This window comes from Mesorhizobium sp. WSM4849 (assembly GCF_055811385.1).
In genome coordinates, this window is the sequence record NZ_JBVVPW010000039.1 from 1 (window position 1) to 56684 (window position 56684).

Genomic DNA, 56684 nt, shown 5'->3' on the forward strand with positions numbered 1-56684 from the left:
CCCCCCCCCCCCCCCCCCCCCCCCCCCCCCCCCCCCCCCCCCCCCCCCCCCCCCCCCCCCCCCCCCCCCCCCCCGCGACCGCCAAGGGTATCCTTGTCACCAATGTCCGCGATTATTGCACCGACGAGGTCGCCGACCATGCGATCGGGCTGTGGCTTGCGGTCGCCCGCAAGCTTTTCCAGTACAACGTCGCGACCCATGAAGGGATCTGGCGTTGGCAGACCGGGCAACCGATCCATCGGTTGAAGGGGCGCACGATGGGCATTGTATCCTTCGGCAAGATCGGCCAGGCGATTGCCGAGCGCGCCAAAGGCTTTGGCGTCGATATCCTCGTTCATGATCCTTACATCGAGGAGGGCGTCGCCGAGGCGAAAGGCGCGCGCCGCGTCGGCAAGGCAGAGATCCTCCAAAACTCCGACTTTCTGATGATGCAGGTGCCAATCACCCCCGAGACCCGGCATTTCCTCGGTGAAGCGGAATTCCAGCAGGTGAAGAAGGGGGCAATTATCGTCAATACCGGTCGCGGTCCGACCATCGACAACCGCGCGCTCTATCGGGCGCTGACCGAAGGCCGCATCGCCGGCGCCGGCCTGGATGATGCGGAAGAGGAGCCGGCCAAGCTCGCCAAGTGGAACCCAAGCAGCAATCCGCTGTTCTCGCTCCCCAATGTCATCGTGACACCCCACGCGGCGTACTATTCCGAAGAATCGATCCGAATTGCCCGCGAAACCGCCGCGTCTGAGGTCGTACGCATGCTGACCGGCGGCATGCCGCTCAACCCGGTTAACGCAGTGGAACTGACGCGAACGCCGGTACGAAGATGAGGGAGGTCATGCGATGTTAAAAGTGTTCAACGATTTCGAGCGGCAGCCGGTGCTGCTTGCGAAGTTCGATGAGGTCGCCAAATGCTATAGCGCCTCATGCGTCTTTGCCGACGCGCAATACCGCCAGGGCGTGATGGATTCGGAGATCAAGCCGCCGTTTCAGGCGAAAATCGTCGGCCAGGCTCTCACGGTCCAGCTCTCTCCGGGAGACCTCGTCGACCCGCTCAGGGCAATCGAGATGGGCAGGGATGGTGACATCATCGTCGTCGACGCGGGCGGCGACCGGCAGACCTCGGTGTGCGGCGGGCTGATGGGCGGGCTCGCCAGGAACCGCGGCATTCGCGGCATGATCATCGATGGCTCCGGCCGCGACATCGACGAGCTTGAGGCGATCGGCTGGCCGATCTGGGCCCGCGCCATCACGGCGCGAGGCACGCACACAATGTATTCAGGCCGAAAGGATGAGCTCTCGATCAACGTGCCAATTCAATGCGGCGGCGTACCTATCAATCCCGGCGATTTCGTGGTTGCCGACACAATCGGCGTGACCGTCGTGCCGGTAGCCAGCGCCGAAACGGTCGTGGAGCTCGCGCGCGAACAGGCAGCGCGCGAACAGAAGACCCGCGAATGGGTCGCCCAAGGGAAAACACTTGAAGAGCTGCTTAACGAGTTCGGTCGTCTTTGAGACCGAGGACCTTTTCGCGTCCGGCCGGCCCCTATATGCTTGTCCTCTGGCGACGCCGTTCGCCCGTGCACGGCGAGAGACGCATCAATATCGGCACGTAAATCGATCACCAGCGGTATCATCAATTATCTTGGCCCGTTCCGGATGTCTTGATGCAATCCGAACGGAAAATTCACCATTGCGGAGATGCCGAACAACGCGGCGGCCGAGAAACCCGGTTCCACCGAACACGCTGACGACGCGATGGTTCATGGCAGCCATGGCTTAGACTTTGTCAGCTCATGTCGACCGTCTCGACCCGGCGGTTCAGGTCACCTGAACAGCACGCCTACTGACCACTATCTATCACTTGGGCTACCTCGTACAGATTGGGATCGATCTCGTCCGTCAACTGATCGAAATGACCCCACTCCTTGCGGAATTCCGGCGATTGATGAGCAGATCGCAGCAGATCGCGATTCTGCCATTGGACGTAGTTGACGATGCGCCGCCCGTCGAGGCTGCGATGCAGGCTGATTGAGATGAAGCCAGGCTGGCGCGCCATAAAGCGCGCTCGCTCGATCATGACCGACAATGCCTCGGCCTGCTTGTCCGGTTCAGAATCGACGATGGTGATTTGGGTGACGTGCTGGTTGTCGGCTCGGATCTGTGTCATAGGGACCTCGCTAGATTGGCAGTTGGATGAGCTGGCCGAGTTTGGGAATGGCGATGCCAGGTAGTCTCTCGGCCGGCGGGCAGAACGCATGCTCTTGGTTCATCGGCGCGACGTAATCGAGCCGGTTGAAGTAGGGCGGCGAGTCTCACGGAATCCGCCCAGTGGCCAACACGTGGCGGAATATCAGGAGGCAACGATGGATTTCAACGACAGGCGTCTCTGGTACGGCGTGGCAGTAGCGATCGTAGTATTGCTCGTCATTGCGTATGCGGCTGGCTGGTTTGGCGGCACACCACCAGCAGCGCCGCCACAGTGAGAGCGATCGTGACCTGGATGGACCCAAGCAGGTTGACGGCCCCGTCACGCCCCTGATGGTTTCGTTGGGCATGTCGTTCGCGCAGCAATCGTTTGAAGCCGCAGCAGCAGAAGCCCTCCTAATGTATCGGGCAAGCCTTCGTGCATCCGAAGATGTCGAAGCCAAGCTGCACAGGGTTCACTACGGCCAGCGAGCGGCTCCGATCCAAATGAATTTGACGAACTGCGGGCCGCATATCTTCGCTCATTTGAGCCCGCTCCGTGTCAGTCGAAGCGTCCTTGCGGCGTTGATCGACAACTCGGCTACATTCCGGCGGATTGGCGAAACCGGACAACCTGGCGTTCGGTCGCGATGGCTCCAATATTTATGACATTGACGCAAATGCGGTCTGGTGGAGCTCCGCAGCGAGCGTGCAGGAGAGATTACCAGGTTGGTGACATTCAAAATTTCAGTTCCTCCATGTGTCGCACGGCCTTGGCGAGGTCATCGTCTTCACGGCAGCAATGGGTGCCAGCAGTCATGACATCTCGCGCCGTCGGCTTGCGGCCATCAAAACCATCCTCTGCCGTTCCTTTGCAATCCTGTTCAACATAAGCGGGCAAGATCATCGATCCCGGCGTTGCCGACGAAATCAGGAAACTCGTATCCGAGTCCGGCTTGACACCGGTGGTGATCCTCGGTGAAGGGGATGATCTCACGCAAGTCCTCAAAGCGCTCGAATGTGGCACCTGCGGCCATATTCCAGTCTCGGTCGACATAGAAATATGCGTCAAGGATCAATCTGGCATTGGCAGGGGCATTTTCGTACCGGCAAGCAGCGTGTTTGCCAAGCAGAAGACAATCGACTCCGTCACTGACAAATTCACGCCGCGTCAGACGGCGGTCGCAGATGCTCTCCGACCGCAACATAATGCGGAAACTGAAGGCCACAAATTGCACGAGGTCGCCTACAAGATGAGGGACCTTTTGCCGCTCGAATACGCCACCCTTGTTCGTTACGGCGGTCCGCCGGCTCAGGCGAGCCCGCTTCAACAATGATGCCGCGAAGCGTCGCCGGCTTATCCGAAGAACGCCTCACGCATCCGAGCGAACATGCCGGGCTGTCTCCCGGCAATCGCCGCACGGATGTGATGGGCGGCCGTTACGGCGCTCACCGTCGCGCCGAAATGACAATAGCAGATGATCTCATGCAATTGCCTGTCGGTCAGTTCGAAGAACCGCCTCGCTTCGCCGTAGTTGTCGTTTTCCAACCCGGCGGCGCGGAGGACAGGATCCTCGAAAGCGACTGAGATCGGCGAGCCGTCGCCGCGCATGGCCCCGCGTGCTCTAACCGGCTGATACTCGGTCTGGTGCAGCGTCGAGAGGCGCCGGTCGGGGTTCCGTTCAAGGAGCTCCGCCCAGCGTTCAAGACGTTCGCTGCGCGACATGGCTTGGCGCGGGTAGGCCTGATCGATCTCGGCGACGATCTGCAGTTGCTCGATCGTCTGGTGTTTCATTTTGGCCCTCCTATTCGGACGATAGTTGGTCCACCCATATCCTTCTTATGCCTGCAGCCAGCGTGACACCAACCGATCGTGAAGTCCAATCACGATGATGCTGGGAGGGCTTCATTGACCGGAGTGCTCCCGCCTACCTCGGGACGGATCTTCGTCCGTGACCGGGAGCTCAACCTCGACGAATATTCGGTGCGTGATGAACCCAACGCCGGTAGTGCCAGCCGCGCCTTTGGATGAGAGCATCGCGACAAGCAGCAGGAGGATCTGGTCACCAATCGAAAGGTGGACGTTGGTCGCCTGCGCGATGAACAGGGCAGCCAACGTCATGTAGATGTGGCCCAGCCTTTCGCCGCCAACGGACAGTCGTCCTTTGCAAGCGATTCAGCACCTGCTAAAATTGCCAAAGCTTCAGCGACGCTCTGTGAACGTCGGCCGAGCATCAAAAGTCAACTCGGGAGGTGAAAAATGTCCAAGAGACAGCTTTGCCTTGCGCTGATCACAGCGCTGGCTCTCGCGGCAGCTCCGCAGGCTGCTGCCGCACAAGACAAGATCAAGATCGGCTTTCTGCCTGGCGTCGTCGATCCTTTCTATCAGGTGATGCAGATTGGCGTTGAGGCTGCGGCGAAGGACCTCGGCGTCGAGGTCGTGACGCAGATCCCGCAGACGTGGGGCGTCGAGGCCCAGACGCCGATTTTGGACGCCATGGTGGCGCGCGGCGACCTCGACTACATCGTGACCGCGCCGACCGACAAGGACCAGATGATCGGTCCACTCAAGGCGGCGGTCGACGCCGGTATCAAGGTCATCACCGTTGATACGTTCCTCGGCGACGGCGACTACGTGAACGGCCCGGTGACCTTCCCGATCAGCTATATCGGCTCTGACAACGTCGAAGGCGGACGCATTTCAGCCCGGGGCCTCGCCAAGGCAATCGGCGGAAAGGGTATTGTCTACATCAACTCCACGAACCCGAACGTCAGCTCGGTCGAGGGTCGCGAGCAGGGCTTCAAGGAGGTGATGGAGAAGGAATTTCCGGACATCAAGGTTCTCGGGCCGGACTACAATCTCGATGACCAGAACAAGGCGACGCAACAGACCGCGGCGGTCCTCGAACGCGAAGCCGACCTCGCCGGAGTGTTCGGCACCAACGTGTTCAGCGCTCAAGGCGCCGGAACGGCCGTCGTCAACGCTGGATTGGGCGGCCACGTTCAAGTTGTCGCCTATGACGCGACGCAATTGGCAATCGAGCTGATGAACAACGGCGTCGTCTCGCTGGTGCTGGCACAGAAACCGTTCGACATGGGCTACATGGCTGTGCAGTTCGCCGCGGCCGATGCTGCCGGCGTCACGAGCCTGCCGCGTCGTGTCGAGACCGGGTTCGCCATCATCGACAAGGACAACGTCAAAGACCCGGCGATTGCCCGCTTCGTCTATCAGGTTCCGGCCAAATAGCGGGCGACGGTTGACTGGCCTGCCGGGAGCGGTGCTCCCGGCATTAGCTCGTGTGCGCTCATGAGGACGAGGTTTTCGTGGCCCGCGTTGAAATGAAGGCGAAGGCGGAGATGGCCCCCGCAACGCAAACCCTAACGCCGCCGAAGCGATTCGTGCTGGCGCTGAGCCGGTCCTGGGCCTGGGCTTTCCTCGCCCTGATGATCGTCTTCTTCGTCGTGACAGTACCGATCGTCAGCTTTGGCGCCGTCAATTTCCTCACCGTGCGCAACTCGCAGAACATCCTCGTCGCCATCACACCGATACTTTTGCTCGGCCTCGGCCAGACCTTCGTCATCATCGCCGCCGGCATCGACCTCTCCGTCGGCTGGGTCATGAGTCTCGCCTCGGTGCTGTCGGCGTTGGCGATCCGCGCTGTCTTCAATGCCGGACTGCCGCTCTTTCCCTCGGTCGTCGTCGGATTCCTCGCCGCGGTGGCCGGCGCCAGTGTCGTCGGTTTCGTCAATGGCGTCATCATCGCCAAGCTGAAAGTACCGGCCTTCATCGTGACGCTGGGCAGCTCGTTCATCGTGCGTGGCGTCGCGTTGTTGATGTCCGAGAACACAACGGTGATCGGCTTGCCTCCAGGAATTCGCGCCTATGGCAATGACGCTCTCGTCTATTTCATACGCGGCGAGGCCGGCGGCCTGTATTTCCTCGCAGCGCCGGAGGTAAGCGGCGAGCTGCTCCGTCGCATGGACCGCATCCTTCCTTATCCCGTGGTGCTCACCGCCATCATCGTCGCGATCGCGATCTTCGTTTTGCGAAAGACCCAGTTCGGCCGGCACACCTACGCCATCGGCGGCAATGTCGAGGCGGCCATCCGCGCCGGCATCCCGGTCGACCGCCATATCATCTCGCTCTACATCCTCTCCTCCGCAACGGCCGGTATCGCCGGTTTCCTGTCGACACTCCGCTTCACTGCCGGCTCGGCGGTGATCGGCGATGCGTTGCTTCTCTCCTCGATCGCCGCCGTCATCATCGGCGGCGTTAGCCTATTCGGCGGCGCCGGAAGCGTGATGGGCACCGTCATCGGCGCTTTGATCATCGCAGTGCTGACTACAGGTCTCGTCATGCTGAACGTCGAGGCGTTCTGGCAATTCATCGTCGTCGGCGTCGTCGTGATCGTTGCCGTCCTGATCGACCAGTCGCGAGACCTGATTATCGGCCGGGCGACACGAGGGCCGCCGACGTGACCGAGCCTGTCCTTTCGATCAGGAAGCTGACCAAGCGCTTCGGCGGCCTTGTGGCCGTCAACGACGTAAGCTGGGATGTCTACCCTGGCGAGGTCGTTGCTCTGCTCGGCGACAACGGCGCCGGCAAGTCGACCCTTATCAAGTGCGTGTCGGGCGTTTATCAGCCGGACGAAGGCGAGATCTGCTTCGAGGGCCGGCTCAGCCATTTTGCCCGCCCGATGGACGCGCGCCGACAGGGCATCGAGACGATCTATCAGGACCTGGCGCTCGCCAACAATCTCGATGTCAGCGCCAATATCTTCCTTGGGCGCGAAGTGAAGAAGCGCTATCTCGCCGGCCTCATCCGGACGCTCGACGAGCAGATGATGCTTCGGGAGTCCCGGGCGGCGCTGGAGTCGCTGGCGATCCAATTCCCGAGCCTCACGCAGCCGATCGAGAGCCTGTCCGGCGGACAACGTCAGGCCGTCGCCATCGCTCGCGCCGTCTATTGGGACGCCCGGTTGATGATTATGGACGAGCCGACCAACAATCTCGGCGTTCCCGAGCAGCACAAGGTCCTGGAGCTCATCAGGAAGCTGCGGGACCAGGGGGTTCCCGTCATCCTGATCACGCACACGCTGCCCGATGTCTTCGCGGTCTCAGACCGCCTCATGGTGATGCGCAGGGGGCACAAGGTGACGGAGAAGCGGACGGCGGGGACGCATACTCAGGAGCTTGTGCAATACATGGTGGGCGCCCTGGACGATACGCGCGTGCAATAGATGGCGGCGCTCGGTGTACTGGAACAGATGACACCGAACGCCATTGTTGCGTTTTGGTCGAAATGGACGACGCTTCCTTATCACCGGACCCGGCTCCTCGAACAGGTGGGCCGACTTTTCGAATTTTTCCAGTGCCCGATACGTGGCTTGCGGCTCACGGACTTGCCGAAACAGCGTCGGTTCGGCAAGTCCGTGAGCTTGGTCGTAGAACGCCAGTTGGTGGTTTGCTCGTCTGAATTTCCCTCTGCTGCACCAGCACTTCTTGCGATTTGAGGTCGTCAGGCCACATGACAGTTTCGCCGTCGCCGTCAGGCTCGGCGTCGTGGCTGTCCTCGTCGTCGCAGTTGTCCAACTCCAGATCGAGGGTGTCGCCCGGCTGCCCGCGATCGACCCAGCCCAGCGACGGCTCATCGTCGGCGGTGTGCTAGCGACCAAGGCTCCGCCCAAGAAAAAGCTAGGCGACTTTGAGTTCCTTGACCGCCTTCTCGAAGGCGGACTTGATCGGCTTGGATACGTCCTCGACGGCTTTGGTCGTGACGGCCTGGAGTTCCTTGGCCTGCGAGACGGCCGTTTCAACCTGCTTGCGGACGAAGGCGGTCTGCAGTTCAACCAATTCGGAAGGCGACTTAGCGGCAATTAGGGCTTCAAAGTGCGAGAAGGCGGCTTCAGTATTGGCGCGCAGAACGGCAATTGTCTTCAGCGACAGATCGCTGCCAACGGCTTTTGCGGTTTCGAAGCTCGACTCGAGAGCCTTCTGGGCGTCTTCAGAGCCCGCCTTGAATTTGGCAAGAACTTCTTTTGACTGTTCGACGCCCTTTTCAGCGGCAAAAACGGTTACAATGCGATCGTTCATGGCCGTCGTGGCTCAAATTCGCCAGCTTATGTCGAGCTGTCTCGGCCGTGCTGTTCAGGTCACGTGAACAGCACGCCTACTGACAACTATCTATCACCTGGGCTACCTCGTACAGATTGGGATCGATCTCGTCCGTCAACTGATCGAAATGACCCCACTCCTTGCGGAATTCCGGCGATTGATGAGCAGATCGCAGCAGATCGCGATTCTGCCATTGGACGTAGTTGACGATGCGCCGCCCGTCGAGGCTGCGATGCAGGCTGATTGAGATGAAGCCAGGCTGGCGCGCCATAAAGCGCGCTCGCTCGATCATGACCGACAATGCCTCGGCCTGCTTGTCCGGTTCAGAATCGACGATGGTGATTTGGGTGACGTGCTGGTTGTCGGCTCGGATCTGTGTCATAGGGACCTCGCTAGATTGGCGATGGATTTGCCGTGTCACTGCTGGCGGTCGAGGGGCCGTCCCGAGCGATCGAACACCCGATCGATCTTGCTCGCCATGATGAAATCGTTCTCGTGCAGTCCTTTTATCTTCTTGGTGCTCAGGGAAACCGTCACATAACCCCAGCCGAAGCTGATGTCGGGGTGATGGCTTTCGGTTTCGGCGAGCTCACCGATCTCCTGAACAAGGGCGAGCGCGTCCCGGAAATTGCGGCATCGAAAGCTCCGTTGGATGCGGTGGGCATCGTCACCCAGCTCCCAATCGGGAGCCTGTGCCTGGAAGCGTTGGGCTTCATCACGCGTGAGCGGCGGGACGCCGCCGCGACAAGGCGTACATGTTTTCTCGGCAAGAGTGTCGGTCATGTTCTTGTCTCCAAGACCATTTTTAGCAGCAAATACGACAGCGACGAGCCTATCGATCGATCTCCCCGAACACGATGTCGAGCGAACCGATGATCGCCGAGATATCGGCTCGCATGTGCCCGCGTCGCTGGCCTTCCGTCGTCCTGGCTATAGTCTCAGGCGCCGCTCAGTAGTCCATTCCGCCCATTCCGCCCATACCTCCTGCGCCACCCATAGCGGGCGAAACCTTCTGCGGAATGTCCGCGATCATTGCTTCAGCGGTGATCAGGAGCGCGGCAATCGAGCCGGCATCCTGCAGGGCCGTGCGAACGACCTTGGCGGGGTCGACGATACCGGCCTTGATCATGTCGACATAGACTTCGTTCTGGGCGTCGAAGCCCTGATCGTGATCCTTGCTGTCGGAGAGCTTGCCGACGACGATCGAACCTTCAACGCCGGAATTCTCGGCAATCTGGCGGATCGGCGCTTCAAGTGCTCTCAGCACAATCGAAATACCTGCCGTCATGTCAGCATTCGCGCCAGTAAGCTCAGTCAAAGCTGCCTTGGCGCGCAAAAGCGCAACACCGCCGCCGGCAACGATGCCTTCTTCCACGGCTGCACGAGTGGCGTTCAGCGCATCATCGATGCGGTCCTTCTTTTCCTTGACTTCCGTCTCGGTCGCGCCGCCGACGCGAATGACAGCAACGCCGCCAGCCAGCTTCGCCAGCCGCTCCTCGAGTTTCTCCTTGTCGTAATCCGAGGTCGTTTCCTCGATCTGCAACTTGATCTGCTGGACGCGCGCCTGGATCGTGGCCTTCTCGCCGGCGCCGTCGATGATCGTCGTCGTATCCTTCTCGATGAGCACGCGCTTAGCCCGCCCGAGCATGTCGATCGTGACGTTCTCGAGTTTGATGCCGAGATCCTCGGAAATCATCTGGCCGGCGGTGAGCACGGCAATGTCTTCTAGCATCGCCTTGCGCCGGTCACCGAAGCCTGGCGCCTTGACGGCTGCGACCTTGAGGCCGCCGCGCAGCTTGTTGACGACCAGCGTCGCCAGCGCCTCGCCTTCGACGTCTTCCGAGATGATCAGCAGCGGCTTACCGCTTTGCACCACAGCTTCGAGGATCGGCAGCAACGCCTGCAAATTGCCGAGCTTCTTCTCATGGATGAGAACGTAAGGGTCCTCCAGCTCCGCGCGCATCTTCTCGGCATTGGTGACGAAATAGGGCGAGAGATAGCCACGGTCGAACTGCATGCCTTCGACGACATCGAGTTCGGTTTCGGCTGTCTTGGCTTCTTCGACGGTGATCACGCCCTCATTGCCGACCTTGTTCATCGCCTTGGCGATCATGGCGCCGACCGACGCGTCGCCATTGGCGGCGATCGTACCAACCTGGGCGATCTCGCCCGAAGATTTGACTTTCCTGGCCCTGGCTTGAATGTCCTTCACCACGGCAGCCACAGCAAGGTCGATGCCGCGCTTGAGATCCATCGGGTTCATGCCCGCGGCAACGAATTTGGCACCTTCGCGCAGGATGGAAGCGGCCAGCACCGTGGCTGTCGTCGTGCCGTCACCAGCAAGGTCGTTGGTCTTCGAGGCCACTTCGCGCACCATCTGGGCGCCCATGTTCTCGAACTTGTCGGCAAGCTCGATTTCCTTGGCGACGGCGACACCATCCTTGGTGATGCGCGGCGCGCCATAGGCCTTGTCGATGACGACATTGCGGCCTTTGGGGCCGAGCGTCACCTTGACGGCGTTGTTCAAAATTTCGACGCCGCGAAGCATCCGGTCGCGGGCATCGGTAGCGAATTTGATTTCCTTGGCAGACATGATTTTACGTCCAGTTCAGTCTTGAAATTGCGGGATCGGAAATCGCCCGGTCAGGCGGCTTTCTTGGCCGCTTTGGTCTTCTCGACGATGCCCATAATGTCGCTCTCCTTCATGATCAGGAGATCCTCGCCGTCGATCTTGACCTCGGTGCCGGACCATTTGCCGAACAGGATGAGATCGCCGGCCTTGACGTCGAGCGGGATCAGCTTGCCGCTCTCGTCACGCGAGCCGGGCCCAACGGCGATCACTTCGCCTTCCTGAGGCTTTTCCTTGGCGGTGTCGGGAATGATGATCCCGCCCTTGGATTTGGTATCGCCTTCCGCGCGCCGAATGACGACGCGGTCGTGGAGTGGCCGGAATTTCATTGGGGTTCTTTCTGCCGCCGCACATAGAGCGACTGCAACACTTAACATAGCCCCTTTGGCACTCGAATGATAGGAGTGCCAAATTTTTAATTCCTCAAGCCGAAAATATTTGAAATGTAAATCAGTCGTTGTTACCGGCGCTTTTGGCCGTCGGAAAGCCGGAGCTATAAGCAATTTTATTGTAATACATCTCTCTTAATTTTGCCGACAACAGACTATATTAATCCGCAATTACGAACCAAACCTATTGAGCCTTGATTGAATGTGCATAGAGACATACATACAGATCGCGAGGATTTGGCCGATTTGGCTTTCGCGGACCCGATCGACATAGGTCCGCGACCCTGACCCGTCATGAAGCACCGAATTTTCGACAGCGAATGTATAGCGCTTGCCCGGCGCGCATGTCGCTCTGTTCGAGCCTTTGAACCACGGCGCTGACCACGGATGTACTGGCGCTGACCACGGATGTACTGGCAGCATTGGGATCTTTCCGGTTCGGATGGAAAAGATGCAGGAGGGGCGTCGGCGTGCTCCTGCGGAAAGCACCCATGGCCAGTCGCACCACGCAGACCGTCGTTCACTTTTCATCCGCGTTCCGGCTGCCGGGTTTTGAGGCGTGGCAACCTGCCGGAGACTACCGCGTCGATCTATTGAGGGGATCCTCCAGGCTTGCCTGGCGACGCGTCGGCGCGTTCATTCACCTGCCGGCAATCGCCCTGCAGAGTTCGGCGCAACAGATGGTGCAACTCAGCCCAGCAGACCTCGACGTCGCTCTCGAAAAGGACCTTGGATAATCATGACCGCACCATCCCGCATGCAACACAGCCTCCCCGCGTGGGGAGCGCCTGTCTGCGCTACGGCGGCGGCTTTCCATGCGAGCCGCTTCAAAAATGATGCTGCGAAACGGCGCCGGCTTTTATCCGACGAACGCGTCGTGAGCGAACATGGAGAGTGAGTTGCGACGGTACGGTCAACGCCTATCCCGCCTAGCTGAGAACCGCACTAGATCGTAATTGTACATCGAATTCCAAGTGGAGGTCGCGTTAGATGCAAAACGCGAGCCCTCTGAAAAAAACCATTTCTCCAAATAAGGCAGCGGGTTTGGAGGCTGTATGAAAAGGGTCGTTGTTTGGCGCTATTTCACGGGCATGCCGTGTCAGATGCACGCGACCTCCGGGGAGTAACATGCTGCTGAGGCTGCACCAGATCGACAAATTCTACCCCACTGGCGAGGGGCCGTTGCATGTTCTGAACGGGATCGATCTTTCGCTGGAGGCGGGCAAGAGCCTTGCGCTGACCGGCGAGTCTGGCAGCGGCAAGAGCACGCTTTTGCACCTCGTTGCAGGGCTCGACAGCCCTGATGCGGGAGAAATCCACCTTGCCGGTACCAATATTGTGGGGCTGAACGATACAGCCCTTGCCGCCCTGCGGCGGGGAACAGTCGGACTTGTGTTCCAGCAGTTCAACCTGATCCCTTCGCTTGATGTGGCGGCCAACCTTGCCTTTCAGGCTCGGCTTGCTGGCCGCCCTGATCCGGCATGGTTGAAAGTCCTTGCCAAACGGCTGGGCCTCGCCCAAGTCCTCACGCGCTACCCTGAACAACTGTCGGCCGGCCAGCAACAGCGGGTGGCGATCGGCCGGACCTTGGCCGCCCGGCCCCGGCTGGTTCTGGCTGATGAGCCCACGGGCAATCTGGATGAGGCAACAGGGGACGCTGTACTCGATCTTATGCTGTCGCTGGTGGCTGAAACGGGTGCCGCCCTGTTAATGGTCACCCATTCCAACCGTCTGGCAAACCGGCTGAACGCCCGCGCTCACCTGCACGCGGGCCGGCTGGTGTGATGGTGTGGACCGGGCTGACAGTGCTCTTGTCTCACTGGCGCAGGCGGCCTGTCCAATTGGCGATGCTGCTTTCGGGGCTATCGCTGGCAACGGCGCTGTGGTCAGCGGTTCAGGCGATCAACGGTGAGGCGCGGGCGAGCTATGACCGTGCAGCGGCGATCCTTGGGCAGGACCGGCTCGCGCAACTAGTGCGTGAGGACGGGGCCTGGATGGATCAACAGGAGTTTGTGAGACTGCGGCGAGCAGGCTGGCTGGCTTCGCCGGTGATTGAAGGTGAAATGCGGTTTGGGGATGTGCGGTTGCGCGTCCTTGGCATTGACCCACTGACTTTGCCGCCGCAGGCGCAGCAGGTGGATATTGCGGCGGATGACCAGTTATTGCCGTTCATCACGGCGCCCGGTGTGCTCTATGCAGCCCCGGAAACCGCGGCACGACTAACCGAGCAAGCGACACCTCCCGTGCGCGTGGCCGAGGGTTTGCCGCCTGGCACTGTCCTCACCGACATCGGGCAGGCGCAGGTCCTGCTTGGGGCAAAGGACAAGATCTCTCGTCTTTTGCTCTGGCCGGACCAACCGATTGGCCGTGCCCCTCTAAAGGTGACAGCCCCCGGCCTGACCCTGCGCGAGCCGAGCGAAACGGGAGATCTTGCCAGGCTGACCGACAGTTTTCACCTGAACCTGACGGCTTTCGGTTTTCTCGCCTTTGCGGTGGGGCTCTTCATCGTGCATTCCGCCATCGGTCTGGCTTTTGAACAGCGCCGCCAGGTATTTCGCACGCTGCGCGCACTGGGCTTGCCGGCACGCGTGCTGGTCCTTTTGCTGATCGCCGAGCTGCTGACCTTCGCCCTCCTCGCGGGGCTGGTGGGCGTGGCACTTGGCTATGTAGTCGCCTCGGCCCTTTTGCCCGACGTCGCCGCCACCCTGCGCGGGCTTTACGGGGCCGATGTGCCGGGAACGCTGTCGATCCGCCCCGCAGTGTGGGCAGCGGGGCTGGCCATCGCGGTAGTCGGCACGCTGGTGGCGGCCGCACAGAGCCTCTGGCGGCTATGGCACCTGCCGCTGCTTGCAGCGGCCCAGCCTCGGGCCTGGGCGCGGGCTTCGGAGCGGGCACTGCGCGCGCAAGGCGTGGCTGCGATGGTGCTCCTGTTGACGGCGGCGGGAATTGCACACTTCGGATCCGGCCTCGAGGCGGGCTTTGCGCTTCTGGCGGCACTGCTGTTGGGGGCGGCACTGGCGCTGCCGCTCGTGCTGACGGGGATATTGCACCTTGGCGGCCGCTTGGCGCGTGGACCACTGGCCGAATGGTTTTGGGCCGACACGCGTCAACAGCTTCCCGGCCTGTCATTGGCGCTAATGGCACTGCTGCTTGCGCTGGCCGCCAATGTGGGCGTCAGCACGATGGTGTCGAGCTTTCGGCTGACCTTCACCGGCTGGCTCGATCAGCGTCTCGCCTCAGAGTTATACGTGACCGCCCGCACCGAAGCAGAGGCCACGGCGATACGCGACTGGCTGGCCCAGCGCAGCGACGCGGTCCTGCCGATCTGGAGCGTTGAGGGTCGGGTCGCAGGCCAGCCCGCGGCAATATACGGCGTGGCCGATCATGCCACCTATCGCGACAACTGGCCGATCCTCTCTGCAGTGCCGGAGGTGTGGGACCGGATCGCCACAGGCGAGGGCGCCCTGATCAACGAACAACTGGCGCGGCGCCGAGGGTTGGGCTTGGGGGACCAGATCACGCTGCCCGGTGGCTGGCGGGCCAGCATCGCCGGCGTCTATGCCGACTATGGCAACCCGATCGGCCAAGTGATCATCGGGATCGACACACTGGTCCAGCACTATCCTGACGTCTCCCGCCTGCGCTATGCCATTCGGATTGCCCCCGGCAAGGCCGAAGCACTGGCTGCGGGTTTGCGGGCGGAATTCGGGCTGCCCGCGCAGAACGTGATTGACCAGGCCGGGATCAAGGTCTTTTCGCTCAAAGTGTTTGAGCGCACATTCAGAGTAACAGCCGCGCTGAATGTGCTGACGCTGGGAGTCGCGGGGCTGGCGATGTTTGCGAGCCTCATGACCCTGTCGGGGATGCGCCTGCCGCAACTGGCGCCGGTCTGGGCCATGGGTCTGACCCGCCGCCACCTCGCATGGTTGGAGCTTTCGCGCGGCTTGCTGTTGGCAGCCTTGACCATGCTGGCCGCTGTGCCTGTAGGTATTGCGCTCGCCTTTGTTCTACTGGCGGTGGTGAATGTCGAGGCTTTTGGCTGGCGTCTGCCGATGCACCTTTTTCCCGGTGACTGGGTGCGGCTGGCGGCGCTCGCGCTGCTGGCGGCCGGACTTGCAGCCGCCGTGCCTGCCTGGCGGCTGGCGCGTCTTTCGCCATCGGATTTGCTGAAGGTATTTGCACATGAGCGTTAGAGCATTGCTGATCTACATGTGCTTGGCCGCACCTGCCTTTGGCCAAGGTTTTGCTGGGCTAGGCACAGAGGCTGACGGGTTTTCAGTGCCGCAGCCGGGGACTGCATTCAACTTTCCGGCAGACCACGGCCCGCACCCCGGTTACCGGATCGAATGGTGGTATTTGACCGCCAACCTGCAAGCTGCGGATGGAGCGGACTATGGCGTGCAATGGACTCTTTTCCGATCCGCCCTGGCCCCGGTGGAGCGGTCAGGCTGGTCCAGTCCGCAGCTTTGGATGGGCCATGCGGGGCTGACGACGCAAACGCACCAATTCGTGGCCGAACGGATGGCACGGGGGGGCATCGGCCAGGCGGGGGTTACGGCTGCGCCCTTTGCGGCCTGGATTGACAACTGGCAGATGGCAGGCCGGGCCCTGCCAGAGGCGGATGCGCTGTCGGCGCTCGACCTGCGTGCGGCGGGACAGGCGTTTTCCTACGAACTGGCGTTGGACGCCAAAGGCCCTCTGGTGCCGCAGGGAGTGCAGGGCTATTCGGTGAAATCCGAGAAGGGGCAGGCGAGCTATTATTACTCGCAACCATTCTACCACGTGACCGGCACGCTGACCCTTCCGGCAGGCGCGATTGCGGTGACCGGTCAGGCGTGGTTGGACCACGAATGGTCCTCGCAGCCGCTGGCTGAGGATCAAACCGGGTGGGACTGGTTCTCGCTGCATTTCGACAGCGGCGAAAAGATGATGGGCTTTCGCCTGCGCGACGGAGGCGCGGGCTTTACATCGGCCACATGGATCAAGGCCGACGGCAGGCCGCAGCCGCAGGCCCCCGGCGCGCTAAGGGTGACGCCGCTCGAAACGGCGGCAGTCGCGGGACGTAGCGTGCCGATCCGCTGGAGGGTGCAATTGTCGGAAAAAGGGGTGGATGTGACCATCCGGACGCTAAACCCAGAAGCCTGGATGGACACACGCTTTCCCTATTGGGAAGGCCCGATCCGATTTGAGGGCACCCATGCCGGGCGCGGCTATCTCGAGATGACAGGCTATGAGTGACTGGAGGACGCTGCTCGATCGCGAGATTCGCGACGGTTGGGGAATTGCCGAAAATGGAGAAGGTTAGTTTCCAGCGCCCTTCCCTCTACCATTTTAGACGTTTAAAGGCATGATATTGTTGGATTTTTTCGGCAAATAGTCGAAAAAGGCTCCGGCGTCAGTCCAGGTTCTGACCGCCTTGGTGCGCCACGCGACAGCCATAGCCCGGCGGCTGGCAACAGAGGTCGACTGGCGCCACTCCAGCTTGTCAGGCGTGATCGTTAGCGCACGGATACGCCGCCCTGCGGCGTGGAGGATGGCGTTGGCGATTGCCGGCGCGACGCCGACCATTGCGATCTCGCCGAGGCCTTTTACGCCGAGAGGATCCACGCACGGGTCCTCCTTGTCGACGAAGATCACGTCCATGACGGTCGGCGTGAACCGGCACAGCATATCCGGCGAAGTTGGCGTTCGTGACGCGCCCGTTGCGGTTGTCGATCACCGAACGCCTGATCCGTTTAGGACATTCCACGTCGATCGTGCCCGGGTGCAACTCGTCTCACTAGCTTGTATAACGAGTATCGACTTATCGGCGTGAGCCATAAATGCAGCGCGGAAGACTTGATATGCTTCTGGCCTTTCTGGCCGTCGCACGGGAAGGCAGCTTTACGCGGGCCGCCGCGCAGCTCGGAATTTCGCAGTCCACACTGAGCCACACGATCCGCGATCTCGAAGAGCGCCTGGGCCTTCGTCTGCTGACCCGCACGACCCGCAGCGTTTCACCGACAGCGGCCGGCGAGCGCTTGCTTCGCAACATCGGCCCGCATTTCGAGGAGATCGAGGCCGAACTCGACGCATTGAGCGAGTTGCGGGAGAAGCCCGCCGGCACCATTCGTCTCACCGCCAGTGATCACGCATTCAAATCCGTGCTCTGGCCGAAGCTGGCGAAGCTGCTGCCGGACTATCCCGACATCATGGTCGAGGTCTTCATTGACAACGCACTGACGGACATCGCCGCAGAACGGTTCGACGCAGGCGTGCGACTCGGAGAGCAGGTTGCAAAGGACATGATCGCCGTGCGCGTCGGACCGGATGTCCGCTTCGCCGTCGTTGGTGCGAAGTCTTATTTCGCCGGGCGGCCGCCGCCGACGACGCCGCTGGAACTGACCGGTCACGTTTGCATCAACCAGCGCTTTTCCACCAACGGCGGGCTGTGGGCCTGGGATTTCGAGCGAGACGGTCGCGAACTGAAGGTGCGGGTGGACGGCCAGATCGTCCTGAATGGCACGGTCGGGATTCTTGAAGCCGCGCTGGATGGTTTCGGCCTCGCCTATGTGCCGGAGGACGTGGCGGAGCCTCATCTTGAGAGCGGTCGCCTTATGCGGGTGCTGGATGAGTGGTCCCCGCCGTGGCCAGGATATTACTTCTATTATCCCAGCCGCCGTCAGACGTCCCCCGCTTTCGCTCTGCTCGTCGACGCGCTTCGACACAAGAGCTGAGATATGTCGGTCCATCACCCAGCTTCGAAAGGCTGGTTATAAGGCTCAGGTCGGGCGTTGGCAGCATGTGGCCCACGCAGACGTTCAACTGCTCGGACTAAATGTCTGAAAAGCGCCGCGTTGCGGACCAGCCTGTGAATTGAAAAGCCCGCGCCTCCGGGAGAGGCCGCGGGCAACGGTCTGTTGGGATCAGAGGGACTGATCCAGTTGTAATGTGGGTACCTTCCATGATCAGCGCATCGGTCAAATGGATGAAAGCCCGCGCCCGGGGGAGAAGGATGCGGGCTGTGATCGGCGGGAGGATCCGATCTGGCAGCATTTGTCTACGGCTGCAGAAGTCGATCTTTCGTCGCTGGCCTGTGTTCCACACGGAAAAAAACGCCGCACAAGGATTGGTGAAATAGGTGGCGTTGCTGCTCGGCAAGACGCAGCAATCTTGCTAAGATTGGCGGTGGGAGGAGACGGACATGCAATCGCTGCCGATAGCCCATCCAAGCGTAGCGAAGGCGACAGCCGGGGTATCGCTTCCTCTCGCCTATTCCACCGCGACGCTCTGCTGGCTCCTGTCCGCCGGCGTCTACATCGCAGCCAAGTGGGTTGCCCCCGAAATGCCGCCTTGGGCGCTCTGCTTCTGGCGGCTAACGCTCGCCTGCGCGATCCTGCTGCCCATCGTCCATCGCCACCATGGGGCGATGCTCGTGCTGGTCCAATCCCGGGCGATCGAGGTGCTGGCCATCGGCGCGATCGGGCTGACCCTCTGTCAGGGCATGATCTACACGGGCCTCAACTACACCGACGCGACGACCGCCGGCATTATCATGGCCCTGTCGCCGATCATGACCATGGTGCTTGCCCGCTTCGTGCTCGACGAGCCCCTCGGCGTCTGGAAGGCGCTTGGTGCGCTGCTCGCTCTGGTCGGGATGGTGGTGATTGTAGCGCGCGGCGACCTTACCGCGCTGATGCGGCTCCAGTTCAATCCCGGCGAGTTGTGGATCGTCGGCAGCGCGTTTTGCTGGGGCCTCTACACCGTGCTGCTGCGTCGTTCCAAATTCGCTATCGAGCTTCTGCCGATGGTTGTCCTGCTGCTAGGAGCCGGCGCGCTGGCCGCACTCCCCCTTTATCTCTGGGAGCTGTTTTCCGGGGAGCGTTCGGCGCTGCATGCGAACGGCCTTCTGGCCCTCGCCTATGTCGCTGGCCCGGGCGGCGCTCTGATGTATTACCTCTACAACCGCAGCGTCGAGACGCTTGGCGCCGGGCGCGCCAGCATGCTGCTCTATCTGCAGACTGTCTTCGTTGCCGTGCTCGCTTATCTGTTCCTTGGGGAAGGCTTGCACGACTACGACCTCGCCGGCGCTGCCTTTATCGTCGCCGGCCTGGTGCTGGCCACCACGATCAAGCCGAGGCAGCGCACGGTGCATGTCGCGTAGGGAACATCAGCACCGCCGATTCCGAGACAGCGCTTAGCGATCAAGAGCCGAGGCGCACATCACGCCAGATGATTTTCGACGATTACGGATTTCATCACGTTCACACCTCGCCTCGCTAAATTAGGCAAGCCTGTATAGCGGCTTCACTGGACCGTTATCGCGGGTGCGCCGGGCTTGACGTCGCCGATCACGCAAGCCGACGTGTAACCATCCGCGACAATCTTTTCGACCAGGGCCGCCGCTCTGTCGCGCTCGCAGGCGACGAGCAGCCCGCCCGAAGTCTGTGGATCGGTGAGAAGATGGCGCCGCCACTCCGGCATATCGGTGGGCAGGAGCACCGCGTCGCCATAGCTCGCCCAGTTGCGCCGCGAAGCGCCGGTGACAAATCCTTGCTCTGCCAGCAGCACGGCTTCGGAAAAGAGCGGAACGTCGCGATCACGAATGACCAGAAGACAGCCTGAGCCGCGCGCCATCTCGAGAGCATGTCCGAGCAGGCCGAAACCGGTCACGTCGGTCATCGCACGGACACTCTCATCCTGCGCGAGCTCCGATCCGATCCGGTTGAGCAGGGTGGTCGAGGCGATCATCTCGACATAGGCGCTGGGCGGGAGCGCCTGCTTCTTGAAGGCGGCGGAGTAGATGCCGACGCCGAGTGCCTTCGTCAGGATCAAGGCGTCTCCCGGCCTCGCGCCCGAATTGCGCCGGACGTCATCGGGCCGGCATGTACCGATCACGGCAAGACCATAGATCGGCTCCGGCGAGTCGATCGAGTGGCCGCCGGCGACCGGGATTCCGGCGGTGGCGCAAACTGCCCGTCCGCCCTTCAAAATGTCTCGGACCATATGCGTCGGCATCTTGTCGAGCGGCATACCGAGAATGGCCAGCGCCATGATTGGCCGGCCGCCCATCGCATAGACGTCGGAGATCGCGTTGGTCGCGGCGATCCGCCCGAAATCATACGGATCGTCCACCATGGGCATGAAGAAATCGGTGGTGGCGATGACACAGGTGTCCTCGTCAAGCTGCCACACAGCGGCGTCATCTCCGGTCTCGGTGCCGACAAGAAGCTGACGAAAGGGATTGGTCTCGACCTGGTCTGCGAGAAGCTGCTGAAGGACGGACGGCGCCAGCTTGCAGCCGCAGCCGCCGCCATGGGCGAGACTGGTCAAGCGAAGCACAGGAGCATCGGCGACTTCAGGAGAGAGGGCGACTGCCATGGCAAGCCTCCTTAGATTGGCACCGAGCGAGATACCGAGTGGAATTGGCGTTGGCCGTACACCGGCGATCGTTCGGGGAACCGATTTGACGGAACGGAGAGATCAGACGCGGAAACGGTGAGAGCGGCCCGAAGACGCTTGGTGAGAGGGGAAAAGCGGACACATGCGCAGCCGCGGAGCGCACGCTTGCGCCACCGTCGGCCGTCGTCCGAAAAGCGCCCCGGCACGCGGGAGCCGTTTCCAATACCACGCAGCACTCTAAGATTATCCTTGGACAAGCGTCAATCGCACTCTCGTCCTAAAACATGAGTTATATCGTCAACTATAATCAGTAAGAAAATGCAGAGCAGTCGGAACGCTTTGCTTTGTTTGACATTGTCCTGTTTTGGATCAGAATGCACTCGTACCCTTGGTTCGGGATGCCCTTCGGAGCATCCGCTTCGGGAGGACATTCAAATGAACATCGAACTGTCACGGCGCGCGTTCCTGCAGACGGCAGGCGCGGGTCTCGCCGGTACTACGCTTGGAGCTCTCGGCTTCGGCGATATCGAAGCCGCACATGCCGAGGCGATACGATCCTTCAAACTCGCCAACACCACCGAGACACGGAACACGTGCCCATACTGCTCAGTGGCGTGCGGTGTGATCCTCTACTCAAAGGGCGATCTCAGGAAGGGCGAACAGGCCGAAATCACCCATATCGAGGGCGATACCGACCACCCAACCAACCGCGGCACCTTGTGCCCCAAGGGCTCGGCCCTGCTCGGCTTCGTCAAGGCCCCGACCCGCTTACAGCAGCCGATGATCCGCAAGCCCGGGGCGGACAAGTTCGAGCCGACAACGTGGGAAAACGCGCTTGACCGCATCGCCCGCCTGATGAAGGACGATCGCGACCAGAACTTTGTCGCGACGAACAATGACGGCGTGACGGTCAACCGATGGATCACCACCGGCTTCCTCGCCGCTTCGGCGACGACCAATGAAACCGCGTTCGAGACCTACAAGGTGGTCCGCAGCGCGGGCATGCTGGTGTTCGATAATCAGGCACGTGTCTGACACGGCCCGACGGTGGCGAGTCTCGCCCCAACATTCGGCCGCGGAGCAATGACGAATTCCTGGACCGATATCAGGAACACCGATCTTGTCGTGATCATGGGCGGCAATGCCGCCGAGGCCCATCCTTGCGGCTTCAAATGGGTCACTGAGGCGAAGGCCAACCGTGGCGCCAAGCTCATTGTCGTCGACCCGCGCTTCACGCGCTCGGCTTCGGTGTCGGATCTCTATGCACCAATCCGTCAAGGCACGGACATCGCCTTCCTGCTCGGGCTGATCAACTATTGCATCGAAAACGACAAGGTGCAGCGGGACTATGTGAAAGCGTTCACCAACGCCGGCTATGTCGTCAAGCAGGGCTTCACTTACCAGGACGGCCTGTTTTCCGGCTACGACGAGGCGAAGCGCGACTACGACAAGTCAAGCTGGGACTACGAGGTCGGCGCGGACGGTTTCGCCGTCGTCGATGATACGCTGGCAAATCCTCGCTGCGTCTGGAACCTGCTGAAGAACCATGTCGCGGTCTACACGCCGGAGATGGTCGAGCGCATCTGCGGCACGCCGAAGGACAAGTTCCTGAAGGTCGCCGAGATGGTGGCGGAGTGCTCGTCGCCGACCAAGGCGATGACCTCGATGTACGCGCTCGGCTGGACGCAACACTCGAAGGGTTCGCAGAACATCCGCGCTATGGCGATGCTGCAGCTCATTCTGGGCAATATCGGCGTTCGCGGCGGCGGCATGAACGCGCTGCGCGGCCATTCCAACATCCAGGGGCTGACCGACGTCGGTCTGATGTCGAACTTGCTTCCTGGCTATCTGACGCTGCCCAACGAGAAGGAACCGGACCTCACCGCCTATATGTCGACCCGCGGTTTCAAGCCGCTCAGGCCGAACCAGATGAGCTACTGGCAGAACTACAGGAAGTTCTTCGTCAGTTTCCAGAAGGCCATGTACGGCTCGGCGGCAACCCCGGAAAATGACTTTGCCTACGACTACCTGCCGAAGCTCGACGTGCCCGGCTACGACGTGCTGCGCGCCTTCGATATGATGCACCAGGGCAAGATCAACCTGTATCTTTGCCAAGGCTTCAACGCGCTGCAAGCGTTCCCCAACAAGCAGAAGATCACGGCCTCGCTCTCCAAGCTCAAGCTCCTGGTCGTCATGGACCCGTTGGCTACCGAGACGGCGCGGTTTTGGGAGAACCACGGCGCGCACAATGACGTCGATCCGTCGGCGATCCAGACCGAAGTGATCGAACTGCCGTCGACGTGCTTTGCCGAAGACGACGGCTCCCTTACCAATTCGGGGCGCTGGCTGCAGTGGCACTGGGCCGGCGGCACGCCGCCGGGCGAGGCCAAGCGCGACACCTGGATCATGGCGCAGATCCATCTTCGCCTGAAGGAACTCTATCGCAAGGAAGGCGGCGCCTTCCCCGATCCGATCCTCAATCTCCATTGGCCCTATGCCGATCCGGGCGATCCGACGGCCGAGGAAATCGCTCAGGAGATCAATGGCCGAGCGCTCGCGACGGTGACGGACACGGCCGATCCGACCAAGGTGCTTGCCGAGGCCGGAAAACTGTTGCCGGGCTTCGCCGCGCTGCGCGACGACGGCTCCACATCCTGCGGCTGCTGGATCTATTCCGGCTGCTTCAACGAGAAGGGCAACAACATGGCCCGTCGGGATACTGACGATCCCGACGAGACCGGCGCCTACCTGAAGTGGGCGTTCTCGTGGCCTGCCAATCGCCGCATCCTCTACAACAGGGCGTCGGCCGATTTGAACGGCAAGGCCTGGGATCCCGACCGCAAGGTGATCGAGTGGGACGGGGCGAAATGGTCGGGTTATGACGTCCCGGACATCGCGCCGACAGCGAAGCCCGGCGAGGTCGGCCCGTTCATCATGAATCCGGAAGGCGTGTCGCGCCTCTTCACCCGGGGAATGATGCGGGACGGACCTTTCCCGGCGCACTACGAGCCGTTCGAATCGCCGATCATCAATCCGGTCGCGCCCAACGTCCGGGGCAACCCGGCAGCGCGGGTATTCGAAGGGGATTTCAGGCAGTTCGCCGAGCCGGCCTCGGCGGAGTTCCCCTATGCGGCGACCTCCTACCGCCTGACCGAGCATTTCCACTTCTGGACCAAGCACGTCATCGTCAACGCTGTGATGCAGCCGGAGTTCTTTGTGGAGATATCGGAACAGCTTGCGGCCGAAAAAGGTATCGCCAAGGACGGTTGGGTGCGCGTTTGGTCCAAGCGCGGCTCTGTCACGGCGAAGGCGATGGTAACGAAGCGGATCAAGCCGCTGACCTGCGACGGCAAGACCGTCCACATCGTCGGCATTCCACTGCACTGGGGCTTCACCGGAGCGGCAAAGAAGGGATTCGGCCCGAACATGCTGACGCCCTATGTCGGCGACGCCAACATCGAGACGCCCGAATACAAGGCGTTTCTAGTCAATATCGAGCCCGTCTCCGGGCCGGTAGCATAGGGAGGCGGCGATGTTTCCTCCAATTGCCAATCCCTCGGTAACGGACGTGACGCCCCGCTTCTCGGAGAAGGATCTCGTCCGCCGCTCCGCCTCAACGGTACCCGCGCCGGCCGAGCGGCTGACAGAGGTGGCCAAGCTCATCGACGTTTCGAAATGCATCGGCTGCAAGGCCTGCCAGACAGCCTGCATCGAGTGGAATGACACGCATCCGGAGATCGGCGTCAACGCCGGCGTATACGAGAATCCGCCCGACCTGACGCCGGACATGTTCACGCTTATGCGCTTCAGCGAGTGGGAGAACCCAGAGACGAACAATCTCGAGTGGCTGATCCGGAAGGATGGCTGCATGCACTGCGAAGATCCGGGCTGCCTCAAGGCCTGTCCGGCGCCGGGCGCTATCGTTCAATATTCCAACGGCATCGTCGATTTCGTCCACGAGAACTGCATCGGCTGCGGCTATTGTATCAAGGGGTGCCCCTTCAACATCCCGCGCATATCCCGCGTCGACCATACGGCCTACAAATGTACCCTCTGCTCGGACCGCGTCGCCGTCGGCCAGGGTCCAGCCTGCGCCAAGGCCTGTCCGACCCAGGCAATCGTCTTCGGCACAAAGGAAGAGATGAAGCAGCATGCCGAGGGCCGCATTACCGACCTGAAGGCGCGCGGCTATGCCAATGCCGGCCTCTACGATCCGCCAGGTGTCGGCGGAACGCACGTGATGTACGTGCTGCATCACGCCGATCAGCCCGAACTCTATTCCGGCCTGCCGAAGGAGCCTAGGATCAGTCCTCTCGTGGAGGCGTGGAAGGGCATCACCAAATATGCCGGCCTGACCGTGCTTGGGGTCGCGGCCGGCGTCGGCCTTCTCCACCATCTGGTGATGGGGCCGAACAGGGTTTCGGACACGGATGAGGAGAATGCCGAACGGCTAGTGCGGAGTGACCGCCATGACAGCGCATGATGTCGAACCTGGTAAAGTACATCCGGGCAAGCCCGTCACGGTGGACCGGTATACGGTGGGCGCGCGGATAAATCACTGGATCACGGCGGCGAGCTTGATCCTGCTTGCCCTGTCCGGCCTCGCGCTGTTTCACCCGAGCCTTTTCTTTCTGTCAGGACTGTTCGGTGGTGGCCAGTTCGCGCGCTTCATCCATCCGTGGATCGGCGTCGTTCTCTTCTTCAGCTTCTTCGGGCTTTTCATCCGGTTCTGGAAGGCGAATCTGTGGAAGCGCGAAGATGGGGCCTGGCTCACGCGCTTTCGCGACGTGCTGGCCAATCACGAGGAGAACGTGCCGGAAGTCGGCAAGTATAATGCCGGCCAGAAATTCGTATTCTGGGCCATGTCGGTCTTGATCATCATCCTGATATCGAGTGGCCTGGTCATCTGGGATCAGTATTTCTCCGCCTACACGACGGTCGGTCAACAGCGGATGGCGCTCCTCATTCATGCCATCGCCGCCGTTGCGATGATCGGCGTTTGGATCATCCACGCCTATTCCGCCCTCTGGGTGCGAGGCACGATTCCCGCCATGATACGCGGTTCGGTGACGGGCGGCTGGGCCTGGCGGCATCATCGCAAATGGTTGCGGGAACTTGTTACGAAACCGGGCGGAAGATCGGGATCGAAGCCCGCCGAATGAGCGGGCGCTAATGCATGTCGCCCAAAAGTACGCAGCGGTTTTTGGACAACGACATGCATAGAAGCAAAAACTTAAGCGCGTCGCATGATTCCCTTCAGACGCGACGCGCTTAGTCAGCCAACCACGTGGCCCGTGTGGTTCGTGAGGTGAGTATGCCAAAGCAGATCGTTCCGTCGGATATCGATCCCACCGCCATCGGTGAAGTCTCGGCGCCGCCTTACGTCCGTCTGCCTGATCCGACGCGTCTTTTCGTTCGACGCGCGCAGCGGTTGAATGCGCTGGCCGAAATCGATGAACTCGGTCCTTATCTCCGCTTTCTCGCGGCTCTCGCCGATGTCCAGCACGGCATACAGGACGGCCTGTCCGATCCGGATCTGCCGGAAACGGAGGTGCGTGAACGGGCGCACGCTTTCGGGATGCCTCCACTCGATCGTGACAGGTTCGCCTCCGGGGCGTTCTTCGAGACGCTCGACCGCTTGGTGCTGGCGGCTTCGGCCATCGAGAAGCCTCGGGCCGCGGCAGACGCGCTCGACCGACTGAAGCTGGCGACGCCTCCAGAGCGCGATGCCTTGGTGCGCAACGTGCTCGCCGATGCAATTGCGGCTGACGCATTGGCCGAGCATGTTTATGTCGCGGCAGCGCTGCAGCTTCATTTCGCGCGTCTTGCCGCTTGCCTCGACGCCTCCACGCTGGTCCCGGTAGGTGACGGCGCATGCCCCGTCTGCGGCGGGCCGCCGGTGTCCTCGATGATCGTCGGTTGGCATGGCTCCCACGGGGCAAGGTTCTGTGCATGCTCGCTCTGCGGCACGCTCTGGAATTATGTCCGCATCAAATGCACCCTGTGCGGCTCGACCAAGGGAATAGGCTATGTGGAAGTCGAAGGCGGACCCGGCACTGTAAAGGCCGAGACCTGCGATTCATGTGGCTGCTATGTGAAAATCCTGCATCAGCACAAGGATCCGACCCTCGATCCGGTTGCCGATGACGTGGCGACACTCGGCTTGGACCTGCTCGTCCGCGAGAGCGGCTACCGTCGCGGGTCGTTCAACCCATTCCTTGTCGGATACTGAGGACGCGATGACCGCTTTGCCTGCACGTCGCCTGCGTGATCTTCCATCGGTCGATGAGATATTGAAGACGCCGCTCGGATCCACGGCGATCCAGCGCTTCGGCCGGCAAGTCGCGACGGCGGCTGTCCGCGCGGCACTTGCCGCAGCGCGGGAGGCCTGCCTCGGCGGAGCAGCAGTGCCGCAGCCCGGCGACGTCGCCGCCGACGCGGTTGAACAACTCAAGGTTGCAGAGCGCCCTTCCCTGCGACCGGTTTTCAACCTGACCGGCACGGTGCTGCACACCAATCTCGGCCGGGCGCCGCTGGCTGAGGAGGCGATCGAGGCGGTGCGCTCTGCAATGTGCGAAGCGGTCGCTCTCGAGTTCGACCTCGAGACAGGCAAGCGCGGCGAGCGGGATGATCATCTGCGTTCGCTCGTTTGCGAACTGACGGGAGCGGAAGACGCAACTGTGGTCAACAACAATGCGGCCGCTGTCCTTCTTGTCCTCAACACGCTGGCGCTCGGCCGCGAGGCGATCGTCTCGCGCGGCGAATTGATCGAGATCGGCGGCTCGTTCAGGATGCCCGAGATTATGGCCCGCGCCGGCGCCAAGGTGGTCGAGGTCGGAACCACCAACCGCACGCATCCGAAGGACTATGTCGCGACGCTCGGCCGGAAGACCGGGTTGGTCCTCAAGGTGCACACCTCGAACTACCGGGTCGAGGGGTTCACGGCTGAGGTGGGCGCGCGCGAACTGGCTTCCATTGCCAAGGCGCAGGACGTGCCCCTGGTCCACGACCTCGGCTCCGGCACGCTTTTCGATCTTGCTGCCTATGGCCTCAAGCATGAACCAACCGTGCGCGAGGCGATTGCCGACGGCGCGGATCTGGTCACCTTTTCCGGCGACAAGCTGCTCGGCGGACCCCAGGCGGGCTTTATCGTCGGCAGCAAGGCTCTGCTGGCCGCGATCAGCCGCAATCCGATGAAGCGGGCGCTCCGCGTCGACAAGCTTCGGCTCGCCGCGCTGGAGGCGACGTTGAAGCTCTATCGCGACCCTGATCGCCTGGCGGAGAGACTGCCGACGCTGAGATTGCTGACGCGCCCCTCGGCCGAGATCGCAACCCAGGCGGAGCGCCTTGCCCCCATGGTTGCCAATGCTCTGGGTGAGGCATTCGTGGTGGAGACTGTGGAATGCCGCAGTCAGGTCGGTTCGGGTGCCCTGCCGCTTGAGACGATACCCAGCGCCGGTCTTGTTGTACGGGTAAAGTCCGGCGGCGGGAAGTCGCTGGGAGCGCTTGCAGCGGCATTGCGCGGGCTGCGCGTTCCCGTGATCGGGCGCATCGAGGACCGGGCGCTTGTGTTCGATCTGCGCTGCCTCGAAGACGAAGCGGGGTTCTGTGCAAACCTCGCCGGCTTCGATTCTGGAGGAGCCGATGCGCTGGTTTGAGAGCCTCGCGCGCCGGCCGGCCGAAGTGCCCCGGCCGGCTGACGTGCCCCGGCCGGCTGACGTGCCGGTCGCCGAACGTCTGGCAAACGCCTTGGAAGCGGCCAGGCGCAGCGATTATGCGGTCGCCTTGAGCATATGGGAGCCGCTCGCTCATGGTGGGGTCGCGCGTGCGCAGAACAATATCGGCGCCTGCTTCGCAGAAGGGCTTGGCGTCGACCGGGACTGCGACCTCGCCTTCCGCTGGCTGGCGCTTTCGGCCGAGGCCGGCGATGCCGTCGGGCGGCGGAACCTGGCGTCGCTCTATTTCCGCGGCGAGGGCGTCGCGCAGGACTACGGCCGCGCAGCCGAGCTCTACCGAGCAGCCGCGGAGCAAGGCGACGGACCGGCGCAGGACATGCTGAGCTGGATGCTGCTCGAAGGCGAGGTGTTCGATCCCGACCCAGCAGAGGCACGGCGCTGGGCGACTGCCGCCGCCGAGCAGGGAATAGCGTCGGCCATGACACGGCTCGGCATGATCCATCACAATGCGCTCGGTGTGCCGCGCGATCCCGCTGAGGCAGTCCGCTGGTGGCGTCGGGCTGCCGTGCGCGGGGATGCGGACGGGCAGGCCATGCTTGGCGCCGCCTGTCACTTGGGAGCGGGTGTCGAGGCCGACGCGGTCGAGGCATATGCCTGGCTTCTGCGCGCGAACGCAGCAGGCAGCTCGCTCGCCGAGCGGTATCTGCCGGCCGCGCGTGCCGGCCTCACCCCTGACGAGACCGCCGAGGCCGAAAATCGTGCCGCGGCATCATTGACGGGGGACGGATCATGATCGTCGGCACGGCGGGCCATGTCGACCATGGCAAGACCGCGCTGGTGCGTGCGCTGACCGGCGTCGACACCGACCGCCTGCAGGAGGAAAAGGCGCGGGGCATGACCATCGATCTCGGCTTTGCCTACCTGCCGGCACCGAACGGGGACGTCATCGGCTTCATCGATGTTCCGGGGCACGAACGGTTCGTGCATACGATGCTCGCCGGCGCCAGTGGCATCGATTTCGTGCTATTGGTCATTGCCGCCGACGACGGGATCATGCCGCAGACGCGCGAACATCTGGCAATCATCGATCTGCTCGGCATCAGGCGCGGCGCGGTCGTGCTGGCCAAATCCGATCTGATCGCGCCCGCACGGCGCGCCGCCGTTCAAGCGGACATCCGTGCCGCGCTTGCCGATACAGCACTTGCCGAAGCAAACATAATGCCCACCTCGGCCGTCAGCGGTGACGGTATCGACGATCTGCGGCATTTCTTGTTTGAGGAGGCGTCGCGCTTTGCCGGCCGCGCATCCTCTGGACGATTCAGATTGGCGGTCGACCGATGCTTCACGCTGCACGGCATCGGCACTGTCGTGACCGGCACGGTCCTTTCAGGATCAGTCGGCGTCGGCGACCACCTTGTCGTTAGCCCGTCGGGCCTGGCGGCGCGTGTTCGCTCGATCCACGCCCAGAACAGGCTGGCTGAGCGCGGGCGGGCAGGAGACCGTTGCGCGCTCAACCTGGCTGGTGACGGCATCGGCAAGGAGGCGATCGGGCGCGGCGACATCATACTCGACCCGGAACTTCACGCGCCGACGGGTCGGATCGACGCAAGGCTGCGCGTCTTGCCAGGAGAGCCTAGGCCGATCGGCCAGTGGTTCCCGGTACGCCTCCACCACGCTGCGGCCGAGGTTGGGGCAAGGGTCGTGCTTCTCAGTGACGAGCCGGTCAGACCCGGCGGCGTCGCCAAGGTTCAATTGGTGCTGGACAATCCGATCGCGGCTGCCGCTGGCGACCCCTATGTTGTGCGCGACACCTCGGCGCAGCGGACCATCGGCGGCGGACGCCTGATCGATCTGCGGGCGCCGAGCCGGAAGCGCCGCACGCCGGAACGGCTTATCCAGATCGAAGCATATGCCGTCCCGGATCCCGACGCTGCTGTCACCGCACTGCTCGACACGCCGCCCCATTACCTTGACCTTGGCTCATTCGCGCGCGACCGGGCGCTCGGCAGCGACGAGACGCAGAGACTGGTCGACAGCCTCGGATTGGTCTGCATTCCCGTCAGGAAAACGCTGTTCGTTCTCTCGCCGGCATGCTGGATGCAATTCAGGCTCGGTCTGGCCGCGAACTTGAAGACCTTTCACGCGGACAATCCGGATCTGCCGGGAATCGGCATGGAGAGATTGCGCCTTCAGCTTGACCCACGACTTCCGGCGCCGATGTTTGCAGCCGCTCTGCGAATGCTGGCGCGCGCCGGCAAGCTCGCCCTTGACGGCGCCTGGGTGCGGCTGCCCGGCCATGAGGTCCGTCTGACACCGCAGGACGAAACGCTGTGGCTGCAAATCGAGCGGCTCATCGGCGGCTCGACGCGATATCATCCGCCGAGGGTCCGCGATGTAGCCGATATGTTGGCGAAGCCGGAAACGGAAATCCGCCGGATCCTGAAACTTACCGGCCGCATCGGGAGAGTATACGAAGTCGCCCATGATCATTTCTTCCTGCGCCCGGCATTGGCCGGGATTGTCGAAATCGTCGACGACCTGACGGCGGCCGAGCCGGGCGGGCGGTTTAACGCCGCCCAGTTTCGCGATCGTGCAGGCAGCGGGCGCAAGGTTGCCATCCAGATCCTTGAATTTCTCGATAGGCATGGCGTCACTTTGCGACGCGGCGACCTGCGGCTCGTCAACAGGCATCGACGGGATCTGTTTCGCTCACCGGCCGATAGTGAGCCGGCAATAGCGGAAGTTTCTGGAGGAGCATCGTCCCCGGTGGGGCGTCCGGACTTCAAATCCGGGAGGGGCCGCGAGCCGGTCCTTGGTGGGTTCGACTCCCACTCTCTTCCGCCACTCTCGCAAAGGCGCGATGACGGTGACAACCCGCTTTCTCGTTGAGCTCAAGACAGCGGCCGAGGCCGCCAAAGTCGCGGAAGGCCGTTTCCGACGGGAAGCTGCAGTCCGGATCGCGGCGCTCGAACAAGAGCGCGCCTTCGCCTTCAGGCGGCTCAATCTCATGCAGGCGATCGCCGAGGCCATGGCATCGGCCGACAGTGAGGAGATAGCCGTCGCCAGCGCCTTCGCCACGCTGCGCACGCGACTCGGCTGGAATTCCGACAGCGAAGCGCGCTCGGAGGTGATCGCGCGTTTCGGCCAGGTTGTGCTGGCGATATTCCGGGCGTCGGAGGAAGAGGAATCCGCCAATGACATTCCTGAGACCCTGGCGGGTTTCGAACATTGGTATGCCGAAACCCGTGGATCGCCGTTCTGGCTCCTGTTCGAGCGCCAGATGCAAGACACGCCCCGTGTCGACTTTTAAGAAGCGCAGGTCCATCCGGGCGCATTGTTGACGCTCAGGCGATCAGGACTGCGACCGTTTGGCTCCTCTCACCTTCTGAGATACAGCCATAGTGTCGTCGGCGCCAGGATGGCGGTCAGCGCCACCGGCGCGATCAGGGCGAGGACGACCTGACCGAGCGTCGCCCCGCCAGCCATCAGCCCGCGCAGCGCCGTCGTCATCAGCGACACTGGGTTGACTTCGACGATGGCCCGCAGCCAGTCCGGCATGGTGCCGGGGTCGACCATGATGTTTGAGGCGAAAACGAGCGGGAACAGGAAGGTAAAGCCGAGCGTCATCACCGTGGTTGGCGTGCGGATCAGCAGGCCGAGCACGATGAATACCCAGCCCATGCCGAACCCGATGGCGATCAGCATGGCGAAGGCGGCAAGCACGCCGAGGATGCCTGCCTCAGGCCGGTAGCCGAGGATCAGCCCGATGGTGAGAATGATCGAGGCGGCAATCAAATGGCGCAGGATGTCACCCACCATCAGGCCGGCGAACGGAGACAGCGACCAGATCGGCAGCGATCGGAAGCGGTCGAATAAGCCCTTGCCGAGGTCGGTCGACAAACCCATGCCCGAATAGACTGCGTTGAACACCACGGTCTGAACCAGGATGCCGGGTAAGAAGAATTGCAGGTACTCGCCAGGCGAACCGGCGAGCGCGCCGCCGAAGACGAAGGTGAAGAGCAGGGTGAACATGATCGGAGTCATCACCAGATCGAAGAGTTGCTCCGGCACATGCTTGAATTTCAGCACCGCGCGCCACCCGAAGACCAGCGCGTTGGAAAGGGCTGATGGGGTCCTAGGTCGGGCGACGCTTTGCAGCCGCTGCAGGGATGTCGTGTCGATCATGGCTTGTCACCTGCCTTCCGGCTTTCACCGAGGCCCGGCTGGCCCGTCAGCGCGAAGAAGACCTCCTCGAGGCTGGGTTGGCCCATGGAGAAATCCGACAGCTCGATGCCGGCGGCGACCAGATCGGCCAGCGCCTCATTGGCGGCCTTCGCTGTGCCGGCAAGGACGGAGAGCTCAGCGCCTTCGGCGCTGCGTTGGACAGGATGTTCCAGCCGGCGTTCCAGAATGGTCGCCGCTTGGTCCGCCCGTGCAACATCGGCGAGCGCGACATGGAGAAAGCCGGAGCCGGTGGCCGCCTTCAGTTCGCGGCTGGTACCCTCGGCGATCTTCCTGCCGTAGTCGATGACGGCGATACGCGCTGCAAGTTGATCGGCCTCTTCGAGATATTGCGTGGTGAGCAGGATGGTGACGCCGGCCTCGGCGAGGCCGCGGATCATGCCCCAGACATCCTTGCGGGCGTTCGGATCGAGGCCTGTAGTCGGCTCGTCGAGGAACAGCACGCCCGGCGTGACGACCAGCGAGGCGGCTATGTCGAGCCGCCTTCGCATGCCACCCGAATAATCCCTCACCTGCTTCGTCGCCGCTTCGGACAAGCCGAAAGCCGCGAGCAGGTCGTCCGAACGGGTTTTCGCGGCGCGACCGCGAAAACCCCAGAGTCGGGCGAGCAGGACGAGGTTCTCCCGGCCCGTCAAGTCCTCGTCGAGCGAAGCGAACTGCCCGGTCATCGCGATTGCCGCACGGACCGCATGCGGGGCCTGCACGAGATCGTGCCCCATCACGGTCGCAGAGCCGGCGTCGGGGCGCGACAGCGTCGCGAGCATGCGCATCAGCGTTGTCTTGCCGGCACCGTTCGGACCCAGGATGGCGAAAATCATGCCGCGCGGCACATCGAGATCGACACCATCGACGGCGCGCAGCTTGCCGAACGTCTTGACCAGGCCGCGGGCGGAAATGGCTGACTGGACAAAACCCTTGGAGGGCAGGCCCATAGGAGAAGTATCGTTCATGCAATCATCCGGCAGTCGCAAAATGAAAGGCCAGCTTCGGCGCGATGGGTGCGTCGTCAATTTCTCTGCAGGCGCACGAACTTACCGTCTGGCTTATCCTCGTGCCAGAGGCTCCGACGACGTACCACTACCTGGCCGCTGAGGCTGAAAGCCGGTCCGATCATATGTCGGACAGGTCTCTAATCATCTTGGGGTTTTCACTCGATCACGGCGCAGGCCTGACGATTTCCGGCATCACCGGCAGGCTGGCTTTTGTAGTCGTCCTGTCCGCCGTGGATCATCAATGCCTTGCCTCGTATCGCCGTTTCTCCACCATCCAGCTTGACCATGCCGTTGAAAGCCTGGGCACGCAAAACGCCGTCGGCGCCGACCCGCTGATTTGGCATATCGCCCGCGTGCGGGCCTTTTCCAGTGAGGTATCCATGTTCGGCATTCGTCGGATTGAAGTGCCCACCGGCCGAGTCATGGCCGGTCTGATGGTCGCACTTTCCGGTTTCATGAACATGGAACGCGACCCACTCGCCCGGAGGCAGTCCTGTTACCTCCAACGCTATCAGCACGCCCTGCGCCGTCTCGGTCAGCGTGGCCGTGCCATTCTTCTCGCCGGCCATGTTGACGAATTCGGCTTTCGCGGTCGCGGTGTCCTGGGCCGCTGCAGGCATCGCGACCGCCAGCGCCAACCCTGTTGTTGCAACCAATCTTCTCATCGACTCGGCCTCCGGTTGTCCAAGCAAGCCAAACAACAAAGGGGTCTCTTCGTTCCATTTGGCAATTGAGTTTTTTGTCTCCCGCACAGCCGCCAGGGAAGCGACGCCGACAACCTGTTCGATGTGTCTTCAGTTTACACCAATTCGAAGAGTTGCGCGGTTTGCCAGCCTGCAAGCAGTATGATGAGAATACCAACGAGCCTGAGAAGCGTCTTTTCTGCGATTGACTTCACTACCCAACCGGCCATCGGCGCTGCGACGACGCCGCCAAGAATCAAGCCGGCGACAGAGAGTAGATTTTCCGTTAGCTCTCCTGCCTCCGCCCAATGGCCCGTTAGTAATGCAAACAAGAAGGTCAGAGACACCGAGAGCGTGATGAGGAACTCGCTCGCATTTACCGTACCAATAACGTAGCGGGGCGTCCCGCCAAAACCGAGAAGGCCTGTCGTTACGATGGGTCCCCATCCACCACCCCCTGCCGCATCGAGAAATCCACCACCAAGTCCAAGAGGAGGTACCGCGCCTGCAGGGACCGGCTTACTCGGGATCCGCCGGAATGAACGGAACAGGAGCCAAGCTCCGACAAGCGCCAGATATGTGGTCACATATGGCTTCATGATCGCTCCCTCAAACGAGGTGAGCACAAAAGCGCCGAGAACGCCGCCGAGCACGCCAAATGGCATCAGCCGCCAGAAAAGTTTCCAGTCGATATTGCGGTGATAGAGGTGAGCCGAACCCGAGGCCGCAGTGGTAAACAACTCAGCCGCGTGAACTGAAGCCGAAGCGTGTGCGGGAGACACGCCAAACCCCAGCAGTGTTGTCGAGGAAACCACGCCGTAGGCCATGCCGAGAGCCCCGTCGACAGCCTGAGCTACAAACCCTACGAGCGCAAAAAGGATAAATTCTTGCATTTGGCTCTCCAACAAAGCGCGGTCGTAATGGGCGAAATTAGGAAACCCGCTGCCTACAACGAATGCAATTCATGTCTTCATGCTTCCACAATTCACCAAACGCCTGGCATCGACAATGGCGACGAACGGGAAACTGTCCGCTCGATCGACGTCTTTCCTCAGATCTTCAAAGTCATTTAGCTTCTCAGAACATTGAGGCGATCTCGAATAGGATGCTGGGTTGGCACCCTCTTAAGTTGAAGCCGCGCATTAATCGACCGTCCTCGAAAGACCACGCCAGTCGCTCAAGCCGCACCTCCCCTGACCTGCGGTTTCAAGGGTCAGACGCAGACTTGCAGCTCCACCCCATATCTGTTTAATTGCCGGCATCCACAGGGGTGCTCCGTATCGTCGGGGGCTGAGAGCTGGGCTGCAAGCCCGTAAACCCTAGAGCTGATCTGGATAATACCAGCGGAGCGAGGCGGGCGATGTTTTCTGGCGCACAGATTTCTCTTTCTCCGACAACCGGCGATTTCGTCGGTGTCGTCATCTCCGCGCTCGATGCGCTCGACCCTTGTCGCGATCGGTTGCGCATAGGCACAGACGATATTTCGACGCTGCCGGTCGGCCCGCTCCAGGGCCATGTCACGATCGAGCTTACGGTTTCGGCCAACAGCCCGACCCTGCGCTGATCTTTTCGCACCAGACAAGTCTCGCATGTCTCAACCTTTCTCCGCCGCGCCGCGAATCGCAGCCTTGTTCGCCAAGGTCGGACCGGCCTTGCTATCGGTTGGCACGCTGGTTTTGGCTTGGGACCTCTATGCGCGCATCTCGGGCATCTCGCCCACCACGCTGCCCGCGCCGTCACGCGTTCTCGCCCAGGCCATCCGGCAGCGCCAGGCGCTGCTCGACAACACCGTGCCGACGATCAGCGCCACATTGGCGGGCTTCGCCTGCTCGCTGGCCGTTGCCTTCATCCTTTCGGTGCTGATCGACTTCTTCAACCCGCTGCGCCGTGCCCTGTTCCCGGTGTTCATCATCAGCCAGACCCTGCCGCTGGTGGCGATCGCCCCGCTGGTCGTTCTCTGGTTCGGCTTCGGACTGACGCCGAAGATCACGCTGATCGCCCTCGTGACTTTCTTTCCCATGCTGGTCGCGCTGGTGCAGGGTTATGACTCGACGGATCGGGACATCTCGGCGCTTCTGAGTTCGATGGGCGCTTCCCGCATGCGCATTTTCCTGCTGGCCCGCTTGCCCTCCTCGCTGCCCTATTTCTTCGCCGGACTGCGCATCTCGATCACCTATGCCGTGGTGGGCGCCATCTTCGCAGAATATGCCGGTGCGGCCAAAGGGCTCGGCATCTACATGCTCAACGCCAAGAACAATTTCCGGCCCGATCTCGTGCTGGCGGCCGTGCTGGTCAGCGCCTTGCTCACGCTAGCCCTGTTTGCTGCTACGGTGCTGATCCAGCGCGTCGTCATGCCATGGGAGCGGCTCGATGGCGCACGAAAATCATGAGCAGGCGGCTGGAGCTGCGCCAAGTCAGGAAGCGTTTTGGCGACATCGACGTGCTTGCCGACATCACCCTGCACATCGAGCCGGGCGAATTCGTTTCAATCCTCGGCCCCTCCGGAGCCGGCAAGTCCACGATCTTCAGCTTGCTGACGGGCGGTCTCGGAGGCCCCGGCGGCGATGTCGACTTCGACGGGCGGCCACTGGCCGACACGCGCCGACCGTTTGCCTTCATGCCGCAGCACGATGCCATGATGCCTTGGCGCACGGTTATCGACAACACCGCGCTCGGTCTGGAAGTGCAGGGCATGTCCCGCAAGGCGGCGCGCGACAAGGTGGCGCCGTACTTCGGCGAATTCGGCCTGGCGGGCTTCGAGCATAAGTATCCGGCGCAGCTCTCGGGCGGAATGCGCCAGCGCGCCGCGCTGTTGCGTACCGTCGTGCAGGACCGCGCTATGCTGTTGCTCGACGAGCCGTTCGGCGCACTCGACGCCCTCACGCGCACCGGCATGCAGCGCTGGCTTCAGACGATGTGGGACCGACACCGCTGGACCGTCCTGCTGATCACCCACGACGTCCGCGAGGCGGTCTTCCTGTCCGACCGCATCTATGTGCTGAGCGCCCGCCCCGCCCGCGTGCTGCGCGAAATCATCATACCTCTTTCGCGCCCGCGCAAGGATCTTGCCTCGTCGGAAGCCAGCGCCATCGAAGCCGACATCCTCGATACCCTGCTCGATCCACAGCCCGCCCAAAGGACATGACCATGCTTTCCAGACGCCTCTTCATCGCTGCCGCATTGATCGCCGGGTTCGCACCCGTCACGTCCGTCTCCGCCCAGCAGACTGTCACCGTCGCGCTAGACTGGACGCCGAACACAAATCATGTCGGGCTCTATGTCGCCCAAGCGAAAGGCTTCTACGCCGAGGCCGGGCTCGACATGCGGATCCTGCCCTACACCGACACTGCGGCCGGTACGCTGATCGCCAACCGCGTGGCCGATTTCGGTATACTGGGATCCATAGGATTGTTCACCCAACGCACGGCCGGCGCCGACCTCGTCGCCACCTACGCCATCATGCAGACAGAAACCGGCCGGCTGGTGTTCAACGCCGACCGCGCCGATATACAGTCCCCCAGGGATCTGGACGGCCTGACCTATGGCGGTTTCGGCAGCGCCTGGGAGAATGCGCTGATCGGCACCATCATCCGCCATGATGGCGGCGAGGGCAAATTCGAAACAGTGACGCTGGGCACCTCCGCCTATGAGGCCTTGGCCAATGGCGCAGTCGATTTTACGCTCGAAGTCTACACTTGGGAGGGGATCAAAGCGGAGCTTGACGACAAGCCTCAGCGCGCCTTCCGTTACGCGGATTTCGGCGTGCCCGACCAACACACCAATTTCATTGGCTCGAGCCGAGCCTACCTCGAGAAGAACAAGGACACGGCAACCGCGTTCATCGCCGCGACCAGGCGCGGCTATGCCTTCGCCGTCGAACATCCGCAAGAAACGGCTGAGATCCTGATAGCAGCAAACAGCGACATGCTGACCGACCGTCCATTGATCGAGGCATCGCTGAAGGCGCTGGTCGACGGCCACTATCTGCAAAGCCCCGCCGGCGCGATCGGCACGATCGATCCCGCAAAGATGGAGGCTATCGGCGACTACCTGTTCAAGGCCGGAGCCCTACGCGACGGCGATGGGAACCCGGTCGGCGAACGACCCGATTTCGCGGCCTATTACAGCAACGCCTATCTGGACGGCGAAAAATGAGCCCGCCGCGGCGCATGCATCCTGTCGGCACTCGCCGTCGTCACCAGCAGGATCGGACTTGACCGGAACTGCATCGACCAGCTTCGACGCGCCGCTGCCGCCGCTGTCGAGCGCACGGCCGAACCAGTCCGGCCAGAGCCGGTCGGCGTGCTGGTCGTGATCGCAAGGCGGGACAGGCTGACGCTGGAACAATGCTCATGCGCATCGTGGTGGTCGCCGAACTGGTGGCGCGTGGCGGTGCTTACTCACGACTAGGCGCGGCTCTGGACTGACGTGATGGCTTTGTGTCGCGCTTTGGCGTCAGTTCCGCCTCGGGCTGGTCGCTCAATCGTTTCTTGAGGATGTCAATGAGGCTGACGGTGACCGCAATCACCGCCGGGCCGAGGACGAGCCCGGATGCTCCAAACAGGACGATGCCACCGACAGCACCGACAAAGGCCACCACCGTGTGGAGCCGCAGCCGGTTCCCGACAAGCATCGGATAGAGCAGATTGTCGATGCCGGCGACGACCACGCCGCCCCAGACGGTCAGGATCGCCGCGCTCGCCCAAGCCCCCTCCAGCGCGAGATAGATCGCTGCCGGCACCCAGATCACGAATGCGCCGAGCACCGGCACGATGGCAAGCAGTCCCATTGCCAAGCCCCAGAAGACCGGAGTGGGCAGGCCGAGCCACCAGAACATCAGGCCGCCCAGCGTCCCCTGCACAGCGGCGACAAGCACGGTGCCTATCAGGATCGCATGTACCGTCTCGGCAAGGCGGGACAGCATGTATGCCGTCTCCGCGGTACGCAGGGGCGAGAGACGCTCGATCCCCCGCAGGGCGGATTCACGGTCCCGCAGAAAATAGAACAGCAGATAAAATGTCAGAACGAACATCACGGCCTGATTGATCGAGCCGCGCAACAGCGATGTGCTTTGTGCCGTCAGCCATTGTACAAATGCGGCGACCGTGCCGGCCGGATCGAGTTGGTTCTCAATCCACTGGGCAACCGCCGAAAGCCTGGGATAGCCCGACACGAAGGCATCTGTGTTCCAACCCCGGATGACCTCCTCCATATAGGTGGCTCCGTTTACCGCCTCGCGAACAAGCTGCTGTGCCACGAAGATGAGCGGCAGGCCGACTGCAACCGCCGCGATGCTGACCGACATCAGTGCAGCCAGGTTTTTGTTCCTGAGCCTTTCCTCGACCTGTCGATGAGCCGGATACAGGATGATTGCCAACACCACCGCCCAGGTCAATGCGGGCAAAAAAGGCAACGCCAAGAGATAGCAGACATACAGACCGATCGCCGTCGCGGCCACGATGCCGAGCAATCTCATTTGTTTTATATCGGGCATCTGTTTCAGGTCGGGCATCTCTCGCCGTCTCGCAAAACCAAGCGAGCCTAGTGGATTTCCCGACAAAATGGCAGCTTCCGTTGCAGCACCCTACTGCTAGGCCGCTGTCGAGTGTGACGAAAATCCCGTGCGCTGCCAGCACCTCGGCCTGCCGGTCGTGGATGGTCTGACCTACGGCCGTTCTACAACTCGCTCGCGGCAGCGCAGCTTCACAGGACCAATAGAAAAAAGGCCGGACTGTTAAAGTCCGGCCAGGCATGAAGGTTCAAAACCTCCAGAGGGGAACGCGCCGGACGCAATGGGAGGAAAACATCCGACGCAATGCGTATATGGATCCGCACGGGTGGCGTTTCAACGACATGCGGTGGGCCACATCAGCCGCTCCATAGAGCCACCAGCGCGGATTCAGGTCACGGCCTGTGTTTCAGTTTTAGCGTAACAGACATGTGGTGCGTCGGCCCGATCAACGAGGGTCAGGCGAGGAGTGTCCCGCGGGACACTCCCCCTTCGTTTTTTACTCCGAGAGCGTGAAGGGAGCCGTGTATTTGTCGACGTTGTCCTTGGTGATGAGAAGGCAGTCAAACAGCTGCTTCTCGGTCGGCGCGCCGGTTTTGCCGGTCTTTATGAACGAGTCGGCCTGTTGTACGGCCTTCGCCGAGTAGGCGGCCACCGGCTGGAGCACGGTGTACTGCAAGTCGCCCGCCTTGATCGCGGCGACAGCGTCCGGAGAGCCATCGAAGCCGCCGACCTTAATGCTCGACAGCTTTCCGGCTTCCTTCAGCGCGGCGATCGCGCCAAGCGCCATCTCGTCATTGCCGCTCGTCACGCCGATGATATCGGGATGGGCCTGCAGCAGGCTCTGCATCTTGTCGTGGCCCTGGGTGCGGTCCCAGTTGGCGACCTCCGAGCCGGCCTTCTTGAGGTCCGGATACTGGCTGATCACGGTCTCGTATCCGTTTGACCGGGTGGCGGCGTTGTTGTCGGACGGGGCGCCCAACAGTTCGACGTAGTTGCCCTTCTCGCCGATGTTCGTCACCCATTGCTGTGCCCCCAGAGCGGCGCCCTGTGCGTTGTTGGAAACGAGCTGCGCCTTGGCCAGACCCTCCTGATTGATCTCGGCGTTGACCAGGAAGACCGGGATGTTCGCGGCAATCGCCTTCTTGACGGCGCCGATGGATCCGCTGGCGTCGGCAGGATCGAGGATGATCGCCACGGATTTGTTGGTGATTGCGGTGTCGATCAGTCTGCTTTCCGTGTTCGTGTCGGCTTTCGATGCGCCGACAGTCGCGGTGTAGCCGAGTTTTTCGGCCTCGGCCTTGGCCACATTGCCTTCGGTGAGCCAGTACGGGTTGGCGGGATCGATGACGATGATCGAAATGAGGCCTTCGGCCGACGCTGCGCTTACCGACCCTGCGAGGACCGGAGCGGCCAGCGCAAAGGCCGTGAGCATTAGAATTCTTGCCTTGCCATACATGAAATTTCCTCCTTGGTTAGCGATGGTACCGGTCAACCGGCAATCTTCTCGTGAGCGGGATCGGCCGTTCGGGCCTTGCCGGCTTGTTGCGGAGAAGTCGAAGGGCCGCCGGTCGAGCCCGGGAGCTTGACGCGACGGCGATACTGAATGGCGTTGAGCAGCACCGCCAACACGATGACCGCGCCGGTGAACACTGTTTGCCAGTAGGCGGACACGCCAATGATCACGAGGCCATCGGATAGGAAGCCGATGACGAAGGCCCCGACCAGCGTGCCGCGGATATTGCCTCGACCACCGGTGAGTGCCGCGCCGCCGATGACGACGGCCGCAATGGCGGTCAGCTCGTAGGAGTTGCCGGCGGTCGGCCCTGCCGAGGTCAGTTCCGAGGACAGGATGAGGCCGGCTACCGAGGCGCAGATGCCGGACAGCATATACACCGACACCTGCACTTTTTTCACTGGCACGCCGGACAGTTCCGCGGCGCGCTCGTTGCCGCCGGAGGCATACAGCCACCGGCCGAAGGCCGTGCGATTGAGGATGATGCTGCCGATGATCGCGATGACCACCATGACCAGCACACCGATAGGGATACCGAACAGGCGGTTGAAGCCCAGCCAGTCGAAGCCGGTATTGCCCAGCTCCGGCTTGCCGCCGAGATCATTATATGTGAGGCCGTTTGTCATCAGCAGCGCGGCGCCGCGCACCACATAGAGCATGCCCAGTGTGGCAACGAAGGCCGGCACCTTCAACCAGGCGATAAGGACGCCGTTGACCAGACCGACCAGTGCGCCGAGCACGCACACCAGCACCACGACCACCCAGACGGGGGGAAACAGCACGACGCCGAGCATTTGCAACTGCACGCCCTGCATCAGGAATCCGGCGATGACCCCCGACAGCCCAAGCGTCGACCCCACCGACAGGTCGATGCCGCCATTGAGGATGACCAGCAGCATGCCGACCGCGAGGATGCCAAAGATGGCGACATGCGACGCCATGGTGAGGAAATTGCCCAACGAGAAGTAATAGGGCGACAGCATCGAGAAGACGAAGATGATCACCATCAGCGCGAGAAACGCCCGGCCCTCCAGCAACAGTTTGGCCACACTGAAGCCACCGCTCGATGTCCTCGGGCCGGAGCGGCTACGATTCTGACTGGCGTTGGTCACGGTCTGGCTCCTGTATTCTTCATGATCAGACGAGCACGGCCTCGCCCGAGGCGGCCATGATCTGCTCTTTCGTGACGTCGGCGCCGAACTGAGCCGAAATCCTGCCTCGGCGCATGACGATGATCCGGTGCGCGATACCAAGGCACTCGGCGACTTCCGAGGTCGAGAACACGACCGCGAGCCCCTGCGCGGCCCGCTCGCCGAGCAGCCGGAACACCTCCGCCTTGGCACCGACATCGATCCCGCGACTGGGCTCGTCCAGCAGCATGACCTTAGGGTCGGTGGTCAGCATCTTGCCGATGACGACCTTCTGCTGATTGCCGCCGGACAGCGATCCGATGGGCGCGCCTGCGCCCGCCGTCTTGACGCGCACATCGCGAATGGTTCCGTCGATCAGCGACCGCTCCCGCGACCGCGAAAGCAGCATCCCCTTGACGAAGGCGCCAATGCTGGCGAGCGACAGATTTGCCCCCACGGTCATCGTCTGGACCAGCCCGTCGCGTTGGCGGTCCTCAGGCACCAGCACAAGCCCCCTGATTATCCGCTCCGCAATGCTGAGGCGGGAGATGTCGTCGCCCTCCAGCAAGACCCGGCCGCCCGTCACCGGCAAGCGTCCGGCGACGCACTCCAGCAATTCCGTGCGCCCGGCGCCCATCAGCCCGTAAATGCAGACGATCTCGCCCGCGCGGACATCGAGCGACAGCCGGTGGACGACCAGGCGGTCCGAACTCGAAACATCGGCGACGCTCACATCGTCGATTGACAGGGCAATGTCGCCGAATGCGTATCCCGTGGGCGGCGATCCCAGGTCGAAGTTCTCGCCCACCATGTTACGGACGATCCATTCGAGATCGATGTTCTTCGCTTTGGCCGTGGCCGTGATCGTTCCGTCGCGCAGCACCACCGCGTGGTCGGTGATCTGCAGCGCTTCTTCGAGGTGATGGGAGATGTACACGATCGAAACACCGCGGGCGGTCAGGTCCCGGATCACCTTGAACAGCACCTCCACCTCGGTCGCGCTCAATGCGGAGGTAGGCTCGTCCATGATCAGGATGCGTGAATCGACGGAGAGCGCGCGTGCGATCTCGACGATCTGCTGCTGGCCCAGGCGCAGATCCTGCACCAAGGTCATCGGATCGATGTCTTCCTCGAGATCGGCCATCAGCATCCGCGTCTGACGAGCCTCCTCCGCGAAGTCGAGGCCGGTCGCGCCCCGCAACTCACGGCCCATGAAAATATTGTCGCGCACACTCAGATTGGGCGCGAGACTCAACTCCTGATGGATTATCGAGATGCCTCGATCCCGCGCGTCGACGGTCGAGGAGAAGACGACAGGACGGCCATCGAGTTCGATGCTTCCGGATGTCGGCGTCTCGACACCGGAAAGGATCTTCATCAGCGTCGACTTGCCGGCGCCATTCTCTCCGAACAGCGTGGTGACCTCGCCACGGCGGATGTCGAAATTGACCCCCTTGAGGGCATGCGTTCCGCCATAGGATTTTACGATGTTGCGCGCCGCGAGCACGGTATCGCCGGCCGCCGGCTCGAATTGAGGCGCCGCATTCATTGAACGCTCAGCTTTACGGGTGTGACGAGCCAGCCCTTGGGATTGATCAATTTGAAGACGCCGGACACCGAAATCGTCTTCCCGGTGAGCTTGGTATTGTCGATGGCCGACAACACCTGCTTCTTCATCTCGTTGTTCAAGGCCGATCCTGCGTTCTGATACTCGATTTGGTTGGTGAATTGCCCGAAGGTGATCGTGCCCGTGGCATCGCGCAGATCGGTTCCGTTGATCGCCGGACCCGTCTGCACTCGAATGACCAAAGTGCTGGGAACCTCGTCGACCTTGACGGCGTAGATGCCGGACTTTCCCTCACCGACCACGCCGGTGAATTTGACTGAGAATTCCGTACCGACATTGGCCGGCACGCCGTACTCCTTCTCTGCCACCGCCTTGTCCTTGGCGATGGCCGACGCAAGGGTAGCGGCGTTCACCGCGCGCTGCTCCACGGCGGATTGAACCTTCGGAAACTCGGACTTGCCGTATTCTTCCGGGGAGAACGCAGCCTTTCGCGCGTCCTCCGCCGAACCAATTATGACGACCTTGGTGTCGAGAACCATCGCGCCGAGCAAAATCAGGATCGCGGCCGCGGCGACAATCCAACGAACGCCGACCCGCCGATTGATCGTGGTAGCGGGCTGCGAACTCATGGTGCAACGACCTGCGGCATGACGCCGATCAGGTCACGATCACCACTGGCGGCGCTGCTGGATTTCATTCCATCTCCTCCCGAGATGATATTATTATCTTCAGTTGAAAAATTTTTCACGCGTTCATGTCGTTGTCAATCCGCCTTCACCGGGATCAGCGTGCAGCCGGCGTCATCGAGAGGAACTTTGTCGCGTAGCAGTTGATTGCGGCCGAGAACCCAGCCGGTATTCGGCTGCACGATCGTGTGACCGCGATTGCATGCGCTGGTTCGTCAGCCCAACCGCCGTAAGCAAGAAATTCCTCACGAGCCGAAGCCTTTCGGAACAGTCAGGCCTCAGGCACAAAATCGACCATACGTTAGTGTTAAATTCACGTCAAGACATGTGATATTTTGCCCATTCTCCGGCACTGCCGGAGAATGGGCACCTGTCAACAAAGCTTAATATGCTGTTTTCGTGTGGTATTTTTTGAAAACAGCGCATACCCGCGAGGTGTTCGTCCCAAATCAGGGCGCCATCACAATCGCATCAGATTCCTGTCGCTGAGCTGCGCGACAGCGGCATCGAGTTCGTCGGACATCCGCTGCGGGTCCCAGTTACGTGCACGGCCGGCAATGGCGGCGATCTGCTTCAAATCGCTCATGGTCAGGGAACCACCAATGGCCAGGGTCGTGCGCCGCATGACGATATCGGCCAGATGCTCGACGAATTCATTACGAACGATGTAGTCGATTTCGGATGTGCCGTAGTCGCTTGCCCCCGGCAGGCGATCTTCATTGTCTCCTGAACTTTGGTGGCGGGCGATCGGCAACGCCTTGGTTCCGTAGCGCGACAGAAGTTGGTCGAGACGGCGTTCGTCGGCGCCCGAAGCCGATCTGGCATCCGCCAGCCAGGCAGCTCGCGCCGCAGGCTCGGTTGGAAAACCCTTGCCGCCGCCGATCGGCATCGATCGCGTGGTGACCTTGCGGCCGCGTCCCAGCCGGTCGAGTACCGTGTCGGCAACCTCCTCGGCAAAGCCGCGGAACGTCGTCCATTTGCCGCCGACCAGCGAGATAATCGGAAACGGACGCGAACCTTCCGGCTCGACGACCGGTGCCGAATGATCCCGGCTGATCAAGCCGGGGACAGAGGCGTCGGATGCAGGCAACGGTCTGATGCCGCTATAGGCATAGACGATCTGGTCGCGTCCAAAGCTCATGCCCGGCATCAGCGCACGCACGCTTTCGAGCAGATAGTCGATCTCCTGCGGCTCGCAGCGTACTGTGTCCGGGCTGTCGGCCTGGATGTCGGTCGAGCCGACGAGCGCCAGACCGAGATAGTCGTAGACAAGGCAGATGCGGCCGTCGTCGGCTTCGAAGTAGAGCATGCGGCCTGCCAGGCTTCGTACCAGTTCGTCGTGCTTCAAAAGGATATGCGAGCCCTTAGTGCCGCCGATCATTTTCGATGGCGCGCCGAGCGAGGCGTTGACATCGTCGATCCACGGACCGGCGGCGTTGACGACCAGTTTCGGCCGCACCGCAAATACGGCGCCGTTCTCGGACCGACCCCCGTCTTTTGACTGGCCCCCGCCTTTTGACTGGAAAGTCAGCACACCATTGGACGACGAAACCAGCGTCGTGTAGTTGGCGGCCGCGGCGAGGGCATTTGCTGCCAGCCCGTCGGTGATCAGTTCGAGCACCAGCCTTTCGGGATGGCTGATCTTGGCGTCGTAATAGATGCCGGTGGCGACGATCGACCTGGTCAGTGCCGGTATCTCGCTCAGCGCCCGCCGTCGCCCGACCAGTCGGTGGCGCGGCATGACACGATGCCGCGACCCATAGAAATCGTAGATCGTCAGGCCGATCTTGATGAGGACGGCGCCGCGACTGCGCGGCGCGCTGGTCGAGCCCAGCAGTGTGCGCAACGCCGCCCACATGCCCTTGCTCCAGGAGAAGATCGGGATGATTGTCGGCAGCGGGCTGACGTAGTGCGGCGCGTTCTTCAACAGCAGGTTGCGCTCCAGCGTCGACTGTGCCACCAGCCCGAACTCGCCCGTTTCGAGATATTTCAGGCCGCCATGGATCAGCCGCGATGGCGCAGCACTTGTGCCCGAGCCAAAATCGCCCTTGTCGACGATCAGGCAACTGACGCCTTGCGCGCACAAATCCCGGAACAGACCAGCCCCATTGATGCCGGCGCCAAGAATGATGACGTCGACGTCGCCCGTCTTGTTCATAAAGGCGAGGCGGTCGATGGGGTCGGCTGAGCCGGGGTCGGCTGCGCCTGCGTCGCCGGAAGGGCTCATGGCTTAGTCATCTTGACGATGCGCAGCTTTACGCCGGCTCGTTCGAGTTTTTGTGCCTGCGCATCGCTTACGCCGTCGGTCGTCAGCACCGCGTCGAAACGGGTCAGATCGTCGAAAACATGCAGGGCGACCTTGTCGAACTTGGAATGGTCGACGACAAGAATGCGCTTGGTCGAGGCAGCGACCATCGCTTGCTTGACCCGGACCACATGCTGGTCCTGGATGAAGGCCGTGGTGCCTGAGATCGCCGAAGCCGAGCAAATCAAAAGATTGGCACGCAATTGCGCCACGGCATTCTCGCAGACGATGCCGATATAGGCATTGTAGGTGCGGTGGTACTGACCGCCCAGGCAGATGAAGTCGATATCGTCGACATTGGTCAGCAGTGCTGCAGTCGCGACGCTGTTGGTGATGACGGTCAGTGGCTTGATGTCGGGCAGCAGAGGCGCGATCGCGTTCGCCGTGGTCGAATCGTCCAGCATGACGGCCTGGCCGGCCTCTACATAATCCAGCGCCGCATGCGCCAGCGCATCCTTCTCGGCTCTGCCGACCGTCACCCGATAGCGGAAAGCGCTTTCATAAAGACCGGAAGGCTGCACCGTCACCGCGCCGTGCAGCTTGCGCAGCACGCCCTGGTGCGCCAGTTGGTCGATATGGCGGTGGATGGTCATCCGCGACACGCCGAAATGCTCGACCAGGTCGTCGATGCGCACCTGGCCGAATTTGATCACATAGTCGGCGATTTCCTCGCGCCGTTCGTCGGCCTTGATCATGCAGCCCCCTCAATGCTTTGCCCCGCCAGCCTTTCGATCTCCAGCCATTGCGGCTTGAGCGATTCGGCAATGCGGCAATAGAGAGAAAAACGGTCCTCGAAAACCGCATTGCGCGCCGCGTCGGGCAGATATTCATGGCTCGTCTTGCTGACCGCGCGCGCCCCCTGTTGCGGTGAGGCAAACAGGCCAACCGCGGCGCCGGCACAAAGGGCTGCGCCGAAGGCAGCCGCCTCGTCGGTCGACGTCACGATGACCGGCACATTGAGCACGTCGGCGAACATCTGCGCGAAGGCCGGATTGCGCGACCCGCCGCCGGTGAGCCGCACCTCACGAACGGCAAAGCCGTCGCGCAGCGCTTCGACGTGCGTGCGGTGGTTGAAGACGATGCCTTCCAGCACTGCCTTCAGCATGTCGCCGCGATCATGCCAGCCATGCAGGCCGAGAAAGCTGGCGCTGGCGGCATTGCCGTAAGGCGAGCCGAACAGATAGGGATGGAACAAGATGGTCGAAGGCCTGCCAAGCGCAATGTCGATCTCTGCCGCCAGCATCTCGTGGATCGAGCCGCCGGTCCTTTTTGCTTCGTCCTGTTCCGGGCGGCAGAGCGTGTCGAGGAACCAGTCGTAATTCGCCGTCGAGGCCGGCGAGATCGACATGTTGTTCCAACGCCCAAGATCAATAGCATTGCGGCAGAACCAGCGCAGGTCGACGCGCGGCTCGGTGGAAACTATTTCGTTGATCGAATAGGTGCCGGCGACGATGCTGACCACGCCCTCCTCGTGGCCGCCCATGCCAAGCGCCGAGGCAGTGACATCATGCAGGCCGCAAGCGACCGGCGTCCCTTCAGCAAGCCCGCTCAGCGCCGCTGCATCGGTGGTGACGTAGCCGACGATGTCGGCCGAATGCATCATCGGCGGCAAGGCTTCAAACAATGCCTCAAGACCGAAAATGCGCATCGCCTCCGGCACATGGCTTTGCGTACGCACATTGGTGAACGAGGTGCTCGCCTCAGTGAGGTCAGTGCCGATGGTGCCGGTCAGACAGAAACGCAGCCAGTCCTTGCAGGCGAGTATGTGCGCGACCCGGCTGAAGCGTTCCGGATCGTGCTCCCGCAACCAGACCAGCAGCGACGACGGTGAGGAAGCGTGCGGCACCTGGCCGGTCAGGGCGAGCGCTTCGGCGAAGACCGAACCTCGCGACCATCTGTCGACGATTTCGCCCGCCCGGCTGTCCAGCGACAATATGCCGGGGCCTAGCGGCCGGCGATCGCTGTCGAGCAGGTACAGGCCATCGCCATGCGCGGTCGCCGCCACCGCCTTAATGTCGCTGGCTGGCCGGCCGCCCAAGGCAATGGCTTCCCGGATCGCCTCGGCTGTCGCCTGCCAGAGGCCGGCCATGTCGCGTTCGACCCAGCGCGCGTGCGGCATCGATTGCGGCACCCGCCGGCGCGCCACCGACAGTTGCGAACCGTCGGCGTCGAAGATCACCGCCTTCGTCACCGTCAGGCCGTTGTCGATCCCAAGCAGGCTGGACATGGCTACCTCTCAGCTCGGCGTTTGCCGACACGCATTGCGAATAGGATTTTGGTGCATTGCGCTTGACGACGGCGGGGAGAAGCTGCCCGGTGATGCAGCAGCCGAACAGCGATGGGAATTCCGAACCAACAGAATCGACCATACTATGGTGTTAAATTAACGTCAATGTGTGTGATTTTCGAACCAATCTTGCGGCCGAGGGCCTTGACGAGTGCGCCGAAGTCCGAACTCGGACGGGCCGCGGCAGCTTCGAGTTGGCCGCTGACGAACAGGCGCACATGCCGCGCGATCTCGCCACCGTCACTCCACCGCCAGAGGGCAAGCTCATGGGAAAGGCCGGCGTAGCTCGCCATCATTGATGCGGCTTTCGCAGATTGTTTTGGATCTCCCTGAAGCCGCTGAACGGCGACCGAGATAAATCTTGGCAGCTATTGGCGTAGCCGCCACGACAAAGGTCTCACCAGCCTAGTCGATGTCGAAGGATACGCCCTGGGCCAGCGGCAGCGCCTTGGAATAGTTCACCGTGTTGGTGGCGCGCCGCATGTAAGCCTTCCAGGCGTCGGAGCCCGACTCGCGGCCGCCGCCGGTCTCCTTCTCGCCACCGAAGGCACCGCCGATCTCTGCCCCCGATGTGCCTATGTTGACGTTGGCGATGCCGCAGTCGGACCCGTCGACGCCGAGGAAGCGCTCGGATTCCTGCAAGTCGCGGGTGAAGATCGACGACGACAGCCCCACTCCGACCGCGTTGTGCTCGTCGAGCACGGCGTCGAAATCCGAGTACTTCATCACATAGAGGATCGGCGCGAAGGTCTCTTCCGTCACCGGCGAGACCTGCTTGGGCATCTCGACCAGCGCCGGACGAACGTAATAGGCGTCGGGATGGCCATTCTCGACCCGCGTGCCACCGGTCACCTTGCCGCCGTGAGCGGCGGCTTCCTTCAACGCGTTCTGCATGCTGTCGAAGGCTGACTTGTCGATCAACGGTCCGACCAGCGCTGATGTCTCCAGCGGATTGCCGACCGAGACGCTTTCATAGGCCTTCTTCAGGCGCGGAACCAAGGCATCATAGATGCTATCATGCACGAACAGGCGCCTGAGCGTCGTGCAGCGCTGGCCGGCCGTGCCCATGGCGCCGAATGCGATGGCGCGCAAGGTCATGTCGAGATCGGCGGTCGGGCAGACGATGCCGGCATTGTTGCCGCCGAGCTCCAGCACGGCGCGGGCAAAGCGCTTCGCCAGCCGCGGACCGACATCCCTGCCCATGCGGGTCGAGCCGGTGGCCGAAACCAGCGGCACCTTCGGATGATCGACCAAGATTTCGCCGACGGCGCGGTCGCCGATCAGCACCGATGTCAAGCCTTCCGGAGCATCGCCGAAACGTTCTGCCGCGCGCTTGAAGATCGCCTCGCAGGCGAGCGCCGTCAGCGGTGTCTTTTCAGACGGTTTCCACACCACCGCATCGCCGCAGACAAGCGCAAGCGCGGCGTTCCACGACCACACGGCGACAGGAAAGTTGAAAGCGGAGATGACGCCGACGACGCCTAGCGGGTGCCAGGTCTCCATCATGCGATGGCCGGGCCGCTCGGTGGCGATGGTCAGGCCGTACAATTGCCGGGAGAGGCCGACGGCGAAATCGCAGATGTCGATCATCTCCTGCACTTCGCCGAGCCCTTCGGACGGGATCTTGCCGACCTCGATCGACACAAGCCGGCCAAGCTCGGCCTTGTGGGTGCGCAGTTCCTCGCCAAGCAGCCGCACCAGCTCGCCGCGCTTCGGCGCCGGCACCAGACGCCAAGCCTGGAAGGCTTTATGCGCCTTGTCGATGGTCTCTGCCGCACCGGCTGGCGAGATCGTCTTCAGCGCAGCGATCTGCTCACCCGTCACCGGACTGCGCACGATTAGATCGCCGCCCGAAAGCGCGTCCTCGGCGACACCCAGTTTCGCCAGTACCCCGGCTGTTTCCTTCGCAATCGTCATTCTCTGTCCCTTTCAGATCCCGTCGCTTATATGGCGACGGCCAAGGCCTTGTGCCATGCCTGTGCCGATCGGCACATCAGGCGCTGTCATGGCGTGGCATTACTCGTTTCAGGGAAAAACCGCCACCCCGGCATGGTCTAAGCCAAGGTCAGACCGTTGAACCAGCGAGTCGGCTCAGCGCGCTGTCTGCGCGGTTCCCCGCGCGGCGCCTTCCTTGATCAGCCGGTCGATGTGCATGCGGATATGGGCCGCCTCGGCGGCCGTATTGGCAAGCGCAATGGCGCGATCGAAGGCGATGCGCGCCTCCTCACGACGACCGAGCTGCATCAGCAGTCCGCCCTTGAGGCCGAAGAAATGGAAATAGCCGGAAAGCCTTTGTTCCAACGGCTCGATCATGGCAAGTGCCGCTTCCGGCCCGCGCACTTTGGCGACCGCGACGGCGCGATTGAGCGTCACCACCGGCGACGGCTGCATCTGCTCGAGCAGGCTGTAGAGCAGCTCGATCTCGTTCCAGTCCGTGTCCTCAGGCTTTTCCGCCCGCGCATGCAGGGCGGCGATCGCCGCCTGCACCTGGTAGGGACCGGGCTTCTGATGGCGCAGCGCCTTATCGACCAGCGCCAGCCCCTCGTCGATCATCTTGCGGCTCCACAGGGTGCGGTCCTGGTCTTCGAGCAGCACGATTTCGCCGTTCTCGTCGAAACGCGCCGGCGCACGCGCATGCTGGAGAAGCAAGAGCGCCGTCAGGCCCATGATCTCCGGCTCGGTCTGGAACAACCTGAGCAGCAGCCGGGCCAGCCGGATTGCCTCTTCGCAGAGCGGCGCCCGGGCCGGCGCCTCACCGCTGTTGGTCGAATAGCCTTCGTTGAAGATCAGGTAGACCATCGCGGCGACGGCGGCGAGCCGTTCGGACCGCTCGACCGCACCGGGCGTCTCGAACGGCACGCCGGCATCGGCGATGCGCGCCTTGGCACGTGTGATGCGCTGCTCCATGGCGCTTTCGCCGACGAGAAAGGCGCGGGCGATCTGCTTGACGCTCAGGCCTGAAACGATGCGCAGCGCCACGGCGATCTGCTGCGTCACCGGCAGGTCGGGATGGCAGCAGATGAACAGCAGCCGCAGTATGTCATCGCGGTAATGCGCGCCGTCCAGCCGTTCGGCGATATCGGTCTCGGCATCCTCCAGATCGGAGATCTGGTCCTCTTCCGGCAGCGGCGCCTGCTTGGCACGCTTGCGCACCGCGTCGATGCCGCTGTTGCGGCCAACGAAGATCAGCCAGGCTGCCGGATCGCGCGGCGGGCCGTTTGTCGGCCAGTTCTTCAGAGCTCGCAGGCACGCGTCCTGGAAAGCTTCTTCCGCCGCATCGAGATCGCGGAAGTAGCGCAGCAGCGCGCCCATCGCCTGTGGGCGGGCCGTGCTGATCGCCGTGCTGATCCAGGTGAGATCGGTCATGCGGGAATCCTGGCGGGGTTGAAGAGCGAGACCGGCCGTATTTCGTAGGAGCCGCCGCTCGGGTTGACCTCGGAAAGTTCGCGCGCAAAGTCGACGGCCTCGTCGAGATCGGCGCATTCGAGCGTGTAGAAGCCGAGGAACTGTTCCTTGGTTTCGGCAAATGGTCCGTCGATGACGACCGCTTCGCCCTTGACCTTTCTCAGCGTTGTTGCAGCGGTTGTCGGCAGCAGCCGCGCCACCGGGCCAAGCCGGCCGGCCTGAGCGTATTTTTCCTGCACGCCCAGGAGTTTTTCCATGACGGCATCGTCCTGTTCCTTGCTCCATGAGCAGACGACGTCTTCGGAGGCATAGCAGAGGATAGCGTAGAGCATGGGTGCGTCCTTTTCTCTGTCAAAGGACGAAACAGTAGGACCGATCCCGACATAACGTCGATAAAAAAATTACGTCCTGCGAGCACAATGAAGCGCCATTCGGTAGCAACCGCCACGCGCCGGACGCGCCCGGCCTTCTGGGGCGCATTCCAGGCTCACCATCGCTTCCGAGTTGGAGAGTGAGGAGCGCTGAAGTCCGGCATTATGTAGCAAAGACCACCAGATTTCGACATCGTGGAAGCCCGGATGTGCAGCTACGTTTAGATTGGCCGATACATCAAAACCCGGCCCGTCGGGATCAGCTGCAGCAAATAATCGAAGTCGCTGATGTTGCCCGTTAGAACGGTAAATCCCAATTTCTGGGCCTGCAGGAACAGCACGCAATCCTGAAGCGCCCGCAGCCTGGAATCATTCTTGTAGCCTTGCAGGCGACACAGCATTCCTGAGAGGAGTGCGGCTCGGCCCAGGACATCGGTATCTGGTGCAAAAACCCGATGGGGCGGCATATCCTTGATCATGGTCCCGATCTGCTTGATAGCTTCGGCGGTGCCCGGGTGCTTCGGCTTAAGGACGCCAACCGTGTGCATTAGTTCCTGGATGGCTACGGTGGAATGATTGACCTGCCTGACGTCGAGGAGGTCGGCAACTGCTTCTGGCGCTCGGCCTTGCAAACCGTCGAGGTAAACACAGGTATCCAGCAGCAATTCCGGTCCCGCCTCGACAAGGTTACCGATGATCGGCAGCTCCTTGTCGGGCCGGCGGCTTAAAGTTTTCTGGGGGTCAAATCGCGACCATCTGACGGCCGCACCGAAGTCGAAATCGGCCAATTCAGAATCCGAGCTTCAGCGTCGGATCCACCGTTCCCCGTGTTTTCCTGAAGGTCTCGGCGAAATTGTCTTCCAAGGCTACATTTGCCAACGCAAATTCGACCAGCTCGGTATCAGACGTCAATCCGGTTCGAGCTTTAGCCTTCTTGATCAGGTCAGCACTCACCCGTCCCGCAATCCTGCCGTTCTTCTCACCGCGCAGGCCGGATTCTTCCGCCCTCTGCAGGACGGCATTAATTCTGGCTAGGCGACGTATCTGCATTTTCGCAGCCGCTTTGGGAAGCGTTTTCGTCCGCTTGCCCACGGAGAGGCCGCGACGCACACGTACAGCTGTCTTCGCCATCAGGGTGCCTCACGTTTCCGTTTAACAAAAATCGATTTTAGACAACATAGCAGGAAAGATGGTTTTTTCAATGCCCGCTACCGGAACAGGTCCAGGCGCACTCCATACTCGTCGCCCGTCTAGTCCGGATCGCCCTGCATCTCATATTCGTCCAGACTGAATCGAGGCATCTCGCAATAACTGGCGAGAGACAGTCGACAATTCGACATGCCGCTTCACCAGGCTTTCGATCAATCCATCGACGGAGACGTGATGGTGGTTTTGCTACAGAATGCCGCAATGAAGGCCTGTGGCTGCTCTGTTCGGTTCAGCTTTCCTGCGCCTTCAGCCATCTCAGAACGAGGGCTTCTTCGTCATCAAGACCGGGTTTCGATCGCTTCCGCTTATTCACATCCGCGATTTCGCTGAGCAGCCGTCCTTCGGACCAGGCTTCGAAAACTTGCGGGTGGATGTAACAGCTGCGGCAGATGGCGCGCGTGTTGCCCAGCCGCTCGGCCACCTTGTCGATGACGCCGTTCATCACCCGCTTCTGTTGTGCCTGGGTTTTGGGTCGTTCGGTTTGCGCAAACAGTGACGCAGCATGGATGGTGCCGCCCCAGGTTCGGAAATGCTTGGAGCTGAAATCGTCCCCTGCGTTCTCCCTGATGTAGCGGTTGACGTCGTCTGAGCGGATCGGTCGCCTGCTTCCGTCCTCGTCGAGATACTGGAACAGCTTCTGGCCCGGCAGATCCTGCGCCCCGCGCACAATCCTGGCAATCCGGCGATCGACGAGCTTCAGCTTCCATTCCTTGCCGGACTTGCCTTTGAAAGCGAAACGCAGGCTCGAGCCAGTGATGTCGACATGGCGGTCGCGCAGCGTGGTCAGCCCAAAGCTATTGTTGTCGCGAGCGTAGGCGGCGTTGCCGACGCGGATCATCGTGTTGTCGAGCAGCCAGACCACAGCGGCGACAACGCGTTCCAGCGGCAGGCCGTGACGGCGCAGATCGGCATCGATCTGGCGCCGCAGCTCAGGCAGGCTTTCTGCAAAGGCAACCAGGCTCGAATATTTGACGCCGTCGCGCTCCTCCGCCCACAGCGCATGATATCGATATTGCTTACGCCCACGCTGATCCCGGCCCGTCGCCTGAATGTGACCGTCAGCATCCGGCGATATCCACACATCCGTCCACGCCGGCGGTATGGCGAGCGCCTTGATGCGGGCCATAGTGTCGTCGTCGACACCCTGCCCGTCAGGTCCTTTGTATGAAAATCCCCTGCCAGTCCTAAAACGGCGGATACCGGGTTCAGCGTCAGTGATGTAGGTGAGCGAGGCTCGATCGGCAGAGGCTTGCGACCCATTTTTCGGCGCCCCGTTCTTTGGTGCAGCCTCCCTGGCAGCCGATTGGCCAGACGACGACCCGGATTTGTCCAGCATATCCTCTCCGTGAGAAATTTCCCGTAGATAAGCGACGGACCGGCCGCTGGTTCCGCCATGGCTTTCACAAACATGTCAGGCTCACCGCATGAGAACCCGTCTTCCGCCTATGTTCAGCGCCTACAAATCGATGCGGCATCGCCTGCCGTCATGCTTTCTCGAGCACGACCGGAATGACGTCGACAGCTTGATCGCCGACCTGCCCTCCGGTCGTCTTCAGGATGCCGACGATCGGCGCGACATCCGAGTAGTCGCGGCCGTGGCCGACGGTGATGTGGTCGTTGCTTGCCCGGATGCCGTTGGTCGGATCGAACTCCTGCCATCCGGTGTCGCGCCCGCACCACACCTTCACCCAGGCATGCATGGCGTCGGCCCCTTCCAGCCGCGGTTTTCCGCGCGGCGGAATGGTGCGCAGGAACCCGCTGACATAGCCGGCGGGAACGCCCAGGCCGCGTAGGCCGGCGATCATGATATGCGAAAAGTCCTGGCAGACGCCCCGCTTAAGGTCGAAGGCATCGCTTGCCCGGGTCTGCACCGTAGTCGCCTCGCCATCATAGGTGAAATCGCGGTAGATACGGCTGCACAGGTCCATGGCCGTGCTGACCGCGGAGTTGCCGGCACTGCTCCGCGCGTAACCCGTGATATCAGCATTGATGCCGGCATGGTCGCTGGCGGCCAGAAAATGATGCGGTGTATCAGGCGACAGCGACCGCACCGCATCGAGTTCCTCCCTCAGCCGGCGAATGTCGGGCGACACGTCAAGCCCGGGTTCCGGCCGCGAAACCGCGACGCGCGCGCTCATCCTGATGTCGAGCGCATCGTGAACGTCGCGAAAGGCAATCGACGTGACATTGTTGCCAAAGAAATCGGAAAAATCCGAGCGTTCGCTCGGCGCCGGCACGAAGGACAGCGAAGCGGCGATCACGCGCTGCATGCCCGATATCGTCGGCGGCAGCACGCGCACCTGATGGCGGCCGCCGCCGGCTGCAGCATCGTAATCGTAACGCAGATTGAGCCTGATGTCGTAGAGCATGCCCGCCTTTATCCGAACCCGTCCCCTACCCGAAATAGGCTTT

The 56684-nt window shown here is 62.0% G+C and carries 54 protein-coding genes, 1 tRNA gene and 5 pseudogenes (1 of these 60 running past the window's edge); 26 read left to right on the forward strand and 34 right to left on the reverse strand.

Annotated features, from left to right (window positions below; genetic code table 11):
• Together AC0L3L_RS30830 and AC0L3L_RS30835 are read left to right on the forward strand one after the other, a co-directional pair.
• On the forward strand, window positions 1–824 hold an 824-nt coding region (locus AC0L3L_RS30830; protein ID WP_473640897.1), incomplete at its 5' end, for a C-terminal binding protein.
• Between the two features lie 13 nt (window positions 825–837).
• Window positions 838–1509 carry an RraA family protein gene (locus tag AC0L3L_RS30835; RefSeq protein WP_473640899.1) on the forward strand — a complete coding sequence of 224 codons (672 nt, stop codon included), beginning with the start codon at window positions 838–840 and terminating at the stop codon, window positions 1507–1509.
• Window positions 1510–1837: 328 nt separating this feature from the next.
• Here the strand turns inward: AC0L3L_RS30835 and AC0L3L_RS30840 are convergent, their stop codons facing one another.
• A complete protein-coding gene (locus AC0L3L_RS30840) occupies window positions 1838–2164 on the reverse strand; it encodes an antibiotic biosynthesis monooxygenase family protein (protein WP_189501698.1) in 327 nt (108 codons plus the stop codon).
• 756 nt (window positions 2165–2920) lie between these two features.
• Window positions 2921–3082, reverse strand: coding sequence for a CBS domain-containing protein (locus AC0L3L_RS30845; RefSeq protein WP_473640901.1), 162 nt, complete (start codon window positions 3080–3082; stop codon window positions 2921–2923).
• Between the two features lie 55 nt (window positions 3083–3137).
• On the opposite strand from AC0L3L_RS30845, the gene AC0L3L_RS30850 reads away from it, so the two are divergent.
• Window positions 3138–3518 (forward strand): hypothetical protein, encoded by a 381-nt coding sequence (locus AC0L3L_RS30850; RefSeq protein ID WP_473490007.1) that lies wholly within the window; start codon window positions 3138–3140, stop codon window positions 3516–3518.
• Between the two features lie 20 nt (window positions 3519–3538).
• Here AC0L3L_RS30850 and AC0L3L_RS30855 read toward each other — a convergent pair whose 3' ends face one another.
• A complete protein-coding gene (locus tag AC0L3L_RS30855) occupies window positions 3539–3976 on the reverse strand; it encodes a hypothetical protein (protein WP_473640903.1) in 438 nt (145 codons plus the stop codon).
• A gap of 114 nt (window positions 3977–4090) precedes the next feature.
• Between AC0L3L_RS30855 and AC0L3L_RS30860 the strand changes: the two genes are divergently transcribed.
• A complete protein-coding gene (locus AC0L3L_RS30860; RefSeq protein ID WP_473640905.1) occupies window positions 4091–4213 on the forward strand; it encodes a hypothetical protein in 123 nt (40 codons plus the stop codon).
• Here the strand turns inward: AC0L3L_RS30860 and AC0L3L_RS30865 are convergent.
• Window positions 4169–4312: pseudogene (locus AC0L3L_RS30865) on the reverse strand (cation:dicarboxylate symporter family transporter); the annotation flags it as partial. The gene AC0L3L_RS30860 and the pseudogene AC0L3L_RS30865 overlap by 45 nt on opposite strands.
• A 129-nt stretch (window positions 4313–4441) precedes the next feature.
• On the opposite strand from AC0L3L_RS30865, the gene AC0L3L_RS30870 reads away from it, so the two are divergent.
• The 3 genes from AC0L3L_RS30870 (at window position 4442) to AC0L3L_RS30880 (ending at window position 7421) form a co-directional block, all read left to right on the forward strand.
• On the forward strand, window positions 4442–5428 hold the full coding sequence (locus AC0L3L_RS30870; RefSeq protein WP_473490005.1) for an ABC transporter substrate-binding protein: 987 nt from the start codon (window positions 4442–4444) through the stop codon (window positions 5426–5428).
• A 77-nt stretch (window positions 5429–5505) separates the two neighbouring features.
• The gene (locus AC0L3L_RS30875) at window positions 5506–6660 is read left to right on the forward strand and encodes an ABC transporter permease (RefSeq protein WP_473490004.1); all 1155 of its coding nucleotides are present in this window, start codon (window positions 5506–5508) and stop codon (window positions 6658–6660) included.
• Entirely contained in the window at window positions 6657–7421 is a 765-nt protein-coding gene (locus AC0L3L_RS30880; RefSeq protein WP_473640907.1) for an ATP-binding cassette domain-containing protein, read from the forward strand. The genes AC0L3L_RS30875 and AC0L3L_RS30880 overlap by 4 nt, the downstream gene beginning before the upstream one ends.
• Before the next feature lie 454 nt (window positions 7422–7875).
• Here the strand turns inward: AC0L3L_RS30880 and AC0L3L_RS30885 are convergent, their stop codons facing one another.
• The 6 genes and pseudogenes from AC0L3L_RS30885 to AC0L3L_RS30910 all read right to left on the reverse strand — a co-directional run bounded on the left by AC0L3L_RS30885 (window position 7876) and on the right by AC0L3L_RS30910 (window position 11253).
• Complete coding sequence (locus tag AC0L3L_RS30885) at window positions 7876–8274, reverse strand: phasin (protein WP_473640909.1); 399 nt, start codon at window positions 8272–8274, stop codon at window positions 7876–7878.
• A 76-nt stretch (window positions 8275–8350) separates the two neighbouring features.
• On the reverse strand, window positions 8351–8677 hold the full coding sequence (locus AC0L3L_RS30890; RefSeq protein ID WP_473640910.1) for an antibiotic biosynthesis monooxygenase family protein: 327 nt from the start codon (window positions 8675–8677) through the stop codon (window positions 8351–8353).
• 35 nt (window positions 8678–8712) lie between these two features.
• On the reverse strand, window positions 8713–9078 hold the full coding sequence (locus AC0L3L_RS30895) for a 4a-hydroxytetrahydrobiopterin dehydratase (protein WP_095491315.1): 366 nt from the start codon (window positions 9076–9078) through the stop codon (window positions 8713–8715).
• A gap of 49 nt (window positions 9079–9127) precedes the next feature.
• A pseudogene (locus AC0L3L_RS30900) lies at window positions 9128–9202 on the reverse strand (NADH-quinone oxidoreductase subunit D-related protein); the annotation flags it as partial.
• Window positions 9203–9244: 42 nt separating this feature from the next.
• Window positions 9245–10888, reverse strand: coding sequence for a chaperonin GroEL (gene groL, locus AC0L3L_RS30905; RefSeq protein WP_473640912.1), 1644 nt, complete (start codon window positions 10886–10888; stop codon window positions 9245–9247).
• Window positions 10889–10938: 50 nt separating this feature from the next.
• Entirely contained in the window at window positions 10939–11253 is a 315-nt protein-coding gene (locus tag AC0L3L_RS30910; protein ID WP_473640913.1) for a co-chaperone GroES, read from the reverse strand.
• A gap of 551 nt (window positions 11254–11804) precedes the next feature.
• Here AC0L3L_RS30910 and AC0L3L_RS30915 point away from each other — a divergent pair.
• The 4 genes from AC0L3L_RS30915 to AC0L3L_RS30930 all read left to right on the forward strand — a co-directional run bounded on the left by AC0L3L_RS30915 (window position 11805) and on the right by AC0L3L_RS30930 (window position 16551).
• Window positions 11805–12050, forward strand: a complete 246-nt coding sequence (locus AC0L3L_RS30915; RefSeq protein ID WP_473640915.1) for a hypothetical protein — start codon at window positions 11805–11807, stop codon at window positions 12048–12050.
• A 391-nt stretch (window positions 12051–12441) separates the two neighbouring features.
• Window positions 12442–13098, forward strand: coding sequence for an ABC transporter ATP-binding protein (locus tag AC0L3L_RS30920; protein WP_473640917.1), 657 nt, complete (start codon window positions 12442–12444; stop codon window positions 13096–13098).
• Window positions 13098–15506, forward strand: a complete 2409-nt coding sequence (locus tag AC0L3L_RS30925; protein WP_473640960.1) for an ABC transporter permease — start codon at window positions 13098–13100, stop codon at window positions 15504–15506. The genes AC0L3L_RS30920 and AC0L3L_RS30925 overlap by 1 nt, the downstream gene beginning before the upstream one ends.
• Entirely contained in the window at window positions 15496–16551 is a 1056-nt protein-coding gene (locus tag AC0L3L_RS30930; RefSeq protein ID WP_473486499.1) for a lipocalin-like domain-containing protein, read from the forward strand. The genes AC0L3L_RS30925 and AC0L3L_RS30930 overlap by 11 nt, the downstream gene beginning before the upstream one ends.
• Before the next feature lie 240 nt (window positions 16552–16791).
• Here AC0L3L_RS30930 and AC0L3L_RS30935 read toward each other — a convergent pair.
• Window positions 16792–17035: pseudogene (locus AC0L3L_RS30935) on the reverse strand (xanthine dehydrogenase family protein molybdopterin-binding subunit); the annotation flags it as partial.
• Between the two features lie 100 nt (window positions 17036–17135).
• On the opposite strand from AC0L3L_RS30935, the gene AC0L3L_RS30940 reads away from it, so the two are divergent.
• Both AC0L3L_RS30940 and AC0L3L_RS30945 read left to right on the forward strand, forming a co-directional pair.
• Complete coding sequence (locus AC0L3L_RS30940; RefSeq protein WP_473640919.1) at window positions 17136–18029, forward strand: LysR family transcriptional regulator; 894 nt, start codon at window positions 17136–17138, stop codon at window positions 18027–18029.
• Window positions 18030–18496: 467 nt separating this feature from the next.
• Window positions 18497–19456, forward strand: a complete 960-nt coding sequence (locus tag AC0L3L_RS30945; RefSeq protein WP_473486497.1) for a DMT family transporter — start codon at window positions 18497–18499, stop codon at window positions 19454–19456.
• 143 nt (window positions 19457–19599) lie between these two features.
• On the opposite strand, the gene selD is transcribed toward AC0L3L_RS30945, so the two are convergent.
• Window positions 19600–20673: a selenide, water dikinase SelD gene (gene selD / locus AC0L3L_RS30950; protein ID WP_473640921.1), complete on the reverse strand. Its 1074-nt coding sequence runs from the start codon at window positions 20671–20673 to the stop codon at window positions 19600–19602.
• Window positions 20674–21129: 456 nt separating this feature from the next.
• Between selD and fdnG the strand changes: the two genes are divergently transcribed.
• The 9 genes and pseudogenes from fdnG to AC0L3L_RS30995 all read left to right on the forward strand — a co-directional run bounded on the left by fdnG (window position 21130) and on the right by AC0L3L_RS30995 (window position 31680).
• Entirely contained in the window at window positions 21130–24216 is a 3087-nt protein-coding gene (fdnG, locus tag AC0L3L_RS30955) for a formate dehydrogenase-N subunit alpha (RefSeq protein WP_473527190.1), read from the forward strand.
• A gap of 10 nt (window positions 24217–24226) precedes the next feature.
• A complete protein-coding gene (fdxH, locus tag AC0L3L_RS30960) occupies window positions 24227–25177 on the forward strand; it encodes a formate dehydrogenase subunit beta (protein ID WP_473486494.1) in 951 nt (316 codons plus the stop codon).
• Window positions 25164–25856 carry a formate dehydrogenase subunit gamma gene (locus AC0L3L_RS30965; protein ID WP_473486493.1) on the forward strand — a complete coding sequence of 231 codons (693 nt, stop codon included), beginning with the start codon at window positions 25164–25166 and terminating at the stop codon, window positions 25854–25856. The genes fdxH and AC0L3L_RS30965 overlap by 14 nt, the downstream gene beginning before the upstream one ends.
• 152 nt (window positions 25857–26008) lie before the next feature.
• The gene (gene fdhE / locus AC0L3L_RS30970) at window positions 26009–26926 is read left to right on the forward strand and encodes a formate dehydrogenase accessory protein FdhE (protein ID WP_473640923.1); all 918 of its coding nucleotides are present in this window, start codon (window positions 26009–26011) and stop codon (window positions 26924–26926) included.
• Between the two features lie 7 nt (window positions 26927–26933).
• Window positions 26934–28352 carry an L-seryl-tRNA(Sec) selenium transferase gene (selA, locus tag AC0L3L_RS30975; protein ID WP_473527188.1) on the forward strand — a complete coding sequence of 473 codons (1419 nt, stop codon included), beginning with the start codon at window positions 26934–26936 and terminating at the stop codon, window positions 28350–28352.
• Window positions 28339–29163, forward strand: a complete 825-nt coding sequence (locus AC0L3L_RS30980; protein ID WP_473640925.1) for a tetratricopeptide repeat protein — start codon at window positions 28339–28341, stop codon at window positions 29161–29163. The genes selA and AC0L3L_RS30980 overlap by 14 nt, the downstream gene beginning before the upstream one ends.
• Window positions 29160–30992: pseudogene (gene selB / locus AC0L3L_RS30985) on the forward strand (selenocysteine-specific translation elongation factor); the annotation flags it as partial. The gene AC0L3L_RS30980 and the pseudogene selB, both read left to right, overlap by 4 nt.
• Before the next feature lie 126 nt (window positions 30993–31118).
• Window positions 31119–31214, forward strand: a tRNA-Sec gene (locus AC0L3L_RS30990).
• 16 nt (window positions 31215–31230) lie between these two features.
• Window positions 31231–31680, forward strand: a complete 450-nt coding sequence (locus AC0L3L_RS30995; protein ID WP_473640927.1) for a hypothetical protein — start codon at window positions 31231–31233, stop codon at window positions 31678–31680.
• 68 nt (window positions 31681–31748) lie between these two features.
• Here the strand turns inward: AC0L3L_RS30995 and AC0L3L_RS31000 are convergent, their stop codons facing one another.
• The 4 genes from AC0L3L_RS31000 to AC0L3L_RS31015 form a co-directional block, all read right to left on the reverse strand.
• The gene (locus AC0L3L_RS31000; RefSeq protein WP_473486488.1) at window positions 31749–32555 is read right to left on the reverse strand and encodes an ABC transporter permease; all 807 of its coding nucleotides are present in this window, start codon (window positions 32553–32555) and stop codon (window positions 31749–31751) included.
• Window positions 32552–33562 (reverse strand): ATP-binding cassette domain-containing protein, encoded by a 1011-nt coding sequence (locus AC0L3L_RS31005; protein ID WP_473640928.1) that lies wholly within the window; start codon window positions 33560–33562, stop codon window positions 32552–32554. The genes AC0L3L_RS31000 and AC0L3L_RS31005 overlap by 4 nt, the downstream gene beginning before the upstream one ends.
• Window positions 33563–33759: 197 nt before the next feature.
• Window positions 33760–34269, reverse strand: coding sequence for a superoxide dismutase family protein (locus AC0L3L_RS31010; RefSeq protein ID WP_473486486.1), 510 nt, complete (start codon window positions 34267–34269; stop codon window positions 33760–33762).
• A 134-nt stretch (window positions 34270–34403) separates the two neighbouring features.
• Entirely contained in the window at window positions 34404–35180 is a 777-nt protein-coding gene (locus AC0L3L_RS31015; protein ID WP_473640930.1) for a sulfite exporter TauE/SafE family protein, read from the reverse strand.
• A 467-nt stretch (window positions 35181–35647) separates the two neighbouring features.
• Here AC0L3L_RS31015 and AC0L3L_RS31020 point away from each other — a divergent pair.
• The 4 genes and pseudogenes from AC0L3L_RS31020 to AC0L3L_RS31035 form a co-directional block, all read left to right on the forward strand.
• Window positions 35648–35791, forward strand: a pseudogene (locus tag AC0L3L_RS31020) (YkoF family thiamine/hydroxymethylpyrimidine-binding protein); the annotation flags it as partial.
• 85 nt (window positions 35792–35876) lie between these two features.
• On the forward strand, window positions 35877–36677 hold the full coding sequence (locus AC0L3L_RS31025) for an ABC transporter permease (protein WP_473486484.1): 801 nt from the start codon (window positions 35877–35879) through the stop codon (window positions 36675–36677).
• The gene (locus AC0L3L_RS31030) at window positions 36674–37432 is read left to right on the forward strand and encodes an ABC transporter ATP-binding protein (protein ID WP_473640932.1); all 759 of its coding nucleotides are present in this window, start codon (window positions 36674–36676) and stop codon (window positions 37430–37432) included. Before AC0L3L_RS31025 ends, AC0L3L_RS31030 begins: the two co-directional genes overlap by 4 nt.
• A complete protein-coding gene (locus AC0L3L_RS31035; RefSeq protein WP_473640934.1) occupies window positions 37429–38442 on the forward strand; it encodes an ABC transporter substrate-binding protein in 1014 nt (337 codons plus the stop codon). The genes AC0L3L_RS31030 and AC0L3L_RS31035 overlap by 4 nt, the downstream gene beginning before the upstream one ends.
• Before the next feature lie 241 nt (window positions 38443–38683).
• Here AC0L3L_RS31035 and AC0L3L_RS31040 read toward each other — a convergent pair whose 3' ends face one another.
• The 18 genes from AC0L3L_RS31040 to AC0L3L_RS31125 form a co-directional block, all read right to left on the reverse strand.
• Complete coding sequence (locus AC0L3L_RS31040) at window positions 38684–39763, reverse strand: AI-2E family transporter (protein ID WP_473640962.1); 1080 nt, start codon at window positions 39761–39763, stop codon at window positions 38684–38686.
• Window positions 39764–40295: 532 nt separating this feature from the next.
• Window positions 40296–41255 carry a substrate-binding domain-containing protein gene (locus AC0L3L_RS31045; protein ID WP_473640936.1) on the reverse strand — a complete coding sequence of 320 codons (960 nt, stop codon included), beginning with the start codon at window positions 41253–41255 and terminating at the stop codon, window positions 40296–40298.
• A gap of 32 nt (window positions 41256–41287) precedes the next feature.
• Window positions 41288–42361 (reverse strand): ABC transporter permease, encoded by a 1074-nt coding sequence (locus AC0L3L_RS31050; RefSeq protein ID WP_268931349.1) that lies wholly within the window; start codon window positions 42359–42361, stop codon window positions 41288–41290.
• 88 nt (window positions 42362–42449) lie between these two features.
• Window positions 42450–43991, reverse strand: a complete 1542-nt coding sequence (locus tag AC0L3L_RS31055; RefSeq protein WP_473640938.1) for a sugar ABC transporter ATP-binding protein — start codon at window positions 43989–43991, stop codon at window positions 42450–42452.
• A complete protein-coding gene (locus AC0L3L_RS31060) occupies window positions 43988–44638 on the reverse strand; it encodes a DUF2291 family protein (protein ID WP_473640940.1) in 651 nt (216 codons plus the stop codon). Before AC0L3L_RS31060 ends, AC0L3L_RS31055 begins: the two co-directional genes overlap by 4 nt.
• On the reverse strand, window positions 44635–44757 hold the full coding sequence (locus AC0L3L_RS31065; RefSeq protein WP_473486478.1) for a hypothetical protein: 123 nt from the start codon (window positions 44755–44757) through the stop codon (window positions 44635–44637). Before AC0L3L_RS31065 ends, AC0L3L_RS31060 begins: the two co-directional genes overlap by 4 nt.
• 398 nt (window positions 44758–45155) lie before the next feature.
• The gene (locus AC0L3L_RS31070; RefSeq protein WP_473640942.1) at window positions 45156–46922 is read right to left on the reverse strand and encodes a glycerol-3-phosphate dehydrogenase/oxidase; all 1767 of its coding nucleotides are present in this window, start codon (window positions 46920–46922) and stop codon (window positions 45156–45158) included.
• On the reverse strand, window positions 46919–47695 hold the full coding sequence (locus AC0L3L_RS31075) for a DeoR/GlpR family DNA-binding transcription regulator (RefSeq protein WP_473486476.1): 777 nt from the start codon (window positions 47693–47695) through the stop codon (window positions 46919–46921). The genes AC0L3L_RS31070 and AC0L3L_RS31075 overlap by 4 nt, the downstream gene beginning before the upstream one ends.
• A complete protein-coding gene (locus AC0L3L_RS31080; RefSeq protein WP_473527179.1) occupies window positions 47692–49227 on the reverse strand; it encodes an FGGY-family carbohydrate kinase in 1536 nt (511 codons plus the stop codon). Before AC0L3L_RS31080 ends, AC0L3L_RS31075 begins: the two co-directional genes overlap by 4 nt.
• A gap of 143 nt (window positions 49228–49370) precedes the next feature.
• On the reverse strand, window positions 49371–49583 hold the full coding sequence (locus tag AC0L3L_RS31085; protein ID WP_123149613.1) for a hypothetical protein: 213 nt from the start codon (window positions 49581–49583) through the stop codon (window positions 49371–49373).
• A 109-nt stretch (window positions 49584–49692) separates the two neighbouring features.
• Window positions 49693–51204, reverse strand: coding sequence for an L-piperidine-6-carboxylate dehydrogenase (amaB, locus tag AC0L3L_RS31090; RefSeq protein WP_473640944.1), 1512 nt, complete (start codon window positions 51202–51204; stop codon window positions 49693–49695).
• Between the two features lie 174 nt (window positions 51205–51378).
• The gene (locus tag AC0L3L_RS31095) at window positions 51379–52653 is read right to left on the reverse strand and encodes an RNA polymerase sigma factor (RefSeq protein ID WP_473640946.1); all 1275 of its coding nucleotides are present in this window, start codon (window positions 52651–52653) and stop codon (window positions 51379–51381) included.
• Window positions 52650–53024 carry a YciI family protein gene (locus AC0L3L_RS31100; protein WP_192358717.1) on the reverse strand — a complete coding sequence of 125 codons (375 nt, stop codon included), beginning with the start codon at window positions 53022–53024 and terminating at the stop codon, window positions 52650–52652. The genes AC0L3L_RS31095 and AC0L3L_RS31100 overlap by 4 nt, the downstream gene beginning before the upstream one ends.
• Before the next feature lie 260 nt (window positions 53025–53284).
• Window positions 53285–53851: a type II toxin-antitoxin system VapC family toxin gene (locus AC0L3L_RS31105; protein ID WP_473640948.1), complete on the reverse strand. Its 567-nt coding sequence runs from the start codon at window positions 53849–53851 to the stop codon at window positions 53285–53287.
• Window position 53852: 1 nt separating this feature from the next.
• Window positions 53853–54194 (reverse strand): hypothetical protein, encoded by a 342-nt coding sequence (locus tag AC0L3L_RS31110; RefSeq protein ID WP_473640950.1) that lies wholly within the window; start codon window positions 54192–54194, stop codon window positions 53853–53855.
• Window positions 54195–54501: 307 nt separating this feature from the next.
• Window positions 54502–55608 (reverse strand): DNA topoisomerase IB, encoded by a 1107-nt coding sequence (locus AC0L3L_RS31115; RefSeq protein WP_473640952.1) that lies wholly within the window; start codon window positions 55606–55608, stop codon window positions 54502–54504.
• A gap of 148 nt (window positions 55609–55756) precedes the next feature.
• Window positions 55757–56641, reverse strand: coding sequence for a transglutaminase family protein (locus tag AC0L3L_RS31120; RefSeq protein ID WP_473640954.1), 885 nt, complete (start codon window positions 56639–56641; stop codon window positions 55757–55759).
• A 25-nt stretch (window positions 56642–56666) separates the two neighbouring features.
• On the reverse strand, window positions 56667–56684 hold the 3' portion of the coding sequence (locus AC0L3L_RS31125) for a circularly permuted type 2 ATP-grasp protein (RefSeq protein WP_473640956.1). It continues 2388 nt past the right edge of the window; only the last 18 of its 2406 coding nucleotides appear in the window; its start codon lies beyond the right edge, outside the window — the gene reads right to left on this strand; its stop codon occupies window positions 56667–56669.

Coding starts and splice junctions, on each gene's coding strand:
- AC0L3L_RS30890 (WP_473640910.1), bottom strand. CDS start 8,677: ATGACACAGATCCGAGCCGACAACCAGCACGTCACCCAAATCACCATC.
- amaB (WP_473640944.1), bottom strand. CDS start 51,204: ATGACGATTGCGAAGGAAACAGCCGGGGTACTGGCGAAACTGGGTGTC.
- AC0L3L_RS31015 (WP_473640930.1), bottom strand. CDS start 35,180: ATGCAAGAATTTATCCTTTTTGCGCTCGTAGGGTTTGTAGCTCAGGCT.
- AC0L3L_RS30835 (WP_473640899.1), top strand. CDS start 838: ATGTTAAAAGTGTTCAACGATTTCGAGCGGCAGCCGGTGCTGCTTGCG.
- AC0L3L_RS30885 (WP_473640909.1), bottom strand. CDS start 8,274: ATGAACGATCGCATTGTAACCGTTTTTGCCGCTGAAAAGGGCGTCGAA.
- AC0L3L_RS30895 (WP_095491315.1), bottom strand. CDS start 9,078: ATGACCGACACTCTTGCCGAGAAAACATGTACGCCTTGTCGCGGCGGC.
- AC0L3L_RS31120 (WP_473640954.1), bottom strand. CDS start 56,641: ATGCTCTACGACATCAGGCTCAATCTGCGTTACGATTACGATGCTGCA.
- AC0L3L_RS31000 (WP_473486488.1), bottom strand. CDS start 32,555: ATGATCGACACGACATCCCTGCAGCGGCTGCAAAGCGTCGCCCGACCT.
- fdxH (WP_473486494.1), top strand. CDS start 24,227: ATGTTTCCTCCAATTGCCAATCCCTCGGTAACGGACGTGACGCCCCGC.
- AC0L3L_RS31100 (WP_192358717.1), bottom strand. CDS start 53,024: ATGCTCTACGCTATCCTCTGCTATGCCTCCGAAGACGTCGTCTGCTCA.
- AC0L3L_RS31115 (WP_473640952.1), bottom strand. CDS start 55,608: ATGCTGGACAAATCCGGGTCGTCGTCTGGCCAATCGGCTGCCAGGGAG.
- AC0L3L_RS31035 (WP_473640934.1), top strand. CDS start 37,429: ATGACCATGCTTTCCAGACGCCTCTTCATCGCTGCCGCATTGATCGCC.
- AC0L3L_RS31085 (WP_123149613.1), bottom strand. CDS start 49,583: ATGATGGCGAGCTACGCCGGCCTTTCCCATGAGCTTGCCCTCTGGCGG.
- AC0L3L_RS31110 (WP_473640950.1), bottom strand. CDS start 54,194: ATGGCGAAGACAGCTGTACGTGTGCGTCGCGGCCTCTCCGTGGGCAAG.
- AC0L3L_RS31045 (WP_473640936.1), bottom strand. CDS start 41,255: ATGTATGGCAAGGCAAGAATTCTAATGCTCACGGCCTTTGCGCTGGCC.
- fdhE (WP_473640923.1), top strand. CDS start 26,009: ATGCCAAAGCAGATCGTTCCGTCGGATATCGATCCCACCGCCATCGGT.
- AC0L3L_RS31040 (WP_473640962.1), bottom strand. CDS start 39,763: ATGAGATTGCTCGGCATCGTGGCCGCGACGGCGATCGGTCTGTATGTC.
- AC0L3L_RS30995 (WP_473640927.1), top strand. CDS start 31,231: ATGACGGTGACAACCCGCTTTCTCGTTGAGCTCAAGACAGCGGCCGAG.
- AC0L3L_RS31070 (WP_473640942.1), bottom strand. CDS start 46,922: ATGAGCCCTTCCGGCGACGCAGGCGCAGCCGACCCCGGCTCAGCCGAC.
- AC0L3L_RS30920 (WP_473640917.1), top strand. CDS start 12,442: ATGCTGCTGAGGCTGCACCAGATCGACAAATTCTACCCCACTGGCGAG.
- AC0L3L_RS31055 (WP_473640938.1), bottom strand. CDS start 43,991: ATGAATGCGGCGCCTCAATTCGAGCCGGCGGCCGGCGATACCGTGCTC.
- AC0L3L_RS31060 (WP_473640940.1), bottom strand. CDS start 44,638: ATGAGTTCGCAGCCCGCTACCACGATCAATCGGCGGGTCGGCGTTCGT.
- AC0L3L_RS30870 (WP_473490005.1), top strand. CDS start 4,442: ATGTCCAAGAGACAGCTTTGCCTTGCGCTGATCACAGCGCTGGCTCTC.
- selD (WP_473640921.1), bottom strand. CDS start 20,673: ATGGCAGTCGCCCTCTCTCCTGAAGTCGCCGATGCTCCTGTGCTTCGC.
- AC0L3L_RS30940 (WP_473640919.1), top strand. CDS start 17,136: ATGCAGCGCGGAAGACTTGATATGCTTCTGGCCTTTCTGGCCGTCGCA.
- AC0L3L_RS31005 (WP_473640928.1), bottom strand. CDS start 33,562: ATGAACGATACTTCTCCTATGGGCCTGCCCTCCAAGGGTTTTGTCCAG.
- selA (WP_473527188.1), top strand. CDS start 26,934: ATGACCGCTTTGCCTGCACGTCGCCTGCGTGATCTTCCATCGGTCGAT.
- AC0L3L_RS31030 (WP_473640932.1), top strand. CDS start 36,674: ATGAGCAGGCGGCTGGAGCTGCGCCAAGTCAGGAAGCGTTTTGGCGAC.
- AC0L3L_RS30945 (WP_473486497.1), top strand. CDS start 18,497: ATGCAATCGCTGCCGATAGCCCATCCAAGCGTAGCGAAGGCGACAGCC.
- AC0L3L_RS30840 (WP_189501698.1), bottom strand. CDS start 2,164: ATGACACAGATCCGAGCCGACAACCAGCACGTCACCCAAATCACCATC.
- AC0L3L_RS30925 (WP_473640960.1), top strand. CDS start 13,098: ATGGTGTGGACCGGGCTGACAGTGCTCTTGTCTCACTGGCGCAGGCGG.
- AC0L3L_RS30855 (WP_473640903.1), bottom strand. CDS start 3,976: ATGAAACACCAGACGATCGAGCAACTGCAGATCGTCGCCGAGATCGAT.
- groL (WP_473640912.1), bottom strand. CDS start 10,888: ATGTCTGCCAAGGAAATCAAATTCGCTACCGATGCCCGCGACCGGATG.
- AC0L3L_RS30980 (WP_473640925.1), top strand. CDS start 28,339: ATGCGCTGGTTTGAGAGCCTCGCGCGCCGGCCGGCCGAAGTGCCCCGG.
- AC0L3L_RS31080 (WP_473527179.1), bottom strand. CDS start 49,227: ATGTCCAGCCTGCTTGGGATCGACAACGGCCTGACGGTGACGAAGGCG.
- AC0L3L_RS30915 (WP_473640915.1), top strand. CDS start 11,805: ATGGCCAGTCGCACCACGCAGACCGTCGTTCACTTTTCATCCGCGTTC.
- AC0L3L_RS31025 (WP_473486484.1), top strand. CDS start 35,877: ATGTCTCAACCTTTCTCCGCCGCGCCGCGAATCGCAGCCTTGTTCGCC.
- AC0L3L_RS31010 (WP_473486486.1), bottom strand. CDS start 34,269: ATGAGAAGATTGGTTGCAACAACAGGGTTGGCGCTGGCGGTCGCGATG.
- AC0L3L_RS31095 (WP_473640946.1), bottom strand. CDS start 52,653: ATGACCGATCTCACCTGGATCAGCACGGCGATCAGCACGGCCCGCCCA.
- AC0L3L_RS30965 (WP_473486493.1), top strand. CDS start 25,164: ATGACAGCGCATGATGTCGAACCTGGTAAAGTACATCCGGGCAAGCCC.
- AC0L3L_RS31075 (WP_473486476.1), bottom strand. CDS start 47,695: ATGATCAAGGCCGACGAACGGCGCGAGGAAATCGCCGACTATGTGATC.
- AC0L3L_RS30910 (WP_473640913.1), bottom strand. CDS start 11,253: ATGAAATTCCGGCCACTCCACGACCGCGTCGTCATTCGGCGCGCGGAA.
- AC0L3L_RS30930 (WP_473486499.1), top strand. CDS start 15,496: ATGAGCGTTAGAGCATTGCTGATCTACATGTGCTTGGCCGCACCTGCC.